Consider the following 56,607-nt stretch of genomic DNA (forward strand, 5'->3'; position numbering starts at 1 on the left):
TAAGCAGGCATCAGGCACTTCTAAAAAACGCTCTTCGAAACTACCTGTTAAAGCAACCGGCCATTCAACCAAACCGGTGACTTCATCTAGCAAGTCTTCGTCAATAACAGCCGTTGCTTGGTGTTGCTTAGCTTCGGTTAAAACCTGCTGGTGAATCACTTCACGGCGCTCTGCAAAAGAGGGCAATACCTTGGCAGCTTTTAAGCTAGGTAAATAAGCGGCAGGGTCAACCAGTTGAATCGCTTCTGGTGCATGGAAACGGTGACCAAAAGTAAGACGGTCAGCCGTTAAACCCATCACTTCAGCAGGTACAACCTGGTTTCCGTGTAAAAGCACTAACCAGTGTACTGGGCGAGAAAATTCAATTCGGCTTGAACCCCAGCGCATACGCTTAGGTACTGGCAGGTTAGCAAAGGCTTTGGTTACTATTTCAGGTAAGAGACTTGCTGTTGTTTGCCCTTTTTGGGTAGCACGGAAAACTAACCAACTACCTTTATCTGTTTCCAGTTTTTCTAAAGTATCTAACGCTACGCCACAAGAGGCAGCAAAGCCTAAAGCAGCTTTACTGGGCTGACCATCTTTATAAGCTGCGGCTAAAGCTGGTCCGCGGCGCTCTATGGCTTGATCGGGTTGGTAGCTAGCTAAGTTTTTAACAATAACAGCTAAGCGACGCGGTGTGGCATAAACGTCAGTGGCGGCGAAAGGAATACCTGCTTCAGTTAAGCCACTTTCGATACTTGTCATCAAGGCTTCAGACAGGGGTTTTAATAAAGCAGGGGGTAGTTCTTCGCAACCTAATTCAAGTAGTAAATCTGCAGCTGCCATTATGCTTTCTCCTCATCAGAAGCCAGTTGAGCCAACACTTCTTCAGCTAGTTGTTTGGGAGCTAAGGGGAAACCAGCAGCTTTACGTGTATTAAAATAAAGTACTGCTACCTCTCTAGCTAGGGTTCGAACACGCAGAATAAAACGCTGACGTTCGGTAACTGAAATAGCATGACGTGCATCTAACAAGTTAAAAGTATGTGAGGCTTTTAACACTTGTTCGTAGGCAGGTAGTGGCAGTTTGGCAGCAAGGAGTTTATTGCATTCTTTTTCACACTGATCAAACCAAGCAAAAAGCGCATCAACATCGGCATGTTCAAAGTTGTAAGCACTTTGCTCTTGTTCGTTTTGTAGCCAAACATCGCCATAGGTAACAGGCTTGCCTTCAGGGTCGAGGGTCCAAACTAAATCATAAACACTATCAACACCTTGCAAATACATAGCAATGCGTTCTAGCCCGTAGGTGATTTCACCGGTGACTGGGTAGCACTCTATACCACCGGCTTGTTGGAAATAGGTAAACTGAGTTACTTCCATGCCATTCAACCAGACTTCCCAGCCTAAGCCCCAAGCCCCAAGCGTGGGCGATTCCCAGTTATCTTCAACAAAACGCACGTCATGCACTAGAGGATCAACGCCCATCATGCGCAAAGAGCCTAAATAAAGCTCTTGGAAGTCTTTAGGTGAAGGCTTCATTACCACTTGAAACTGGTAGTAATGTTGTAAACGGTTAGGGTTTTCACCATAGCGACCATCGGTAGGGCGGCGCGAGGGTTGAACGTAAGCTGAGTTCCAAGTTTCTGGGCCTAAGGCTTTAAGAAAAGTGGCTGGGTGAAAGGTGCCTGCACCTACTTCCATATCAAGGGGTTGTAAAATAACGCAGCCTTGATTGGCCCAGTATTGTTGTAGGGCAAGAATTAAGCCCTGAAAAGTTGAGACATCTGGCGCTGACGAGTTCATGGTCAAAACTGCCCTTGCATCGGTGAATGGAGATGAATGGGCTAGATTATACCTTATCCTTTTTTAGCTTTCAGGTTCTGAATTAAAGCAGCATAAACAGCAAGGTTTTTATGACTAACTTTTTCAGGTGTAGCATCTTTTAATTGGCCATGGGCATCTCGTGTTATACGAGTACGTAGTGGCACACTGTTATAAAGAACTTTGATCATTTCTATTAAAGAATCAACATCATTCTTTTTAAAAAGTAAGCCATTACTACGGTGCCTTATAAACTCTGTAAAACCAGAAACCCTGCTAGCAATAACAGGAATATGGAAGTTCATTGCATGAAGTAAACCCGTAAAAGACTCCGCCTGGTTAGCTGGATCAATATAGATATTCATAATAGAAAAATAGTCACCTAGGTGTTTAGGTTCACCTACAAAGTCAATATTTTGTAAACCATCACTCGCTTTTTTTAGTTTGTTTTTCTGTGGTCCTTCACCTAAAACAACAAAAATAATATTAGGTAGGTCTTTTTGAAGTGCTTCAGCACACTCGAGTAACAGCTGTTGATTACCATCAGCGGAAATATAACCACTGTGACCTATTACAAAGCGGCCTTGATAATGGCTGCGTAATTGAGTCATAGCCATGGGGTTGGTATCTAAGGGGAATACAGCACTAGGTAGCCTTTTAACTGCGCAGTAGGCTTTTTCGCGCATAGCTAGCTCTACAGGGATAGAGTTAACGAGTAGTGCCTGGGCATTTTTTAATAGGCTCTTTTTGAGTGGGTTAATGGAAGCCTCATCTGGAAAGTACCAACTCATTAACCAAGGAGTACCACGCAAACGGTTTTGCCAACTAGCCCACTTGGCTGCTGTTAGGTCGTGCGCATGCACTAACCCTTTTCTTGGAACTTTAAAATGCCCTGACCAAAGGTTATTTACAGTAACTAGGGGCAGGTTACGAAGGTGGCTCAAGCGGTTGTGTAGCGCTGAATTTTTACGGCAAACTAAAAGCTGTTTTATTTTTTTTTCGGCTAGGGTACGAATTAGCATTTCAGCTTGTTGTGTCTGGCCATCATAATCATTATTAAGGCAAACTTGGATTAGTCGCATAAATAAACAACCCTGTTTTCAAAGTAACTAGATGACCCTAGTGTTACAGTTTTTTGTAGAGGTTTAGGTGAAGTTAGCCAGCTTTTTTGCAAGTGGGTGTTGCTTACAGCTAGCTAGCGTAACCAGCCATAAAAGCTTGCAACCAGAGCTTGGTTTTATTTGCATTCAATTTAGCAAAGGCACGTTCTAACCGAGTAATATTGCTAGCAGCTAGCTTGAAGTTGGGTTTGGTTAGTTGGCAGCGATCAAAATCAATTAACCAAACTTTATTAAGGTTAGGGTTAACTAAAATATTGCGTGGATTTAAATCAACGTGATTAAGGCCTGCTGCATGAAATTGCTGAACAGTTTTGCCAACTTGGTGCAATAAGTCTGCTAGTTTGGATGCGTTGTCAGCTTCTAAAAAGTCCATTAAAGGCTGGGCAGCCGGTAAACGCAGGGTTATTAAATCTGCGGTATAAAACAAACCTTTAGGTTTAACACAGGCCGCAAGAGGGGTAGGGACAGGTAAACCCCTAGCTAATAGCTGGGCAGTTAATTTGAATTCTTGCCAAGCACGCGTTTTCTCTAAGCCTTGCCAAACGTAGCTGTCTTTAATGCAGCGACCGACCAAGCCACCTCGGTAGTAATGTCGCCAAACAGCTTCTCCGGCGGGGGTTTCTATAAATAGGCTAGTGCCTCGCCCGGGTGCACCGCCTATAACTGCCTGCTGTGTTTGCCAATAATTTAAGTCGAACCAGTCGGCGCTGATTTGTGGGATTTGTGCAGTGTCATATAGAATAACCAATCCCTTATCTTTTAGCTGTTGGAAATTACTCATGCCGTCTTTGTCGTCCAGTCTTAAACTTGGTGATCTATGTATTTTGCGGCTTTCTGCACTAGGTGATGTTTGCAACCTAGTGCCCGCCGTTCGAGCTTTGCAAAAGCAGCAACCAGAAATAAATATTACCTGGGTTATTGGTCGTGCTGAGTATAACTTACTGGCTGGCTTGGAAGGTGTCGACTTTTTTATCTACGATAAAAAAACTGGCTTAAAAGGTATGTGGGCATTACGCCAAGAAATAATGGCTAAGCGTAAAGGTAAACCTTTTGATATTTTGTTACACATGCAAGCAGCCTTAAGGGCGAGCATTTTATCCCGCTTTATCCCTGCTAAACACCGTATAGGTTTTGATGCTGCAAGGGCTAAAGATAATCAAAGCTGGTTTGTTAACGAACAAATTCCTGCCAACCCTAATGCCCGAGTTGGCCAAGGCTTTATGGATTTTGCTCATTATTTAGGTGTAGTTAAAACAGAGCCAGAATGGAAGATTCCTGTACCAGAGGCAGACCAAACCACAGCTAAACAACTGGTGGTTGGTTTAGAAAAATATTTGGTGATTAGCCCTTGCAGTAGTTTTAGAAAACGTAACTGGCGTAATTGGGAAGACTTTGCAGGTTGGGCAGAGGTTATAGATTATGCCCAGCAAACCTATGGCCTAACTACCGTGCTAGTAGGTGGACAAACAGAACTAGAAAAAAATGCTACCGCACAAATAATTAAGCACTCGCAATCCAAAATTTTAGACTTAATGGGCAAAACCAATTTAAAAACCCTGTTGGCTGTAATTGATGGTGCTGAGCTGGTAATAGCACCTGATTCTGGTCCTATTCATATGGCAGCGGCTAGAGGCAAACCTGCGTTGGGCTTGTATGCAACCAGCAACCCTGCACGCACAGGCCCTTGGTTTGATGATTATGTAGTAAATCGTTACCCAGAAGCTGTGGCTAAATATTTAAAGCAGTCTCTAGCGACTGTTGCGTGGGGTAAACGGGTTAGAAGCCCCGATGCCATGAGTTTAATTACTGCCCAAGATATTATAGAAAAACTAGATCTTATCGCTGCTAATAAAGGTTTAGAGAACCCTTAAGGATTTATATCAATGAAAATTAACTTTGCAGCCTTTGAGCAGGCAAATGTACTGGTTGCTGGTGATGTGATGCTAGATCGCTATTGGCAAGGGGCAACTACACGCATTTCTCCTGAAGCACCTGTACCAGTGGTAAGAGTGCAGTCCCAAGACGATCGCCCTGGGGGTGCAGCTAACGTTGCTTTAAACCTAGTAAGCCTAGGGGCTAATGCTGGCTTAGCAGGCATAGTAGGTCGAGACGACAATGCGCGTATTCTTGACAGCCGTTTAGAGCAACTAGGCGTAAAAACTTTCTTTGATCGCTCTGATTCTCAGCCAACGGTTACTAAAGTAAGAATTATGAGCCGAAATCAGCAGCTTATCCGTTTAGATTTTGAAGAAAAACTAGAAGCTGGAGAAAGCCTTTTGACCGCTTATGCTGCGGGCTTAGAAAATACGGATCTAGTCATTTTATCTGATTACGCCAAGGGTACGCTTAGCCAAGTGCAAGCTATGATACAGCTAGCACGTAAAGCGGGTAAAAGGGTATTGGTTGACCCTAAAGGGCATGACTTTTCTATTTACCGCCAAGCCAGTGTTTTAACACCTAACCTTAGTGAATTTGAAGCGGTGGTAGGTGAATGTAAAGACGAAGCAGAGTTAGAGCAAAAGGGTGAAGTATTACGAAGCGAGTTAGAGTTAGAAGCCTTATTAATTACGCGTAGCGAAAAGGGTATGACTCTTATTCGAGAAAACCTTGCTCCTATACACTTACCAACCCATGCCCAAGAAATTTATGATGTAACCGGTGCTGGTGATACCGTTATAGCAGTACTCGGTTTGGCCTTGGCTTCAGGGCATGATTTTCCTGAAGCGATGATGCTGGCTAATTTGGCCGCTGGTTTAGTGGTTGCCAAGCCTGGCACTGCTACCGTTAGTATGGGTGAAATCTATACAGCATTACACAGTGATACGCTGTTGGAATATGGTGTATTGCCAGCAGAGCAGTTAGCTAAGCTTGTCACTATGGCAAAAAATAAAGGTGAAAAAGTTGTTTTCACCAACGGTTGTTTTGACTTACTTCATGCAGGGCACGTTGCCTACCTAGAAGAAGCAGGTAAGCTAGGCGATCGACTTATTGTAGCGGTTAACTCTGATGCTTCAGTGAGCCGCTTAAAAGGCCCTTCACGCCCCATTAATGCCTTAGACAGACGTATGCGTGTTTTGGCTGGTTTGCAATCAGTGGATTGGGTAGTCCCTTTTGAAGAAGATACGCCAGCAGAAATTATTGCTCAATTAATGCCTAATGTTCTAGTTAAAGGTGGTGATTACCAAGTAGAAGACATCGCTGGTGCAGATACCGTTTTAGCGGCCGGTGGTGAAGTCAAAGTGCTGAGTTTTGTCGATGGTGTATCTACAACGGCGATGGTGCGCTCTATTTTGGATAAAAACTAACCTAGGTAATAACCAATGCTCTCCCTGTCACGTTTAGCCTATACAGCTTTATTAACTTTACTTTCACCTTGGGCTAAAAAGCGTATGGCGCGTGAGAAGGTCAATGAGTTTTCAGAGCGCCAACGTGCAGGGCATTTATCGCCTTTTGAAAAGCCAGTAATTTGGGCGCATTGTGCCTCTATGGGAGAGGTGTTGGCGGCAGAACCTTTACTCAAAGCCTTGCAAGAGCGTCACCCGACCAAGCAGCTGGTAGTTACTACTATGACTGCTACAGGTGCAGCCCAAGTTAGGCAGCGTTTACCTGAAGCAAGGCATTACCTAATACCACTAGACCTACCTTGGAATACCCAGCGATTTGTTAAAACCTTAAAGCCTTTGGTAGGCATTATTTTTGAAACCGAAATTTGGCCCAACCTGATTCATTCCTGCCACCAAGCCGGTGTGCCGCTGATTATTGCCAATGGTCGTTTATCACCCAAGGCCTTTACCGCTTATAAAAAAATACGCCCTTTAATGGCGGATGCCTTAAAAAAAATCACTTATTTAGCAGCTAAGTCTGATGAAGATGCCGAACGCTTTATTGCTTTAGGTTTTCCTAAAGGCCGAGTGGAAGTCACGGGCAGTATTAAGTATGACTTGCAATTACCTAGTGATTTTCAGCAACAACTAGCTGCGTTAAAAGAAAAGTTAACTATCGGTGAACGCCCTGTTTGGATAGCTGCCAGTACCCACGAAGGAGAAGACGCGCCTTTATTGGCTGCTCACCAGCAAGTATTAGCCCAGCAGCCTAATGCATTATTAATACTCGTACCCCGCCACCCACAACGCTTTGATGCCGTAGCTAAATTAATTGAAGATAAAGGTTTAAGCCTAGCAAGGCGTAGTTTAGAAGAACCGATTAATGCAACAACGCAAGTGTATTTAGGCGATACGCTAGGTGAAATGCTCTTGCTTTACGCCTTGGCAGACTTAGCCTTTGTCGCAGGTAGCTTAGAACCCATAGGTGGGCATAATCTATTAGAACCAGCCGCCGTGGGTGTGCCGGTGATTACTGGGCCACATTTACAAAACTTTAGTGAAGTAGCCGATATACTGCGCCAAGCCGATAGCTTAAAAGAAGTAAAACGTGCTGAAGAATTGCCTTTATTGCTCGAACAACTTTGGGCAGATAAAATGGTTTGTCAGGTAATGACAAATGCAGCACTAGCCGTAGTTGAAGCTAACAAGGGCGCTATGAATAAACAGCTAACCCTTGTTGAAAGTTTGTTGCCTTGATTAATAGCTATTATTTGCTTGCTACTATTTTTTTGGATAAACCAAACGCTCAACACCTTCCGAGCTACCCAAGAGCAAAACATCGGCTTGGCGATGGGCAAAAATGCCATTACAAACCACGCCAGTAATATTGTTAATCATGCTTTCAAGCTTAATTGGGTCATCCAACATAAAGTTGTAGCAGTCGATAATCCAGTTGCCATTATCCGTTGTTACGCCCTGTCGCCATTGTGGATCGGCACCAATTTTTACTAGTTCACGCCCAACATGGCTACGCGCCATAGGTAGCACTTCAACGGGTAAAGGGAAGTTACCTAAAATATCCACTTTTTTACTGGCATCAGCAATACAAATAAAAGTATCACTGCAAGCGGCTACAATTTTTTCACGCGTTAAAGCTGCACCACCACCTTTAATCATTTGTAGGCGGCCATTCACTTCATCAGCACCATCAATATAAAAAGGTAACTGACCTGCTGAGTTTAAATCAACAACTCGAATGCCGTGAGCTTCTAGGCGTTTAGCGCTGGCTTCAGAACTGGCCACCGCACCATCAAAGTCTTGTTTAAGCTTGGCTAGTTCATCAATAAAAAAATTAGCGGTAGAGCCAGTGCCAATACCAATAATCATGTCTTTTTCTAATTGATGACGAATTTCATCAAGTGCAGCCTTGGCAACAGCCTGCTTCATTTCATTTTGGTTCATTTTTAGGTACCTAGGTTAGCGAGTCATTAATTGTTGTGCAGTATAACAAGAAGCCAAGCACAAAAATCGCCAGACAAGTTTACTAGACGCAAGCGCAGCAAAACGACACAATGGTGCGTTATTCAATTCTAAGGTTATTAGTGGAAAAGCCCTATCATGCTTGAGCATTACGTAAAGAAAATTCTACAGGCACGTGTTTATGATGTTGCCCTAGAAACCCCGTTATCTGAAGCACGCTTTATGTCTAAACGCCTGAATAATCAGGTGTGGATTAAGCGTGAAGACTTACAGCCAGTCTATTCTTTTAAAATACGTGGTGCTTACAACAAAATGGCTCAGCTAACAGAAGCTGAAAAAGCCAAGGGCGTTATTGCTGCTTCTGCTGGTAATCATGCTCAGGGCTTAGCTATGGCGGCTAAAGTGATGGGTGTTAAAGCCGTCATTGTAATGCCACGCATTACGCCTGATATTAAAGTTCAGGCAGTAAGGGCCAGAGGTGCAAGGGTTATTTTAAAAGGCGATGCTTTTGATGAAGCCTTAGAACACGCCCTAGAACTGATTAAAGAACATGGTTATACCTATGTTCCACCCTACGATGACCCAGACGTTATTGCAGGCCAAGGCACTGTGGGTATGGAAATACTGCGCCAGCACCCCAACCCTATTCATGCCATTTTTGTACCCGTGGGTGGTGGTGGCTTAATTGCAGGTATAGCGGCCTATGTAAAATACCTACGCCCAGAAATTAAAATTATTGGTGTAGAAGCAGAAGATGCCGCCTGTTTAAAAGCCGCCTTAGATAAAGGTAAGCGAGTTATCTTAGATCAGGTAGGTATTTTTGCTGAAGGAGTAGCTGTTGCGCAAATCGGTAAAGAACCTTTTAAAATTTGTAAAAACTACGTTGATCAAGTTATTACCATTAATACCGATGAAATGTGCGCAGCAGTTAAAGATATATTTGAAGATACCCGTGGGGTTGCCGAGCCATCAGGAGCCTTGTCTTTAGCTGGCTTAAAAAAATACGTTGAAGAAACAGGCATTACCGCTAGTAACCTTATTTGTATTAATTCAGGTGCTAATACCAACTTTGAGCGCTTACAACATATAGCTGAGCGTACCGAGCTAGGTGAAAAACGTGAAGCCATTTTAGCGGTTGGAATTCCAGAGCGCCCCGGTAGCTTTAAAAACTTCTGCAAAATTATTGGCCGTCGCCGTATGGTCACTGAGTTTAACTACCGTTATGCCGACCCAGACAATGCACAGGTTTATGTGGGGGTTCAAGTAAAACAGGGTGGCGAAGACAGATTAGAACTTATTCTGCTGTTAAAGGAAGCCGGTTATCCAGTAGTAGATTTAACAGATAACGAGCTAGCCAAGCTGCATATTCGCCACCTAGGTGGTGGGCGCACGCCTTCAGACTGTAATGAAGAAATTTATCGTTTTGAGTTTCCAGAACGCCCAGGGGCATTGCTGAACTTTCTTAACAACCTTGGTCAAGATTGGAACATTTCACTTTTTCATTATCGTAATCATGGTGCTGCCTACGGCCGTGTTTTAGTAGGCTTACAAGTACCCAATGGTGATAGGCCAAATGTAGAGGCTTACCTAGATAAAATTAGTTACCGCTATTGGCGCGAAAGTGACAACCCTGCTTACCAACTATTTTTACGCTAACTGGGATCTAGCTCACAAATTAACCTAAGAACGTGTAAAAAATACATTAGTACACTTGTTCTAGGGTTATAAAAGTAATAAATTAGTTTAACCTTGTAATCACAAGGGTTTTCTAGCTAGAAGCCTGACTTAGCTAGTTCTTATTTTGTAAAAATATTGTCATGCTTAAATAAATGCATATTTAAGTTAAGCTGGAAGGTAGTACTATGAAAAAGAAACCTGACTTAATGCTGGTGTTAGCACTAGTGTTTATTCTAGGCCTGTTAGTGACTGGTTACGCACAAAGCTTCTTTTTGAGTTAAGTTGGGTAAACTTGGGAAGGAGTTACTATTCCCGTTAAAGGAACATCCCAAGGTTCAAGAGGAAGTTGCTCTACCTTTTGGCACTCATGTGCCAACCCTATAAGTTTGGGTCGTTTAAATTCATTAGGCCTTATTGCCAAAGTGCGGTCGTAAAAACCTCCTCCCATACCTAGCCTACCACCTTGTGAGTCGAAGCCAACTAAAGGCATCAGTAGCAAATCTAATGCTTGCACCCTGCAGCTATTTGCTCGCTTTAGACCATAACCCTTTAAACGGGGTTCTAAAATACCAAAGCGGTTTTTCTCTAGTGGTGTTTGGGGTGTAAAACGAATAAATAATAAGTGGTTGGTATTGAGAGGGTGCAAAACAGGCAAATAAACCTTTTTACCCATACCCTGCGCCATAAGTGCAATAGGTAAGGGGTCGACTTCACCATCGACAGCCATGTATATGGCTAAACTTGAAGCCTTAATAAACCAAGGTTGTTGTCTCACTAGCTGACAGACTTGGCGGCTAGCTAGCTTTTGTTGGTGTGTAGTGAGCAGGCGGCGCTTTTGTCTTAAATGGCGACGCAAAGAGGAACGATTAATAAGGGAAGAAGGCTGCATAGTAGGTCTTGTATAGGCCCCAAGGTGCCGCTGTCGTCGTATTCCTTGAACCGTAAAGTTCAAGGTGGAAGTGACCGATTTACCTAAGGCTTTCCGCTACTAGGCGGACCTGCACACGAGTAAAGTCAGGGATACTCCCAGTTGGTACAACATAGGCTCGAGGACTTGGACAACTGGCCAACACCCCAGGGTTGCCTTTAGTCTAACAAATAATAAAAGCTTTATGGGACTTTTCGTGACTCAACAAGAGTATCGAGTTCTGCTATTGCTGAATCCATCTTATGGTTAAGCTGAACTATCTTGGCATCCTTGCTAAGGTTAGCTTCATCTAAATTCAAAAACTCATGAGTAATATTTAGCGCAGCAATAATGGCTAGGCGTTCTAAGCTAAGTACCTTACCAGCATGGCGTATATCAGCCATTTTTTTATTTAAATATTGGGCGGCACGCAAAAGACTGTCTTGCTCGTCTTTTGAGCAAGCAATCAAGTATTTGCGATCCAGCAGGGTAATTTCAGTGGTATTCTTGTCACTGCTCATACATCTGGCTCCAATGCCCTTATAAAGCAATAAAACACTATAATGCGACCTCAGTAATTGGTCAATTGTCGCACTGCTAGTAACTATACGCTACTTCTGTAAAATCTATTAATTATTTGAAAAGATGAGAAAATTTTATGTCGTCTGAAAAGGCTCAAGTTCCTACTGTTGATTTTGATGAGCTGGCAGACTTATGTTTGCGCCATCGCTGTTTTCAATCGCCCTCACTTTTTCATGGAGTTTTGGCTGGTCAGCTTTGTGGACAAGAACGCTTTCCGCGTGAGCAGTGGTTAGTTCTTTTTGCTCAACTACTGGGTAATGAAACAACTCAGTTAGAAGGTTTAGACAAGCAACTAGCACTAAAGCTATTAGACCAAACCCTAGAGCAGTTGAGTGCTAGCAGTTTAGATTTTGAACCCTTGTTGCCAGATGAGTTATATGAACTAGAAGAACGCTTTGAAGCTTTAGTTAAGTGGGCGCAAGGTTTTCTAAAGTCACTAAAAGCTGCCAAGCTAGAAGTAACTGAACTATCCGCAGAGGCACAAGAAGGTTTGCAAGATTTAGAAAGGCTTGTCGCCCTAGATAAAGAAAACTTGCCTGCTGATGAAGAAAATGAAAAAGATTTAACAGCCATTACTGAGTTTGTCCGTATGGTTATTATGCTGCTCTATACTGAACTACACCCAGGTCAGCCTCAGGTAGAGCAAACTAAAAACCCAAGAAACCTGCACTAGGTTATTGCTGGAGCAACAATGAAACACCTTCCTGTAGAAACCTTTATTAAGCGTCGTCAGCAACTTATGGATAGTCTGCCTGACAAGGCCTTGTTGCTAGTACCTTCAGCAACCTTGGTCACCAGAAGTCGAGATACGGAGCACCCTTTTCGGCAAGACAGTGATTTTTGGTATTTAACAGGCTTTAATGAACCCGATGCTTTGTTGGTGCTCATGAAGGGTTCTACTTTAGGAGAGCAGCTACTATTTAACCAACCTAAAGATAAAATAATGGAAACCTGGACAGGTGTTCGTCTTGGTCAAGAAGCAGCAGTTATTCAACTAGGTTTTGATAAGGCTTTTACCCTGGCAGAAATAGATGCCCAGTTACCAAAACTATTAGTGGAAGCTAGCGAAGTTTGGATGCCCATTGAAGATGAAGCCCTTTATTCACGCTATCTCGCTTGGCGTCAGCAAGCAAGAGCAAGGTTTAGAAAACAAGCTAGCCTACCCAATAGAATAACTGATTTGAGTCAGCAATTAGGTGAAATGCGCCTTATCAAAACCCCAGAAGAAATAGAATTAATGAAAGAGGCGGCACGCATTTCTGCAGAGGCTCATAATCGTGCAATGCAAGTTTGCCGTCCAGGTATGTATGAATACCAGCTACAAGCAGAGTTAGAACACGAATTTAAAATGCAAGGCGCTAGTGGGCCAGCTTATGGCAGCATTGTTGGTTCAGGTGAAAACGCTTGTGTGCTGCACTATGTCGAAAATAAAGATGTAATACAGAAGGGTGACCTAGTATTAATTGATGCAGGTGCTGAGTACCAAGGTTATGCCGGTGATATTACCCGCACTTTTCCAGTAAGTGGTGTGTTTTCTTTGCAGCAAAAACAACTTTACAACCTAGTGTTAAAAGCTAATCAACTGGCCATTAGCTTAACTAAACCGGGTGTTACCCTTGAGGAACTGCATCAGGCTAGTGTGCACTGTTTAGTGACTGGCCTAGTTGAACTAGGCTTGTTAAAAGGTGAGGTGCCACACTTAATAGAAGCTGAAGCCTATAAAACCTTTTATATGCACGGTACAAGTCATTGGTTAGGCTTAGATGTGCATGATGTAGGGCTTTACCGGCAAGAAGGCCAAGCACGTTTATTAGAGCCAGGCATGGTGTTTACTATAGAGCCAGGCTTATACATTGCGCCTGATCAACAAGGTATAGACCCACTTTGGTGCGGCATAGGTATACGTATAGAAGACGATGTTTTAGTCACCGAAACCGGTTGTGAAGTTTTAACCAGCGCTGTTCCAAAAACCATTGAGGGCATAGAAGGCCTGATGAAGGGTGAAGTTTATGCAGCAACAAGAATATGACCTAGCAATTGTAGGTGGAGGCTTGGTGGGTGCTAGTTTGGCTATTGCACTACAGCCTTTAGCAGAAAAGCTTAACTGGAAAATCTGTCTAATAGAAAACCAACCCCCAAGGGATGAACCCAGCATTAAAGACTGGCAGCCAAGTTTTGATGCACGTTCAACCGCTATCTCTTGGGGCACTAGGTTAATTTATGAACAACTGGGTTTATGGCAAGACTTAAAAGAGCATGCCAACCCCATAAAACACATTCAAATTACTGATCGAGGTTTTTTAGGGTCAAGCCAATTACACAACACTGAACAACAGGTTGCTGCCTTGGGTTATGTAGTACCTAACCTTTGGTTAGGTAAAGTTTTGTGGCAAGGTTTGGCGGCAGCAAAAAATACGCAAGTTTTAGCGCCAGCTACTATTCATTACGTTAGCTTTCCCAACCCTGAACAGGCGTTCTTAGAAGGCGAGTTAGAAGATAAACCACTAGCACTAAAAGCCAAACTAGTTATTTTGGCTGATGGTGGTCGCTCTGGAATCAAGCAGCAGCTAGGTATAGCTGATGACGTGCATGATTATGAACAAACAGCCATTATCGCTAATGTACGCATGTCTAAGCCACACCAAAGCTGGGCTTATGAACGCTTTGCTGCCGATGGTCCTATGGCTTTATTACCCTTAGCGGGTCGTGATATGGCTTTAGTTTGGACGCGCACTAACGAACAAGCCGCAAACGATGCTGTATTGGGCGATGCTGAATTTCTACAAGCCATTCAAAAAAGCTTTGGTAATAGGGCTGGGCGTTTTCAAAAGGTGGGTGAGCGCTTTGCCTACCCCTTAAAAAAAGTACGCTCTAAAGAACAGGTAAGGCAAAACTTGGTTTTGCTGGGTAACACAGCACACTACCTTCATCCAGTTGCAGGACAAGGCTACAACCTTGCTATAAGAGGCGTTATAACTCTGGCAGAAGCGCTTGCTAAGGGTGCTCAGCAGTCAAGAGAACAAGGCCTAGCCTTTCATCCAGGTGATCTGCCCTTACTGGAAAAGTGGCAAGCAGCAAGGCAAGGTGATCAAGCAGGCGTTATAGGTTTTAGTCATGGCTTAATAGCCTTGTTTGCCAACGATACCCCACTTTTAGGTCATGCACGTGCAGCAGGTTTAATCGGACTAAATTTAACCGCCCCCCTCAGACGTTGGATAACCGCTAAGGCTATGGGAGTTTAAGATGCAGCAACCAAAAGCAACTAAAAGCTATGATGTTGTGATCGTTGGCGGTGGTATGGCTGGTTTAGCACTTGCCGCGGGTTTGGCAGCAACAAACCTAAAGTTAGCACTAGTAGAAGCGGCAGAACAACCACCTAATTGGCAAGCTAGCATTTTTAATACACGGGTTAGCGCCTTATCAGAAACCAGTCGCCAGCTCTTAGAGAGTTTAGGTGCTTGGTCTGCTATGGAAAAGCGGCGAGTAAATCCCTACCAAGGTATGCATGTTTGGGATGGTGAAGGCACAGCAGAGGTTGCTTTTGATGCAGCAGAAGCAGGTGTTTCTAATTTGGGATATTTAGTTGAAAATGCTGTAACTCAGCTAGGTTTATTAGAAGCCGTTGCCAATCAGGCTAACCTAGACTGGTATCAAGGCGTAGAAGCTACCGAGTTAAGTGAGCCAGCCAGTGCTCAGGGTAAGCGAAGCTTAGTATTAAATGATGGACGTTGTTTAGAAGCCGCACTGATTGTAGGTGCTGATGGTGCCAATTCAAAAATACGCCAACTAGCCAACTTTAAAACAAGAGAGTGGAACTATGGCCATCATGCTTTAGTCACCAGTGTGCGTATGGAAAAATCTCACGGCAATACTGCTTGGCAAAACTTTACTGAAAAAGGGGTTTTGGCTTTTCTACCCTTAAACTTAGAGGGCGATAACCATTGGTGCTCTATCGTTTGGTCTACTCACCCAGAACAAGCCGCAGAATTATTAGCATTAGATGAGCAGGCTTTTAACCAACAACTAGCTCAAGCTTTTGAAGGGCGTTTAGGTAAGGTGGAATTAAGCCAAACACGCCAAGTTGTGCCTTTACGTCAGCGCCATGCTATTGATTATGTAAAACCAGGTTTGGCACTCATTGCTGATGCTGCACATACCATTCACCCTTTAGCTGGACAGGGTATTAACCTAGGTTTTGCTGATACTGCTGTTCTAACACAGGTTATCAAACAAGCTGCAGCAGACAACAAACCCTTGGGTAGTTTAATGGTATTAAACACTTATCAGCGCCAGCGCAAGCCAGACAACCTAGCAATGATGGCGCTAATGGAAAGCTTTAAACGCTTATTTGCAACGCAAAAGTTGCCTGTACTTTTACTGCGTAACCTAGGTATGAAGCTAGTGAATGCTAATCCTTGGATAAAGCGCCAGTTAATTGCTCAGGCGTTAGGTTTACGCCCCTTAGCTAAATAAGTTAGCTAAGGAGAAAAGGTTAGTGTTGGTTTAAGGCAAGGCTTAGTGGCGGCTTTTAAAAATCACTAATCCACGTAGAAGGTTTAAAGCTTCATTCAAAGGGTAGTCTTCCGCTGTGTCTAGGCGAGCAGTAATTTTTTTACTACTAGAAGGTTTAAACTCATTGTTGATGTGTCCATCTAGGTCAGCTTCTTTTGTTGCCTGATAAGCCTCTAGCGGTGTAATGCGTGCATTGACTACTTCTATATCTGGTTGAATGCCTTCAGCCTGAATTGACCGACCATTGGGTGTGTAATAAAGCGCAGTGGTCATTTTTAATGCTCTATCATTATTCATGGGCAACACCGTTTGTACTGAACCCTTACCAAAACTAGCAGTACCCATAACTAAAGCTCGTTGGTGGTCTTGCAAGGCACCGGCAACAATTTCTGAAGCTGAAGCTGAACCACCATTAATTAAAACCACCAGTGGAACACCATCTAAGCTATCGCCTGGGTTGGCTTCAAAGCGCATTTGCGTATCGGGCAAGCGACCCTTGGTATAAACAATTAAGCCACTGTCTAAGAATACATCAACAACGTCTGCCGCTGCTTGTAATACACCGCCTGGGTTGTTGCGTAAATCTAAAATTAAACCTTCTAAAGGCCCTTCATTTTCTTTAGCTAGTCTTGCTAGCCCTTCTTGCACCTCTTCACCACTACGGTTTTGAAACTGACTAATTCTAAGGTAGCCAAACCCGGGTTCAAGTATTTTTTCTTTCACACTGGTAATACGAATTAACCCTCGCTCTAACTCTACTTTAAGGGGTTGGCTAAGTGTTTCACGTTGAATGGTGAGTTCTATTTTAGTGCCTGGTTCACCACGCATTAACTCCATGGCTTTATCAACCGACATTTCGCGAGTCGGTGTATCGTTAATGCGAATAATTAAATCATGTGGCTGTAACCCTGCTCGAGAAGCTGGGGTGTCATCAATAGGACTAATAACTTTTATATAGCCTTCTTCTATACCTATTTCGATGCCTAACCCACCAAACTCGCCCTGCGTTGACTCTATAAGATCACGAAAGGCTTCAGGCTCTAGGTAGGAAGAGTGAGGGTCTAGGCCAGATAACATGCCTTTAATTGCATTTTCTAATAATTCTCGGTCAGCTACTTCGTGCACATAAGCCTGCTTAATACGCTCGTAGACTTCTGCAAAACTACGTAGCTCATCCAGTGGCAGGTCATATTCTGGGTCGAGAGGGTAATCTAAGTTAGAGTGATTATCGGCAAAGGTGGCTGGCGCTAAAACAGTAAAGCTTAACAATAAAGCAACACCTAGCCACCGTAGAGTGGGATTAGGTGTTTTGTGACTAGGTGTTAAAAAATACATAAAAATACCTGTTATAAAAATTAAAAGTTAGCGGCCTGCTATCCAGCTTATGGGGTCGAGTGGTTGCCCATCACTTCTTATTTCAAAATAAAGGCCGTTGTTTTGTTGGCCGCCAGTAGACCCCGCTGTAGCAATAACTTCACCACCATGCACCCAGTCACCGGGCTGCTTGTTAAGTGTTTGATTATAACCGTAGAGGCTCATATAACCCTCGCCATGGTCAATAATTAACATAAAACCAAAGCCCCTTAACCAGTCAGCAAATACAACCCTTCCACCGTGAATAGAACGTACTGCATCCCCTTCACGGGCTTGAATTAACATGCCATGACTCGTTAAGCGGTTGTTGTATTGTTTGCTACCGTAGGCACTAAGTACACGACCTTTAATTGGCCAGGGTAACTTGCCACGCATTTGTGGAAAGGGGCTAGCGTCTCTGGGGGGTGGAAGCTTAATGATTGCTTCAGTTACGGCTTCTAAGAGTTGTTCTAAGCGTTTTTGGTCAGCGAGTAGTTTTTTTAATTCATCACCCCGACCAGCAATTTCTTGGCTAAGTTGCTTTACAACAGCTTGGCGTTTCTTTTGTTCAGCTAGTAGTTCGCTGCGTCGGTTTTGTAAACTGCGCCTAACCTGCTCAAGTGTTTTGCCACGGGTAATTATCTCTGACTGAACAACACTAAGCTGACGTGCTGTACCTAGGTATTCCTCTATCTGTTCGGTTCTTTTTTTGTTGATATAGTCGTAATACCTTAACAGTCTAGCCACCCTGTCTGGCTCTTGCTGATTAAGTAGCACCTTTAGGTATTCTTGTCTGCCCATGGCGTAGGCAGAACGTATTTGTTGGCGCAAATAGCCAGCCTGCTGGTCAAGCTGTGTTTGCAAACTGCGCTGTTCACTGCGTAAGCGCATAAGTCTTTGTTCAAGTTCTGCTGCTTCATTACTGTTTTCAGCTATACGGGAAACCAGCTGGCCTATTTGCACCTCTGTTTCACGTAAGCGATTTTCTAGTTGAGAGTGCTCGCCACGCGCTTCTGTTAGCCAGCCTTGCAGTTTACTAATGTCTTTTCGTAAGGCTTTAAGTTGCTGTTCGCTAACCTCCTCTTGAGCGGAAGGGTTAGCAGCTAAGGCTAGATTAGCTGCCAGCAGGCTTACTAGTAAGGTGGCTACTAAGGCAAAACGGCGCATAACTAATCCCTGTTCTCTGCTGGCTGCATCAATTAACCTTCCGTCTTATCAAATTCAACTAGCGCACGGCCAGTCATTTCTTCTGGCTGTTCTAACCCCATGGCTTTAAGCATTGTAGGTGCTAGATCAGATAAGCGGCCACCATCTAAAAGGCGAGCTTTGCGATTTTTTGGTGGCACATAAATAAGAGGAACAGGAAAGGTGGTGTGGGCTGTTTGTGCTTGCCCAGTGGTTTCATCAAGCATTTGCTCAGCATTACCATGATCAGCAGTAATAAAGGCTTGTCCATTAACGGCTTGAAGGGCTTCAACTACTCGCCCAACACAAACATCTAGGGTTTCTATGGCTTTTACTGTGGCATCAAAATCACCCGTATGGCCAACCATATCACCATTAGCATAGTTGCAAATAATGGCATCATAGTCACCAGAATGAATGGCCGCGACCAGTTTATCGGTTACTTCCGGTGCACTCATCTCAGGTTGTAAATCGTAGGTAGCAACTTGAGGGGAAGAAACTAACACGCGTGTTTCACCTGCAAAGGGTTCTTCTCTACCACCAGAGAAAAAGAAAGTAACGTGAGCATACTTTTCAGTTTCTGCAATGCGTAGCTGGGTTTTACCTAAGTTGGCTAGGTATTCACCCAAGGTATTGGTTAGGTTAGCAGGTGGAAAAGCAGCAGGTGCATCTATGTCTTCTGCATATTGAGTAAGCATAACAAAGCTGCTTAAGCGTGGCCAAGCACGGCGGGCAAAGCCTTTAAAGTTAGCTTCGGTAAAGGCACGAGTAATTTCTCTGGCACGGTCGGCACGGAAATTCATAAAAACAACGGCATCGCCATCTTCTATTTGGCAGGGTAGACCTATAGCTGTGGCTTTAACAAACTCATCATTTTCATCACGGTTATAGGCTGCTTCTAAGCCAGCAATTGCAGAGTCGGCATTAAACTCAGCCTGACCAAGGGTTAAAAGGTTGTAAGCTTGTTCAACCCTATCCCAGCGGTTATCGCGGTCCATAGCATAGTAGCGGCCAATTAAGCTTGCGACTCTACCTACACCCAGTTCTTTAAATTTACGGTCTGCTGCTTCAATAGACGCTTTGGCGCTGCGTGGCGGGGTATCACGGCCATCTAAGAAAGCATGTAAGAAAACTTGTTTGGCGCCACGTTTAACAGCCAATTCTGCCATGGCAAATAAATGATCTTCATGACTATGCACACCACCAGGGGATAAAAGCCCCATAAGATGTACAGCACCTTTTTTTGCAACAGCGTCATCAATAGCAGCAGTTAAAGTAGGGTTAGAAAAAAAGCTGCCATCTTTAATAGCTTGAGTAACACGGGTGAAGTCTTGGTAAACAATGCGCCCAGCACCTAGGTTCATGTGTCCTACTTCAGAGTTACCCATTTGTCCTTCAGGAAGGCCAACATGCATGCCATCGGTATGAATTTGGCTGCTAGGTAATTCTGCACGAAGGCGATCCATAACAGGTGTCTTGGCGTGGAAAATTGCATTATTGTCGCTGGCTGGGTTATCACCGTAACCATCAAGAATAATTAGGGCAGTAGGAAAACGTTGAGAACTCATAAGATTATTGGATCACTCTTTAAGGTCTGAATAGGCGCGGGCCAGAAGAATTAATGAAGCTATAATAGCGCTACCGGCCTTAAATCTCCATCTTACGGATGCCTTGATTGTTACTCTGGTGTATCCTAAACCACAAAATTTTTGTAACAAAAAAGAGATAGATAATGTTAGAGCAAATTATTGAATTTAGTATTAACAACCCCATGCTAGTAAGTGCCTTTGTTATTCTCTTAGCTTTGATTGCTTTTAACGAGAGCCGTACCGCTGGCAATAGCGTAGGTGTTGCAGAAGCAGTGCGCTTAATGAACCGTGAAGAAGCAATTACGCTTGATATTCGTGATCGCAAAAACTTTACGCAAGGGCACATAGCTGGCTCTATTAATATTCCAACAGCTAATCTTGATAGCCGCCTACAAGAATTGGAAAAGCATAAAGAAAAGAAAATATTAGTGGTTTGTAACACGGGTTCGTCTACAGGCATTGCAATTGCCAAGTTACAAAAAGCGGGCTTTGAACAGGTTTTACGTCTTAAAGGCGGTATTATGCAGTGGCAGAGTGACTCTATGCCGGTGGTTAAAAAGTAACACAGGTTAAAAATCAAAAATAAGGAAACTAAAATAATGAGTGAAGCACCACAAACCCAATTTGCTCTACAGCGTCTTTACCTAAGCGATGTATCTTTTGAAGCGCCTAACAGCCCTGAAGTTTTTATGGTTAAAGACCAGCCGCATGTAGATGTAAAGCTAGATACCAGCAATCGCCAAATTAACGAAGAGCTTTATGAAGTCACTGTCAAAATTACTGCTCAGGTTACCTTTGGCGAAAAAACAGCTTTCTTAGCAGAAATAGAACAGAGCGGTGCTTTTCAAATTGCTGGCATAGAAGGTGATAACTTAGAACATGCGCTCGGTGCGTTCAGTCCTAACATTCTTTTCCCCTATGCAAGAGAAGCCATAGATAACCTAGTAGTTAAAGGTGGCTTTCCTCCTTTAATGATTGCACCGGTTAACTTTGAAGCTATCTTTGCTGAGCGCAAACAGCGTGAAGCACAAACAACCCAGTAAGAACTAGCGTGCGGCGCTTTTATTCATCTCAACCCCTGGCTGGACAGTCTCAAATAGAGCTAGAAGGTCAGGTGGTGCGTCACATGATACAAGTGCTAAGAATACAGCCAGGAGAACAGTTGCATCTGTTTGATGGGCTGCACTGTTATTTAGCACAGCTTATAGAAGGCAATAAAAACCGAGCTTTATTAGCCTTGTTAGCCCCAGTTGAGTCTGCAGCCCCTTCACCTTTAACCACCCATCTTGGTCAAGCCATTTCTAAAGGCGATAAGATGGAATGGATCATTCAAAAAGCTACCGAGCTAGGTGTAACTGAAATTACCCCGCTTTATACCCAACTAGGCGATGTGAGATTAAAAGGTGAAAGAGAGCAAAAGAAGTTACAGCAATGGCAGCAAATAGCGATTAGCGCCTGCGAACAAAGTGGCCGTAATGACTTGCCTATTATTCATTCACCCCAACCATTAACTAATTGGTTAGCAGGGCGACAGGAGGCAATGAAACTCCTCTTGCACCCTTATGGTCAAAGCGGTGAACTGGCAGTTAAAGACATTACTCGTGTTGCCTTATTAATAGGTCCTGAAGGTGGCTTAACCGAAGCTGAGGTCGATTTAGCTAAGCAGCAAGGTTTTACTGGCTTACGTTTAGGGCCACGAATTTTACGAACAGAAACCGCGCCTCTTGCGGCACTTAGCCTAGTGCAGCATTGGTGGGGTGATTTCAAATAATTACCTAACAGTGTGCCAGTGTAGGAGGCAAAATGACTAAGCAGGTTGTAGTGGGTGTGGTAATGGATCCAATAGCGGATATTACCTACAAAAAAGATACTACGCTGGCGCTCTTGTTAGCAGCTAAAAAGCGTTGCTGGAAACTTAAGTACATGGAAATGGGTGACCTGTATTTACAGCAAGGCAAAGCTTGGGCGCGTATGGCCGATTTAGATGTTTTTGCTGACCCTAATAAATGGTACACCCTAGGCGAAGCTAAAGCCGCCTCCATGGCCGAGCTAGATGTGTTGTTAATGCGTAAAGACCCACCCTTTGATAACAACTTTTTAACTTCTACCTGGTTATTAGAAGCAGCCGAGCGTGAAGGCGTGCTAGTGGTTAACAAGCCGCAAAGCCTGCGTGACTGTAATGAAAAACTTTTTGCACAAGAGTTTCCAGAATGCTGCCCACCTACCTTGGTTAGCAGCAATAGTGAATTAATTCGCGCCTTTCATAAAGAACACCAAGACATTATTTTGAAGCCGCTTGATGGTATGGGTGGTATGGGCATCTTCCGCGCTAAAGAAGAAGGCTTAAACCTAGGTGCAATTATTGAAGAGTTAACCGACAACAACCAGCGTCAAATAATGGTGCAAAGGTATGTGCCCGAAATAAAAGACGGTGATACCCGTATTCTGGTAATTAACGGTGAAGCAGTCCCCTACGGTTTAGCACGTGTACCTATGGCGGGCGAAACCCGTGGCAACCTAGCGGCTGGAGGTAGCGGCATTGCTCGTAAATTAACCGAACGTGACTATTGGATAGTTAACCAAGTAGCCCCTGCACTAAAAGAAAAAGACCTGATGTTTGTTGGCCTAGACGTAATAGGTGATTACCTTACTGAAATTAACGTAACCAGCCCCACCTGTGTTCGTGAGTTAGATGAGCAGTGTGGTCTTGATATTGGCGGTGAGTTAATGGCTTATATAGCTGAACGCCTAGGTCGGGATTGATTGTCTGCTGAGTTGAAACGCTTAGTTAAAAGGCAGCGTCCACTAATTTGGGCGCTGCTGCTTGCTTTTACTTTGCACCTTTTGTTGTTGATTATTGCACTTCCATCCAAAGAAATTAGCCTAGAAGAGCGCTTTTTCCAAGCAACAGAAGTGATTCTTTATGATCAAGAAACAGTTGTTCAAGAAGTTGAAGCTAGCCAAGTGTTACCAACGGAAGAAATCATTCCCCCCCCAAATGAAGCAAAACTTGCCAGCTCACAAGAAGCCGAGCAAGTAGTAGAAGAAAAGCTTACAAGTGGGCCAGCAGAACCATTACCGCCTGAAAAAACACCACCAACCCCCCGTTTATCTAAAAATTTAATAGCGCGAAGTTTAGAAATAGCTCGCCTTGAAGCTGAATTAGCTGCTATGCAAACGAACTATGCCCAACAAACAAGGGTAAGGCGCATTAGTTCAGGCGCTAAGATGACCAGTGAAGAAGCACTTTACTTAAAACAGTGGGAACAAAAAGTAGAAAGAATAGGTAACTTAAATTACCCAGAAGAAGCAAGAAAGCAAAACCTAGGTGGCAGGTTACGTTTAATGGTTGTTATCGCTGCTGATGGTCGTATTCTAGAAGCACAATTACTGACTAGTTCCGGACATGTTTTGCTTGATGATGCAGCAGTACGCATTTTAAATTTAGCTGCACCTTTTGCGCCCCTGCCAGAATCAATAAAAGCAGATGCAGATGTGCTAGAAATTATTCGCACTTGGCAGTTTGGTGATGGTTGGTATGCCAATTAATTAAGAGTTGAGTCAAAGCCTTTCAATACCCGTATAATTTAGCCAGAATCAACTAGTAGATGCACAACAAAGAGAAAACTGTGAATACACTTAGGGACCATTTCCTTTTAGCTATGCCGCAACTTAAAGACCCGCACTTTGGTGGAAGCTTAACCTACCTTTGTGAACAAAATGAACAGGGTGCTTTAGGTTTAATCATTAACAAACCTCTGCCACTAACCTTTGCTGAACTAATGGAGCAAATGGATATAGAAATGACTTCTACGCTTCATCTAGACAAACAGGTGTTTCGAGGTGGGCCAGTTCATGTGGATCGAGGCTTTGTATTGCATACCGGCGCTTCTGATTGGAAAGCAAGTTTACCAATCAGCGAACAGCTTAGCCTAACAACCTCCTTAGATATTTTGGAAGCGCTAGCTAAGGGCGAAGGACCAGAGCACTTTCTTATTGCGCTAGGTTGTGCTGGCTGGGAAGTAGGACAACTAGAACAAGAGCTACTCGATAATGCTTGGTTAACCTGCCCTGCTAGTGAGAGTGTGCTTTTTGCAACCTTGGCAGAAGACCGTTTAACGGCAGCAGCAACCAGCTTAGGTATTAATTTAGATTTAATGACCGGACAAGCAGGTCATGCCTAATACTACTAAACCACGTTTAATCATGGCTTTTGATTTTGGCAGCAAACGTCATGGTGCTGCTTTAGGCAATGAGTTAACGCGTACTGTTAACCCTTTAACGGAGATACCTGCCAAAGAGGGTATTCCGGCTTGGGAAATTTTAGATTCACTAATTAAAGAATGGCAACCAGATGCCTTTGTTGTAGGACTGCCTTTAGACGAAGCTTTAGAAGAAACACCTTTAAGCCAACGCGCAAGAAAGTTTGCAAAGCGGTTATTTGGGCGTTATGGCAAAGCTTGTTATGGCATGAATGAGCGAGGCTCTACTCGTACAGCTAAAGAAATAGTTAAGCGCCAAGGTGGGCATAAGGGTAACTTTCGAGAAGACCCAGTTGACCGTTTAGCCGCCGCAGTAATTTTAGAAGAATGGCTACAGCTAGATCCCAAGGGGGATAGTGTTTATTTGAAGCAAATAGCAGGGCCAAACTTCGTTAAATCCTAATTTTTATAAGAGTGATCACTAGTATGGGGTATCAGAAACAGGAAGATTTTTTACCAGAAGTAGCGCCGCTGCTTGATAACCTAGCAGTTAAGTTAACCAGCTACCTAAAAGAGCAAGGCATTAGCCAACCACTTCTAATTGGAATACACACAGGCGGTGTATGGGTTGCAGAAGCGCTACGCCAGAAGATGCAAGTAAATTGGCCGTTGGGTACTTTAGATATTGCTTTTTATCGTGATGACTTTTCCAAAACCGGTTTAAACCCCAGTGTTAAGCCTTCAAACCTCCCTTTTGCTACGGAAAACCAACACCTGGTTTTGATTGATGATGTGCTGATGTCTGGCCGAACCATTCGCGCTGCCATGAATGAAATTTTTGATTATGGGCGGCCAGCCTCCATTACTTTAGTTACCCTACTTTCTTTATCGGGTAGAGAGTTACCCATTCAAGCAGACTGTTATGGTTTACAGCTAGAGCTACCACCTACTAAGCGAATTAAGCTATCTGGCCCAGACCCACTTGAGTTTAATTTAGTTATTCGCCCCCTTGACGCAGAGGAACCCGTATGAGTAGTGCACTCAATAATCCGGCTCATCCCCGTAATGTGCAGCTAACGTCCGATGGGCGTTTAAAACATTTTCTTAGCATTAATGGTTTATCTAAAGCCTTGTTGACAGAAATTCTTGATACTGCCGAATCCTTTGCCAATATGGGTGAGCAGGCGGTTAAAAAAGTGCCTTTGTTGCGTGGTAAAACCATAGTGAATTTGTTTTTTGAAAACTCAACACGTACTCGCGCTACCTTTGAATTAGCTGCTAAGCGTCTTTCGGCAGATGTACTTAATTTAGACATTAAAACCTCTTCAACCGCCAAGGGAGAAACCTTGATGGATACGCTACAAAACATTGAAGCCATGTATGCTGATATGTTTGTAGTACGCCATGCCGATTCAGGTGCAGCACATTTTATAGCAAGCCAAATAACGCCTAGAGTTGCCATTATTAATGCAGGTGATGGTCGTCATGCCCATCCAACACAAGCCATGTTAGATATGTTTACTATTAGAAAACATAAGGGTGGCTTTGAAGGGTTAAAAGTAGCAATAGTCGGCGATATTCTGCATTCAAGGGTGGCACGCTCACAAATACGAGCACTCAATACCCTAGGTGCAGCTGAAGTGCGTTTAGTTGCTCCTAAAACACTTCTACCCATAGGAATTGAAGAAATGGGTGCCAAAATTTATACCCGTATGGAAGAAGGCATAAAAGATGTAGATGTAGTGATTATGCTGCGGTTACAAAAAGAACGGATGACCGGAGCACTACTGCCTTCCGAAGCAGAGTTTTATCGCCTTTATGGACTAACAACTGAAAAACTAAGTTATGCACACCCAGAAGCCATCGTTATGCATCCCGGGCCAATTAACCGTGGTGTAGAGATAGAGTCAGCCGTAGCCGATGGACCTCGCTCGGTTATTTTGCAGCAGGTAGGCTATGGGATTGCTACACGCATGGCGGTCATGAGTATGGCAATGAGTGGACAGATGCACGAAAGGGCGCAGATACAATGAAAATATCCATTCTAGGTGGTCGTGTTATCGACCCTGCTCAGGTGTTAGACCAAATTATTGATGTGCATATTCAAGAAGGAAAAATCCTAGCTTTAGGTGATTGCCCAACAGGTTTTAAAGCAGAGCAAACCATTAATGCTGAAGGGCTAATTGTTTGTCCAGGCTTTATCGACCTATGTAGCCATTTACGAGAGCCAGGACCTAGCTATAAAGGCAATATTGCTAGCGAAACCCAAGCTGCTTTAGCAGGTGGCTTTACTCAAGTTTGTGCACGTCCAGATACCCAGCCTCCACTCGATTCACCTGCTGTTATTCGAGTTGTTAGAGAGAGAGCAGAGCTAGCAGGCAAAGCCAAAGTTTTACCTATAGGTGCGCTGACTCAAGGCTTAGAAGGACAGCTACTGAGCAATATGTCCAGTTTACAAGCTGCTGGCTGCGTTGCTCTTACTAACTTACGCCGCCCTGTGCAAGACAACTTAATTTTACGGCGCTGTTTAGAGTATGCTGCCACTTTTGATATATTGGTTGTTTTTTATCCAGAAGACAGTGCGCTTAAAGGGTCTGGTTTTGCACATGAAGGCTCCTTGTCTTCACAGTTAGGTTTAGAAGGTATTCCAGAAACAGCAGAAACCCTTGCCCTAGCTCAAACCCTGTTATTAGTAGAGCAAACAGGTATTAGGGCACACTTTGCTCACCTTTCAACAGCTAGAGCTGTGACACAAGTAGCAGAAGCCAAAGCAAGAGGCCTAGCTGTAACGGCAGACGTAGCCTTAAGCCACCTCTTGTTCACTGAAGCCTGCCTAGAATCTTTCGATAGCAATTTTCATTTAGAGCCACCTTTGCGAAGTGAAGCAGATCGCCTAGGGCTTTTACAAGGCTTAAAAGATGGCACTATCTCAGCCGTGTCTAGTAGCCATTTACCGCATGAGGCGGCTGCAAAAATGGCACCCTTCTCAGTTTCAGAACCTGGAATGAGTAGCTTGGAAGTGGTTTTACCACAAATGTTAGCCCTAGTTGAAAATGGCTGGTTAAACCTAGGTGATTTAGTTAAACGCTTGGCTTTAGCACCTGCAAAGCTGTTAGGAATTGAATCGGGTGCGCTATGGCCAGGCTATGCTGCCGACCTAATTTTAGTTGATCCAGAAGCTAATTGGGTACTCGATGAACAAACGAGTTTTTCTGCTGGGCAAAACACCCCTTTTTGGAAGCAATCACTAAAAGGGCGAGTGGTAACCAGTTTGGTCGATGGCGAAATTCGCTTTAACCTTAATTAAAACTAACCCTTGTCTTAAGCGAGCAGTAACAAAATGAGCCATACAGCCTTTAATTCACACCTTATGGGTGACAGTAACGCCTGGCCTTTAGGTAAGCTAGTTTGTGTCGGGCGTAATTATGCAGAACATGCCGCTGAGTTGAATAACCCCATTCCAGAGCAACCATTATTATTTATTAAACCTGCAACCAGCGCAGTTGCTATGCAAGAGCCAGTGTACTTACCTAAGGGTGTAGGCGATGTGCATTACGAAACTGAAATTGCACTTTTAATAGGAAGTCCTATCAGCAAAGCACAGCCTGCAAAAGCACTAGAAGCAGTTATAGGTGTTGGCTTGGCTTTAGACCTTACGCTTAGAGATTTACAAACAGAATTAAAAAAACTAGGCCACCCTTGGGAAAGGGCTAAAGCTTGGGATGGTGCTTGCCCCTTGTCGAGCTTTGTACCCGTTGCAGAAGTTAAGGATTGGCAAGAATTAGAGTTAAGCTTGGCAATTAATGGCATAGAAAAGCAACGAGGTAAGGCAAAACAAATGCTAACCCCTATTGCTGAGTTGTTAAGCCATATTAGCCAAACCTTCACCTTAATGCCTGGTGATGTCGTTATTACAGGCACACCCGCAGGTGTTGGCAAGCTAGCTGACGGAGATCAGCTAGACGTGCAACTAACAAACTTATTAAAGGTAACAACCCAAGTGGTTTCACTCTAAATAGGTGTAACCACTTAAGCCTTCTTCAAAGAGTTGTAAAAACTGCGCTTTTTCAGAAGTGGAAAGCTGACTAACACTTAACTGCTCTGCTACTGAAGCTAGCAAGGTTTGCGGGTCAAAGTTTACATAACGTAAAACTGTTTCAACGGTGTCGCCCTTAATTAAATTTTCTAATAAGGGTTGACCCTCTTCATCTAACACCACATCAACAGAGTCAGTGTCACCAAACAAGTTATGCAAATCACCTAAAATTTCTTGGTAAGCACCGGTTAAGAAAAAGCCTAAAAGTTTTTCTTCATCTTCTGCCCACTCAGGTATTTGTAGTGTCGATTGCAGTCCTTGGCTGTTTACGTATTGGTCGATACGCCCATCTGAATCGCAGGTAATGTCTTGCACTATGCCGCGACGCACTAGGGGCTTATCTAAACCAGAAAGTGGCAAAATAGGAAATACCTGCTTAATACCCCAAACATCGGGCAAGGATTGAAATAAAGAAAAGTTAACAAACAGCTTATCGGCCAGCTTTTCATTTAACTCATCATGAATTTCTAGGTGTACTCTGTTAGCAAGGTTGAGCTGCTGGTGAATATGCTCTGCTGCACAGGTGTAGAGGCGTTCTGCTAAAGCGCGCTGAGTTAAATTAAGCAAACCGTGAATATACATATCCTGCGCTTCAGACAAGGCTTGTAAAACATCGTGCCAAGTTTCAACTAAAGACCGCTCATCTATCCATTCAACCGATGATTCCTGATACACGCGCCATAGTTCGTGCAGAACCAGAGGGTCATCTTCTTTAGGTTGGTCGGGCGGGGTTAAATCGGGCTGCTCTATATCAATAATGTTTGTTATTAATACGGCATGATGAGCAGTTAAAGCTCGACCAGACTCACTAATTAAGTGGGGGTGAGGTAAGTCGTTGGCAGTGCAAACTTGGTGCAAGGCGTGCACCACATTATTGGCGTACTCCAGCATGGAATAGTTTACAGAGCAAACATCCCTAGAACGTGTGCCATCGTAATCTATGCCCAAGCCGCCGCCCACATCAACTACCTTAATGGGTGCGCCTGCGGCTAAGAGTTCTTGATAAAAGCGCCCACACTCTTTTAGTCCACGCTGAATATCACGGATATTGCCAATTTGAGAGCCAAGGTGGAAATGCAAGAGTTGTAAGCAGTCTAAAGAATTAGCCGCTTTAAGCTGTTCTACCATTTGTAAAAGCTGGCTAGCAGCCAAACCAAACTTAGACTTAGCACCGCCGCTATCTTGCCAGTGTCCTTTGCTAACAGAAGACAAACGTGCACGTACACCTAGTCTCGGCCTAACGCCTAGCTTTCTGCCCTCTTCTAATGCCAAAGCAACTTCAGAAGGCTTTTCAACAACAATGTAAACCTTGTGACCTAGCCGCTCCCCCATAAGGGCTAGCTTTACGTATTCACGGTCTTTATAGCCATTACACACCAAAGTAGAGGGGGTGTTGCCTGCTAGAGCCAGTACGGCAATCAGTTCAGGCTTACTACCAGCTTCTAGGCCAACGCGCGAATCAACCCTAGCTTGGCTTTCTAGCAACTCTTCAACCACACGGCGTTGTTGATTCACTTTTATTGGGTAGACAGCAGTATAACCACCCTGGTAGTCGTAACTGGCAATGGCTTGATCAAAAGCATCACAAAGCTTATTGACTCTATCTTGCAGAATGTCAGGAAAACGAACCAAAATAGGTAGCGTTAAACCAGCCTTACATAAATCACCAACGAGTTTTTTTAAGTTTAGTTGTTCAGGGTTAGATGCACTGGGTTTCACCATTACCTGACCCTGATCACTAACAGAAAAATAGTGACTGCCCCAATGACGAATATTGTAAACCTTGTTGGCATCTTGACTGGATGGCTGGCTCACTCAATGCTCCTTTATTAACAACTATTGGCTTAAACGGCGTCTTTGCCCTTTTCACCAGTACGAATGCGGATGACTTGGTCTAGAGGGGAAACAAAAATTTTGCCATCACCTATCTTGCCGGTATTGGCAACATTAATAATAGAATCGATAACCTGCTCTGCCATGGCATCATCTACTGCGATTTCCAACTTAATTTTAGGTAGAAAATCGACCACATATTCAGCACCGCGATAAAGCTCGGTATGCCCTTTTTGACGTCCAAAACCCTTAACCTCAGTTACAGTAATGCCCTGAACACCAATTTCAGATAAGGCTTCACGTACATCATCGAGTTTAAAAGGTTTAATAATTGCAGTAATTAATTTCATGGGTACTTCCTTAGTGACTTAACAAGCTTAGCCAATGGTAAAGCCTCTTGAGGTAAATAACCAAAAAGAGATGCGTTTTTTTCTTGCTAGAAGCTTGACCTAATTCATAGAGTCGTTAAAAACTGCTATGTTAGGCTGCTCAGCAAGGAGATAAAAATGCTTAAACCCGAACATTTACAAAAAATATCCGATGAACTAACCGCAAAATTAAGTGGTTTTAACCAGCCGTTAGCTTCTGGCCAGGCTCTAAAAAGTCTAGTTAAAGAAGCCGTGGCTAAACTCGATTTAGTTAGCCGTGAAGATTATGACCGCTTATTACAAATACACCAACGTACTAGGCAAAAGGTTGATGAGCTTAGCTCGCGTGTTACAGAGCTAGAGACTAAGCTTAAAAACTAAGTTTTAGCAATTAAGTAATAAACAAGGAGGTTGGTTATGTCGCTGGCGCTGGTTGCAAGTCGAGCATTGGTTGGGCTCAATGCTCCTGAAGTTCGAGTTGAAGTGCACCTTGCTAATGGCTTACCAGCTTTTAATCTTGTTGGTATGCCTGAAACAGCAGTAAGAGAAAGCCGTGACCGAGTTAGAAGCGCCCTACTTACTGCAGGTTTTGAATTTCCAGCTAGGCGCATTACGGTTAACCTTTCGCCAGCCGATCTTCCTAAAGAAGGTGGGCGTTACGATTTACCTATAGCGCTAGGTATTTTAGTTGCTTCTAAACAGTTAGCACAAAGCTGTTTAAATGGCCGTGAATTTATAGGTGAGCTAGCTTTAAATGGTGAGCTAAGACAAGTTAAAGGTGTTTTGCCTACCGCCTTAGCAACCGCTAAAGCAAATAATTTTCTAGTTTTACCAGCAGAAAACCTAGCAGAAGCAAGCTTGGTTTCTAGTTTAAAGATGGGAGGCGCTAGCCACCTACTCGATGTTGCCGCAGCATTGCGAGGGCAAGCTGCTTTTGCCGAACCCACTGAAATATCAGAGCTAGCTGCTAGCCCTAGCTTTACGGATTTACTAGAAGTAAAAGGGCAGCAGGCTGCTAAACGTGCCCTAATGTTGGCTGCAGCGGGGCAGCATAACCTACTCTTTTGTGGCCCTCCGGGCAGTGGTAAAACCCTGCTCGCTCGCTGCCTGCCGGGTTTGTTACCTGAACCAACTGAAGAAGAAGCTTTAGAAGTTGCAGCTATTCAATCCATTGTTAGTGGTTTTGATATAACCCATTGGCGACAACGCCCCTTTCGTTCACCTCACCATACCTCCTCAGCTGTTGCTCTGGTCGGTGGTGGCAGCAACCCTTTACCGGGTGAAATCTCCTTAGCCCACCGAGGTATTCTATTTTTAGATGAGTTACCAGAATTTGGGCGGCAAGTTTTAGAAGTATTACGGGAACCTTTAGAAGCTGGTGTTATCCATTTAGCTAGATCAAAAAGAAAAACCACCTACCCAGCAGCATTTCTATTAATTGCTGCAATGAACCCTTGCCCCTGCGGTCACCTCGGTGATCCACGAAAAAGCTGTACTTGTGCACCGGGTTTAATTAACCGCTATCAGTCTCGCCTTTCTGGGCCCCTGTTAGACCGAATAGATTTACATTTAGAAGTACCTGCCTTGCCAGCAGATTGTTTATGGCAGCCTGCCGAAGGTGATAGTTCAGCCGTGGTTCGTAATCGGGTAATGGAAGCAAGGCAGCGCCAACTACATAGAGCTGGCAAACCTAACTCCCAGTTATCTCCAGCTGAATTAGAAAGGTATGCACCCTTAGGAAAAGAGCAACAGCAGCTATTAACACGAGCAATGAATAAAATACATCTGTCAGCCAGAGCTGCACATCGTATAATTAAAGTAGCGTTAACCTTAGCAGACTTGGATACCAAGCCAAGAATAGCTTCTAAGCACCTATTAGAAGCGCTAAGTTATCGAAAACTTCCTTGGTCAGACTAAATTAAGGATTAACCATGCAGTTTCCAACTCTGGAATCGCTTGCAACGCGTCAGGTTATTAGCCTAGATGAGCAAGCCAGCTTAGCTGATGCACTTGCTTTAATGAACCAGCACGCCATTCGTAGTTTGCTAGTTTGCACGGCCAAGGGTTATCGTTTGTTGCAAGCAAAAGATTTAATGGCTTTTCATCTTCAGGGTGTTAGTTTTAATGTGCCCCTTGCCCAAGTTCTGCTGCCTAGAGCTTTGTGCTTACCACCAGAAGCAGATATTCAAGAAGCAATCAAACTTATAAGCTTGCACCAAGCTGAGCAAGTTTGTTTGGTTGATGCCAACAACCAACTCTGCGGCATAGTCACCTATACAGACCTAGTACAAAATTTAGACCCAGATGCTCTAGCTGAAAGTCAGCGTTTAGGTGACTTGTTGCGTGGTATGTTGCTGCTGCAAGTTAATAAAGAAATGCCTGTAAGTCTTGTGCTTAGCCTAATGCAACAGCAGGGCGTTAATACCGCTTTAATTAGTGAAAACCGTAAACCTTTAGGCATACTAACCCTGTCTGATGTGATGCGTTTACTTTCTCAAGGGCAGGAGCTTTCCTGTCGAGTAGAACAAGTAATGTCTAGCCCAGTAGACACCCTGCCAGAACACTTTTCAGTTAGGCAAGCGGTTAACAGTATGCGAGAAAAAAGCTTTAAACGGCTAGTGGTGGTAAATGACAAGCAGCTGGTGGTGGGTTTAATTAGTCAACAAGACCTAGTCAACCTCTATTACAGTCAATGGTTTGCCTTAATTAAAAAGCAACAACAAGATTTATTAGAAAACAACCAACGTCTAGAACAGAAAAACCAAGTGTGTCTGCAACTATTGGAAGCCTTAGACTACCCAGCATTATTATTAGATGCCAAGGGTCAGCTAGACCAATACAACCAAGCAACCCAGCAAATCTTTGGCAAAGAAAAGCTAGTGCCAGGCACTAGTTTAGTTGAGTTAATGCAGGGCAACCCCTCTGTAGCCAATATAAAAGCTATTTTTACTAAGATAGAAGCAGGCCAAGCTGCCAAGGCAGAAGTGATGTTTAAGTCGGCAAGGGGTTACTATCAGGCATATCAATTAACCTGCCAACCCTTAGAAAATACCGGCCGTAGTTTTATGTTACTTAGTTTTAAACCACGGCAGGCATTAGACACACTTAACTTAAAGTAAATTATTTTCTTAGGTTATTGACCACAGCTAAGGAAGCCTTAGCTTGATTAAGGGTATAAAAATGCAGGCTAGGTGCACCGCCATCAATTAATTGCTGGCACAGGTTAGAAATGACCTCTTCACCAAACTTAATAATACTCTCAGAATCATCACCATAAGACTCTAGCTGCTTTCTTATCCAGCGCGGTAGTTCCGCACCACAGGCATCTGAAAAACGTGCCAGCTTAGTGTAGTTGGTAATAGGCATAATACCCGGAATAATCGGGATCTCTATACCTGCTGCTCTAACCTTATCTACAAAATAAAAATAAGCATCCGCATTAAAAAAGTATTGCGTAATTGCGCTGTCTGCACCAGCTTGGCACTTACGCACAAAGTTTTTAATGTCTTCATCTAGGTTGGCTGCTTGTGGATGAGCCTCAGGGTAAGCTGCTACTTCAATAATAAAATCCTGCCCAAACTCTTGGCGAATAAACTCAACCAACTCATTGGCATAACGCAGTTCGCCACCTCTACCCATACCTGAAGGAAGGTCACCACGCAGAGCCACTATACGGTGAATACCTTTGTCCTTGTAACCCTGTAGCTGGTTGCGTAATTCAGCACGACTTGCACCTATGCAAGACATGTGTGGCGCTGTGTCTATACCACTTTCACGCAAGGCTAAAACCGTTTGTAAAGTGCCGTCTTGGGTAGAGCCACCTGCACCATAAGTAACAGAGAAAAATTCTGGATTAGTAGCAGCTAACTCATCACGTACTAGCAAAAGCTTTTCTTGGCCAGCAGGTGTTTTAGGGGGAAAAAACTCAAAGCTAACGGGTAGGGAAGGCATAAATTATCTCAATAGTATTAATGTGACTCATCTTATCTTGCTAGTTTAGATGAATAAAATAAGAGGTAGTTGAAACTTATTGGCAGACTAGATGAAGTTAATTCATTTTTTAGCTGCTTGGCTAGGCTTTAAAAAAGTGGCTAAAATAATGCCACTAAAAATTAGTAGCATTCCAGCCCAATGAAAACCTTCTAGCTGTTCGGCTAAAAACACACTGGCTAAAATTAACCCCCAAACAGGAATTAAGTGAATAAAATACCCAGCACGGCTAGCGGTCAGTATTTCTACGCCCCGATTCCAGAATAAGAAAGCACCTATGGAAGCAAATAAACCAACATAACCAATGCTTAATAAGCTGGTAAGGTTAATACTAAAGCTACGTTCTTGCACAAAAAGTTCATAAAGGTAGAAGGGCGTTAGTTGTATCCAGCCTAGAACAACGGTTAAAGCAAAGAAGGCTAAACCACTTAAGCCAGCAGGACGTGTACGCAACATAACGGAATAAATAGCCCAGCTAAGCACTGCTGCAAGCACCCAAAGGTTACCATTGCCGCCACCTAGCTGGTTAAAAATTTGGGTTGGGTTGCCCTTGCTCACCAAGACACTAATGCCTGCTAAGGAAACCACTAGTCCAATTATTTGTTTTAGATTGATGGGGTCACCAAAAAACCACCAAGAGAAAGCTAGAATAAACAGTGGGCAGGCAGATAACAGCAAAATACCATTGCTTGCAGGCAGGGTTTGTAATCCCATATAAACCAGTGTGTTGAAACCGGTTACACCAAAGAGTGCCATTAAGGTTAATTTAAGCCAGCTTTTAGCAACGAGCTGCCTGGCTTGCCAAAGTTGCTGCCCAGCAAAGGGTAAAATAATTAACATAGCAAGAAGCCAGCGCCACCAAGCTAAAGCTAAAGGGGGAATTTCAGCATGTACTGCGCGTGCAACAACAAAGTTACCGCCCCAAAATAAAGTAGTTAAAACTAATAAAAGGTAGGCTAGCCACTGGGTTTTTTTAAGGCTTGCAGGGTTAAGCATAGAGAACTCATTCGATTAAAGCAGAAAATTGAACACAGGTTGAACTAGGTGTTTTGTGTTTTGACCTAGAATATCATGTATTCTTGCTGAACTAATTTAACTTTATATATGAGGACTGCAAAGTGCAGGCAATAGCACTGATCATTCGATTAATCAGTCGATTCAACATCCTTCTAGGACAGTTTTTTTCCTGGTTTTCTTTAGGCATAGTGCTGGTATGTTTTGCTGTAGTCGTGCTTCGCTATGTTTTTTCTATAAGCCAAGTGTGGATGCAAGACCTTTATGTTTGGCTTAATGCCATGATGTTTATGGGCTTGGCTGGTTATGCTTTATTCAATAACTCCCATGTAAGAGTCGATATTTTTTATCGTCCAGCCAGCTTACGCCATAAAGCTTGGGTTGATATGTTCGGTAGCCTCTTTTTTATTGCTCCTTTTGTTAGCATTTTAGTTTATTGGAGTCTGCCCTACGTTATGCGCTCTTGGAAATGGTTAGAGGGTTCATCTAACTATGGTGGTATGCCGGGGCTTTATATCATCAAGAGTTTTATTATTATTTTTGCTTTTGTTGTGGCTTTACAAGGTTTGGCTATGTTTTTAAGGGGTATCCTGGTGCTTTTTAATCAACAAGGTTTATTGCCTAAAGAATACCGCTATCGGGAGAATCACTAATTATGGATCCGCTATTGATTGGTGAAGTGCTTTCGGTGGTGATGTTTTTTGGCATTATTGGTGTGTTGATGCTGGGTTACCCCGTAGCTTTTTCACTGGCTGGGGTATCACTATTTTTTGCTGGTTTAGGCTGGTTGTTAGGCGCCTTTGACCCCTCTAACTTTAGTAGTCTGGCCTCGCGCTATATTGGGGTAATGCTAAACGAAGTTTTAGTTGCTGTGCCTTTATTTATTTTTATGGGCATGATGTTAGAGCGATCAGGTATTGCAGAAAAGCTATTAATTACCATGGGGCGGTTATTTGGCACCCTGCGTGGTGGTTTGGGTTTATCCGTTATTCTTGTGGGTGCTTTATTAGCTGCGTCTACCGGCATTATAGGTGCAACCGTAGTAACCATGGGGCTGCTATCTTTACCCGCCATGATTCGTGCTGGTTATGACCCCCGCCTGGCAACGGGTGTTATCTGTGCTTCAGGAACGCTAGGGCAAATCATACCTCCTTCTACCGTACTTATTTTTATGGGTGATATGCTGTCGGGTATTAATGCGCAAGTACAAATGGAAAAAGGTAACTTTGCACCTTCTGCTGTTTCTGTGGGCGACTTATTTGCCGGTGCTTTTATGCCGGGCTTAATGTTAGTTAGCTTTTATATGTTGTGGATGATTTATAAAGCCATTAGAGATCCAAAAAGCTGCCCAGCTTTAGAAGTAACACCAGAAGAAAAAGCCAGCTTAGGGCGTGATGTGTTAACCAGTCTTTTACCGCCACTTGTATTAATTATGGCTGTTTTAGGTTCTATTTTAGCTGGTATAGCCACACCAACAGAGTCAGCAGCGGTTGGTGCAGTTGGTGCTATGTTGCTTGCGGCAGTAAAACGCAAGCTAACCCTAACCAACTTGCGTCAATGCATGGCTGCTACAGCAAACACCACGACGATGGTTTTTGTTATTCTCTTGGGTGCTTCTGTTTTTTCATTGGTTTTCCGTATGTTGGGCGGTGATGAACTGGTTGCAGACTTCCTTGGTAATTTACCTGGTGGAACCCTTGGCGCAATTTTGTTTGTTATGCTGCTCATGTTCTTGCTGGGTTTTATCCTAGATACCTTCGAGATTATTTTTATCGTTTTACCTATCACTGCACCTATCTTGTTGATGATGGATGTTAACCCTATCTGGTTAGGGGTAATGGTAGCGATTAACCTACAAACAAGTTTCTTAACACCACCTTTTGGTTTTGCACTTTTCTACCTAAGGGGCGTGGCGCCTTCATCGGTTTCAACTCGAATGATTTATGAGGGGGTTTTGCCTTTTGTTGCTATACAGCTAATTGCTTTAGTCACGCTGATTATTTTCCCAGAGATAGTCACTTGGTTACCAAACAAGCTTTACGGCAACTAATTTTTCAGCAAAACAGCACAAAAAAAGCGCACCTAATAAATTTAGGTGCGCTTGGTTGTTTATAAGCTACTAGTTAAAAAACTACTTATAAATAAAGTGCTTCTCACGGGCTAAACCAAAGCGCTGGTCTACCTGCTCTGTACGAGTACGCAAAATAGTTAAGCTCTTAACAAAGCTTTCTGCGGTTTCACGCGTTAGGGCATCTTTATGCTCACGTAGCTCAGTCATAATATTCATTGCAGCTTTGGCGCCTGCTTCCAAAATGTCATCAGGGAAGTTGCGTATATTAACACCGTGTTTTTCAACCAGCTGCTTAAGCGCAATAGGGTCATTAGCGTAGAAATCTGAAGCTACTTGGTCGTACTCTGCCTGACAAGCCACTTCAACAATTTGCTGCAAGTCTTTAGGTAGCTTAGCAAACTCAGACTTATTCACGACCAACTCCGTTGCCAAACCTGGCTCAGTAAAGCTAGGCATGTAGTATTCTTTACAGATTTGGTGGAAGCCTAAAGCCAAGTCGTTATAAGGACCAACAAATTCTGCTGCATCCAGTGCGCCTGTTTGTAGTGCTTGGAAAATTTCACCCGCAGGTAGGTTTACAACGCTGGCACCAATTGACTGCCAAACCTTACCAGACAAACCTGGCGTACGAAATTTAAGGCCTTTAACATCTTCTATGCTATTAACTTCTTTACGGAACCAGCCACCTGCCTGGGTGCCTGTGTCACCAGAAAGGAAGCCCTTAACACCAAACTGGTCATAAACCTTGTCCCAGATTTCTTGTCCGCCCATGTAGCGTATCCAAGCGGTTAGCTCGCGAGACGTCATACCATAAGGAACACCGGTGAAAAAGGAGTTGGCTTCACTTTTGTTTTGCCAGTAGTAGGCAGCACTGTGACACATTTCTGCAGAGCCTTCGATAACCGCATCAAAAGACTGGAGTGCCGGTACTAGCTCGTTAGCAGAATAAACACGAATGTTTAAGCGACCATTCGACATGGTATTAATGCGATCAGCTAAACGCTGTGCACCCACACCTAGGCCGGGGAAGTTGCGAGGCCAGGTAGTTACCATACGCCAGTTATATTTTTTCTCAGCAATTGAGGGCGCAGCAACACTGGCTGCAGCAACAGCACCTGCACCTATGGCTGCAGATTTAATGAAACCACGTTTACTTTGGTCGATAGACTTATCTTTCATGATGATGAAGCTCCAACAAGTTTTATAAGAGTAGATTTTATTATTTTAAGCTGCAGGTTTAGCGTCCTGTTAAGTAATCTACTAGAATGCCATTTCTACTGAACAGCTTCTTCAATATTACACGCAAAAACAGCAGGGTAGAAAATATTATTACTTTGTTGATCTATGAGGTTGATTTAAATGCAAAATGAACATCCAGATGCACGTAAACCAGACCTATTACGCAGCAAATTAACGTTAGAAACAGCCTTAATAAGCTGGCGCGAATTAGAGGTACACCATGCACGCGGCTGCGTAGTGCAGGTAAGTGCAGCGTTAGATTTAACCGAAGTTGGTTTTCAGTTAACTGAAGATAACCGAGCACAATTTCAACAATGGTTAGATTCAGGTGAGGTGGGCGCTGTGGCCGATGAAGATGCCCATGCTTGGCACCAAGAAAACACCCAGCTTTGGGCTTTGGTTGTTGCGCCTTGGGTGTTAGTACAATACCGCCCAAAAAAGCCTGCTGACTCTCGTTTACAATGAATCAGTTAGTAACAAATCAAGCACCACCCGCTTTAGATTACCAGCCACCAACAGAGCCTTGGTTAACGATTCTTTACCAAGATGATTATTTGCTAGTTGTTAATAAGCCAGAGGGTTTGTTGTCTACCCCAGGAAGGGGTGAAGGGCTATACGACAGCGTAGAAGCACGGGCTAAACAAATATCGCCCTATGCAGAACTTGCTCACCGGCTAGACATGGCAACTTCGGGTGTTTTGGTTGTTACGCTACGAAAAGATGCTGAACGCTCGATAAGAATGCAGTTTCAAAACCGCCAAACCAGAAAAGTTTACATCGCACAGGTTTGGGGTTGCCCGACAGAAACAGAAGGTGAAATTAACCTGCCGCTGATATGCGATTGGCCCAACCGCCCATTACAAAAAGTCTGTTATGAAAGGGGTAAGCCCTCGTTAACCCATTACCGTGTTTTAGAAACTAATGGCAAAACCAGCCGCCTAGAACTTAATCCCATTACTGGGCGGTCACATCAGTTAAGAGTGCATTTACAGGCACTAGGTCACCCAATTTTAGGCGATAGGTTTTATTCACAAGGCGAAGCCCTAGCCGCTAGCAGCCGTTTACTGCTTCATGCCCAAGAACTAGAAATAAGTCATCCTATAACAGAAGAACGCATGACCTTTATTGCGCCTTGTCCTTTTTAGCTCGGACTCCTGTTAGATAAACCCAGTTGTTAGTAAGCCAAGCATCTGCTGCAGGGAGCAGCAGCTGAGCCTACATGGACGTATTCACGGCGTCTTGGCGAACAACAGCTGGGTTTTATTTTCATTTAAAAGCTAAATAAACCTTAATAACGATAAGTCTCTGGCTTAAATGGACCCGCTTGTGGCACACCTAAGTAGTCGGCTTGATCGCCTGTTAGCTTAGTAATTACGCCACCAAAACCCTGCACCATATACTGAGCCACTTCTTCATCTAACTGCTTAGGTAAAACCTCAACAGTAATTTTGCTGGCTTTCTGGTCTGCTGGTAGGTTAGCAAAGCCTTGTTCAAACAAATGAACTTGCGCCAGTACTTGGTTAGCAAAAGAACCATCCATAATACGGCTAGGGTGACCCGTTGCATTACCTAGGTTCACTAGGCGGCCTTCAGAAAGCAGAATTAAATAATCATTGCTGGCTTCATCAAACTGACCTGGTTTGCCATCACGGAAAACTTTATGAACCTGAGGCTTAATTTCCTGCCAAGCCCAGTTTTTGCGTGTGTAAGCCGTATCAATTTCGTTATCGAAGTGACCTATGTTGCACACCACAGCACCTTTTTTCAGGGCTTTCATCATGGGTGCATCACACACATTCACGTTACCAGTGGTGGTTACTAGTAGATCAATTTTACCTAATAGCTGTTTATCTACACCGTCATCTTTACCGGTATTAACGCCATTAAGGTAAGGAGAAACCACCTCGTAGCCGTCCATGCAGGCTTGCATTGCGCAGATAGGATCAATCTCAGTAACACGTACAATCATACCTTCTTGTCTTAAAGAAGCGGCAGAACCCTTACCTACATCACCATAGCCAATAACCAAAGCTTGCTTACCAGAAAGCAGGTGATCGGTGGCACGCTTAACTGCATCGTTTAAGCTATGACGGCAGCCGTACTTGTTGTCGTTCTTAGATTTGGTAACCGCATCGTTTACGTTGATAGCAGGAATCTTCAGCGTGCCTTTCTGCATCATTTCAATTAAACGGTGCACGCCTGTGGTGGTTTCTTCAGAAACACCGTGAATGGCTTCAATTAACTGAGGGTAGTCATCGTGCAGAATAGCGGTTAAGTCACCACCATCGTCTAGCACCATGTTGGGTTCCCAACCGTCTTTACCTTCAATGGTTTGTTTAATGCACCAGAGGTATTCTTCTTCGGTTTCGCCCTTCCAAGCAAAAACAGGAATACCCGCCGCTGCTATAGCCGCTGCGGCATGATCTTGGGTAGAGAAAATATTACAAGAAGACCAACGAACTTCAGCGCCTAAATCAATTAGGGTTTCAATTAGCACGCCAGTTTGAATGGTCATGTGAATACAGCCAGCAATACGCGCACCTTTAAGCGGTTGCTGGTCACGGTATTTAGCACGAATGGTCATAAGTGCAGGCATTTCACTTTCTGCGATACGTAATTCTTTACGACCCCAGTCAGCTAGGTTGATATCGGCTACTTTGTAATCAGTAAATTCAGACATAAAACACTCCGTTTAGCAGAATTGATAACTAATAAACAATTACTAGCTATCGCATCGGTTTAACGGGCGCCGTTAATCTTTAATTCCTGATCTGAGCCTGACAGAAAATGCTGCTGCAGCGCCCCTCAGTACAGGGAAGAACCATTATAACCTAGCTATTCAGCCCTTGCAGCTAGCTAGTGCGCTTGTAGATTAAATCCCACACTCCATGACCTAGTTTTTCACCCCTTAGCTCAAACTTGGTTAATGGGCGAGATTCAGGCCTTGGCACAAAATCGCCTTGGGTTGCAGTGTTTTCATAACCAGGTGCATTATTCATTACATCGCGCATGTGTTCTGCATAGGCTTCCCAATCGGTTGCCAAATGAAAACGCCCGCCTACTTTTAGCTTTTTACGAACTGTTTCAACAAAGGGGGGTTGCACTATGCGGCGCTTATGGTGTTTCTTCTTATGCCAAGGGTCAGGAAAAAATAGCTGAAAGAGATCAATCGAGTTATCAGGAATACACTGATTAAAAACCTCAACGGCATCTTCGTGGTAAACCCTTAAGTTATCCACACCCAAGTCACCAGCCTCACCCAGCAACTTACCCACACCAGGTAGGTGAACCTCAATACCCACAAAATTGTGGTCAGGCATAGCTTGTACTTGTTCTAGTAAAGAACCGCCCATGCCAAAACCCACCTCAACTACTAGGGGTGCTTCACGCCCAAAAACTTGGGCAGCATCAAAAGCACCGTCTTCGAGTGTTAGGCCTAGTTTGGGTAAAAACTCATCTATGCCCCTTTGCTGCAAGCCAGTCATGCGGCCTTGGCGTAATACAAAACTACGAATGCGTTTGTCGTGAATGGCATCATCAGCACGATCATGCTTGTTCGATGAGGCGTTGTTATCCAAGTTGCTCATTAATTAATTAGTCCTTCCAGCGGTGAGCTGGCACTGGCATAGGCTTTTTTGGTCATTCGGCCAGCTAAAAAGGCTTCACGTCCTGCTTGAATCGCCTTTTTCATGGCGCTGGCCATAAGTACTGGGTTGTTAGCATGGGCAATGGCAGTGTTCATTAATACACCCGTACAGCCCATTTCCATTGCAAAGGCAGCATCAGAAGCGGTACCAACACCTGCATCAACCAACACGGGCACTTTAGCTTCTTCCATAATTAAACGAATATTGTGCGGGTTAAGAATGCCCAAGCCAGAACCAATTAAAGAACCTAACGGCATAATGGCAACACAACCCATATCTTCAAGCTCTTTGGCGGCTATAGGGTCATCGTTGCAATACACCATCACTTCAAAGCCTTCGGCCATTAGTTGTTCAGTGGCTATAAGGGTTTCACGCATATTGGGGTAGAGGGTTTTTTGGTCACCCAGCACTTCAAGCTTTACTAGGTTGTGTCCATCTAATAGCTCGCGAGCCAATAGGCAGGTACGCACAGAATCTTTTGCGTTATAACAGCCAGCTGTATTGGGAAGGAGGGTATAACGGTCTGGAGAAATAACGTCTAGTAAATTAGGTTCATCTTGATTTTGCCCAATATTAGTACGGCGAACAGCAAAGGTAACAATTTCAGCACCAGTCATTTCAATGGCTGCTGCCGTTTCTTGCAGGTCTTTATATTTGCCTGTACCAACCAATAGACGGGATGAAAATTCGCGCTGACCTATTTTAAAAGTGTCTGGGTTCATCACTTGGTCTCTTTTAATAGTCTTAGGGTTTATTACTAGTAAATTTAGCCACCACCTATGGCATGTACTATCTCTACCTGGTCATTTGCTTGCAGCAAGGTTGCGGCATGACGGCTTTTGGGGATAATTTCTTCATTAATTTCAACAGCTAGCCGTTTACCAGTTAAATCTAACTGCTGTAGCAGATCGACAATACTGGCTGATTCGGCAAGGGTGTAAGGCTGCCCGTTCAAACGTATTTGCATGTCCACCTCCTTCATAAAGGTGGATATTCTAACGGATTTTAGCTGGCGGTGGGGGCCGGTGGTACAGAATAGGTTGCAACCACATGAGCAACTAGGTCGGTTTCACCTTCACTGTAAAGCGCTACTTCACCTATCACTAGGCGCTTACCCTGCTTCAATAGGCTGGCTTTAGCCATAATGGCACGGTCTGCACGGGGCTTGTTTAAGAAGTGAATAGTGAAATCAGTGGTCACTGCTAAAGCGACAGGCCCAATTTTGGAAAGAATAGCAACATAAAGTGCAACATCGGCTAATGCCATTAAAGTAGGGCCAGATACAGTGCCACCTGGACGAAGGTGGGTTTGATCTATGGGTTGGCGTAATAGGCTGTAATCTTCCTCTACTTCACAAACTTCACCCACATACTGAGGGAACTCTGTCTGCAAAAAACTTACCATAGCTTGGCGATTCATTTTTATACTGCTAGTAGTCATAAGTACTTCTCTATTTGAGTAAATTAGAATAGAAAAATTATGCAGTAAATATCACTCATTGTAAGTAGATTGCAGACGTTAAGTGTGACTTGAGAGTTTTCGGTTAAAAGTTTAAACGAAAACCAATGTGTGGTCCTTTTTCTAAGGCATCATCAAACCTTGTGTTGCCAGACTTTTCATTTTTAAGTCTTAAATAGCGAAAACCCGCAAAAATATCGGTGTTTTGAATAACACGGAAAGCAATGCGACCACCTACCTCGTAAATTCGTTCTGTGTCACCAAAGCTAGTAACTTGGGGTGCATACCAAGCATAACCACCCGCAGATAAGCGCTGAGCCCCAGGAATAGTGTGGTAAAACATACCACCCACGGCAATGGCTGCACCATTAAGGTTGCCATAATCGTAAAGGTACAAGCGACCACCAACAGCAGCTCGGTAGGTAGCATTATCTGTTTCTACACCTTGAAAACCGACAGTGCCAACAAGGGCAGAGCTATTACTGTTTTCTTCAGTGTAAAGTAGGCTAGCATTTACATAGAGATTCGAGGTTTTTGGCAGCAGCGTATCAAATTCAGCTTGGGCGGTATCTTCACTAAGGTTAGCTTCAACTGAGCTAGCTGCAAAAGTGCTTGAAGCAGTAGCAGAAATTAATAAAGCGCTAGATAAAGCAATGAATGTACTTTTATTTAACATATTAGCTTGGCTCCGTAAGAAAAAAGTTAAACACCATAAGCTTGATGGTAGGCTTTAATGGCATCGACATGTGGCGTTAACTCGGGTTGATGAGATGCAAACTCCAGCACATCTTCTAAAGCAATAATGCTAATGACTGGAATACCTAAATCTTGCTCTACTTCTTGAATAGCAGACCTTTCGCCCTGACCTCGCTCTTGGCGATTTAAGGCAATAACCACACCAGCAACTACGCCGCCCGCCTCTTCTATTAAAGGTAAAACCTCACGAATGGCTGTGCCCGCCGTAATAACATCATCAATAATTAAGACACGCTTACCCTGCATAGCTGCACCCACTAGCTGACCACCTTCGCCATGGGCCTTAACTTCTTTTCGGTTAAAAGCAAAAGGCGTAGGACGCTGATGGTGCTCTGCCAGCATGGAGGCAGTAGCTGAACCCAGAGGAATGCCCTTGTATGCAGGGCCAAATAATACATCAAACGCAATTTCAGACCGAATGATGGTTTCAGCGTAGCTTTTACCTAGCTCGACCAAAGCCTCACCAGAATTAAATAAGCCAGCATTAAAAAAATAGGGGCTAGTACGACCAGACTTTAAAGTAAACTCACCAAAACGCAGAACTTCCTGTCTTAGCGCAAAGTTAATAAAGTCTTTTTGGTAATCGAGCATGTAGAGTTCCAGTAACTTATTTCTTAAATTGTATTAAATGCATTGTGCATTATGTAGCCAGTTGCGGCAAAATGACTCATATAAGCGACCAAGGGCAAGAGTAATTCCCTAAAGGTCTGTAGGCAGGTATCATACACTTTATCCAAATTAGTCACACGCTGGAATGGGAACAACCACGCATGAAAGTTATCAGCCTTAATGTTGGCGGAATTAAGCAAGCCGTTGAAAAAGGGTTTCTAGACTGGTTGAAAGACCAGGATGCTGATGTTGTATGCGTTCAAGATGTGCGTACAAAAAGCTGGAAGTTGGGTGATGCCATAGAGCGCCCAGAGGGTTGGGAAGGGTATTTTTTTGATGCCGAACAAGATGATTTCTCTGGTACAGGTATCTACTGCCGCAAAACACCTAAAGCCGTTATGACAGGCCTAGGTTTTGAGTTGGCTGACAGAGAAGGTCGTTTTATGCAGGCCGACTTTGAAAAAGTGAGTGTTGCTAGCTTTCTTATGCCCTCAGGTGCTAACCCTGCTGAGAAAAAACTTTTTCTAGAACAGTTTTTAGAGTTTCTAACCAAGTTACGTCGTAAACGCCGTGAATTTATTATTTGTGGCACTTGGAATATAGCCCATAAAACTATTGATCTAGCTAACTGGCAAGATAACCAGCTAAGCATAGGTTTTCGTCCTGAAGAACGCGCCTGGATGGATCAAGTGTTTGGGCCGCTAAGTTTTATTGATGCCTTTAGAGAAGTAAACCGTGATACAGACCAGTTTACTTTTTGGCCAAATGCTAACTTAGAACGCCAAAGGCAAGAGGGCTGGCGCTTAGATTATCAAGTGGTTGGGCCTAACCTACGCAAAAACATTAAAGATGCCTGGATAGATAGAAGTGTGAAGTTTTCTGACCATGCACCCATTTTTGTAGAGTACGATATTTAGCTATAAAAAACCGGAGCTTTTAGTTACTCAATTACTGAGTTAAAGCTCCGGTTAGCTGTTTATTAAAGTTCTTGTAGCGCCTGCTGCTGAATAACCAATAGCTCACGGCAACCCTTCTCAGCTAGCTCTAGCATGGCATTCATTTCATCACGACTAAAAGCTACCCCTTCCGCAGTACCTTGCACCTCAATAAACTTACCCTCCTGCGTCATCACCACGTTCATGTCGGTTTCGCAGTTAGAGTCTTCTGGGTAGTCTAAATCTAAGACAGCTTCGCCCTTATACATGCCCACCGATACCGAAGCGACAAACTGCTTAAACGGATCAGTTTTAATGCTCTTGTTTAACTGCAAGCTGCGTAAAGCATCAACCAAAGCAACACAAGCGCCAGTAATAGAAGCAGTGCGTGTGCCGCCGTCGGCTTGAATAACGTCGCAATCAAGCGTGATAGTAAACTCACCCAGCTTTTTAAGGTCTAGGGCTGCGCGTAACGAGCGACCAATTAAACGCTGAATTTCTAAAGTGCGCCCACCCTGCTTGCCGCTAGTCGCTTCACGTCTATTACGTGTATGAGTAGATCTTGGTAACATGCCGTATTCAGCAGTAATCCAGCCTTGGCCTTTGCCCTGTAGCCAGCGAGGCACGCCTTTTTCTACACTAGCGGTGCAAATCACCTGAGTATTACCGAAGCAAACCAGTACAGACCCTTCGGCATGGCTGGTAAAATGACGGATGATTTTAACTTCTCGTGCTTGATCGGGAGCTCTGCCACTTGGACGCATTAATCGTTTCCTGAATCTGTTAATTTAAAAGAGTTAGCTAGTATATCACCCACAAGGATATTCCATGACTGCCAGTATGACCGCTTTTGCCCGCCGTGAAACTCACCAAGATTGGGGTAGCCTTAGCTGGGAAATTCGCTCAGTTAATCAACGCTACCTAGAACCAGCTTTTCGCCTACCAGAAACACTAAGAGACCTAGAGCCAGTACTACGTAACCAACTACGCCAAGCCCTATCACGCGGCAAGCTAGATATAACCTTAAGGTTTTACCCTGCTGAAGATAATGCCCAGTTAGAAGTGAACACCGCTTTGCTAGAGCAACTAATAACAGCAGCCGACCAAATTTATAATCGTACCCCCGCAGCTTCTTTAGATCCCTTGCGCCTTCTACAGTGGCCAGGCGTTATGCAAAGCAAACAAGCCGATGAAGAAGCAGTTAAAGAAACGGCACTTGAATTATTTCAACAAACCCTCGCTGACTTAAAAGCCCATCGAGAAAGGGAGGGTACAGAGCTAGCTAAGTTAATTGAAGAACGCCTAGCAAAAATTAGCCAACACCTAGTTAGCGCACAAAACTATCTGCCCGAAGCCTTAGAAGCTTGGCGCACCAACCTATTAGAAAGAGCACAAAAGCTACAAGTTGAACTAGACCCAGCCCGCTTAGAACAAGAAGTAGTCATGCTGGCGCAAAAACAAGATGTAATGGAAGAGCTAGATAGACTAACCACGCATACAAAAGAAGTACGCCGCGCCCTAACCAGCAAACAACCCATAGGCCGCCGTTTAGACTTTTTAATGCAAGAAATGAACCGCGAAGCCAATACCCTAGGTTCAAAAGCTATTAGTATGGAAATGACCCAAGTGTCGGTGGATTTAAAAGTATTAATCGAGCAAATGAGGGAGCAGATTCAAAATATAGAGTAGTTTTTTTATCCGTCTAAGAATGTCTTAAAAGCCCTGTATTACCTTGTAAAGAACATTGAAAATGCAGGGTTATTTTAATTTCCCTCGTCCAAATCGGTTTACAGGTGTCTGCTAAAAACTACCAGTTGAGTGGTGGGCATAATGCTGGGCAGCCACCTCATTTTGGCTCAAGAAGCGTTTTGCGGTGAGCTAACTGGTGAGCAGTAAGTACCCAGTTTTTGCATTTAACTTGCCACCACAACAGGTTAGATGCTGATTCAATAGGCAAGCTCAGAAACGTTATTAAAAACAAGAATAGCCGTCACTGGACGCTGATCTAATGGGTAGCGAGAGGGGTGCTGTTGATGTGATTTTAATATTAATAATGCTAAATGGCCGTATATTCGTACCATCTCGTGATGATCCACGAAATGGTTAGTAATCTTTAGCTGCTTCGATTGCTTCCAATATAGCCAATTTAACCGACTCCGGATAATCGTCGTCATAAAGTACTGAGCTGATGATCTGACGTAATAGATCCTTGTCGATAACGTTATCAGCAACCCAAACGACGATGTTTTCCATCTCTTTGGCAAAGCGCTTTACCACATAGTCAAAACCGTTTAATTCAAGGAAATAAGCGCCTAACACCAACGATGATCGCTTATTACCATCGTTAAAAGCATGGTTTTTATTAATGGAAAATACTAAGTGAGTCAGCTTGTCTTCCATTTCTGGGTAATACCAGTCATTTTGTATGTGCTCTAAGGGGCTTTCTAACTGACCAATGTCTTTGGTGCCTGCTAATCCACCAGAATACTCAATGACCCAATCGTGAACGCTGATCGCATGCGCCACATCGAAATAGAAAAAACGTAAGCCTGTGTCTGTAGAGTCACTCATAACCACATTCCTTTGCTTACCGATCTTTCAAACGCTTGAGTACTGCTAATGTTTCTGGGTCACTTAATTGCTCTTCCAAAGAACGACTTTTTTCACCCAAAAAGCGATCAAAGTCAGCTTCAGGCACCGATTCTATATAAGCTTCCAGCTTTTCATGTAAGGCATCACGAAAACAGAGGTCGCGACTGGCCATTTTTGTTCTAGCATCCAAAATCAAAGGCTTAAAAAGAGGATGTTTTTCAAAGCTAGCAATTAAGCTTTCCGCTTCTTTTTGTGTGAGTTTACGTCCTTGTAATTTACTCGCATGCTCTAACTCATGAGCTATGCCAGCCTCAAAGCTAGCAATCAAATTAACCACTTCTGAATACATGGTTTCACGAATTTTGTCCTTTTCTGCCAGATTTAATACCTTTTTATACTCAGTGGCATTCTCATGAAAAATACTTTTATAAATAAGGTTGGTAAAACGGGGATACTTCCATTGATTTCCTTCAACAAAAAAATCAAGCGCATCCGTAAATTGTTTTCGGTAGTTCTCCTCTTGAAAAGCCGCTAACAGATAGTTTTCATCACGCTGATTAATAAACTTAGTATGGCCACCCACACGCTCAGCCATTACATCTAGTACAATATCCAGCAGACGTGAACGCAAAAGGCGTGCGGACTCACTTTCTGTTAGTAACATCCCTATGTTGAGCACAGCACGAAAACTGAACAAACCCAGCATGGTGGTTTTGGTACCGTCATTGATGTCGGTACCAGATATTAGCTCCTTGAATTCTTTTAATTTTTTACCTTTTAGCACCTGATAGCCGTTGCTTTTTAACTCATTGGCATGGCTGGCCAAATAGCGTTCAATAGTACGGTCTGTAACGTCATAGAGTGACGCCACTTGTGCCTTGGTTAATACAGTCTCACCTTCAAAAGTGACACCACCTAAACCTAAGTGCTGTTCGGCTTGTTGTAGGGCGTAGCGGTTGTTAAGAATATTTTGGCGGTCATGTGATGATGCGGTTAGGTCTTTAGCCATGCTACTACATACTCCTTGAACTTCCCCTAAACAATTGGACACTCTTAAGTTAGAATACACACCTTAGGAGATTAACATGTTAAAACCTCACTACACACCAGAGTTTAGAGCAGAAGCAATCAAGCAGGTCACTGAGTTGAACTTTAGGTGTGTTGGCTGTCATTCTCTTCACCTTCTACATAATTGATAACACCCCTTTTTCACACCATTGCCTCTTCGTACACTTTTTCAACCTCGGTAAACTTAGCTACACTCTCTAGGCGAGTTAAGGTTGTGAGTTTCATCGAGTTTTTCATTGGACGATGTGGCACGTTGGTCACTGGTGTTTGTAGCAAGAGTGGTTTGCCTAGCTCAAATAAATAATACAAATCAGCAGAACTAGACTTCTTACCCGCTTGATCTTCGGTAATAGCGTAGCGTGGCAAAACAGTGACTCGTTTAACCGGCCAAAGTTTGTCAATTTGCTTGGTTGAACTTTGGGTGTCTGAGGTAGAGGCTAATGCTAAATAGCGAATTTCCTCGGCAATATGCTGCTTAAATTTCTGCAAAAACGTGCTTTGCGGCAGGTGATACCACTGCGCTGTACCTTGTTCAAATTTTTCAAAGTAGCCATTATCACGGCCACGTTGCCCACCCAATGCCACTGTCATCGTTAAGTCTGGGTATAGCACTTGGTGCATACCGTAGTAAGGTATTCTCGCAGCTTCTTGTACGTAGAGCCTTTCGGCCATCCCAGCCATAGCCTTATTACCTTGTCCTGCTTGTGTATTTGGCGCTGTGCCAATTTGGGCTTGCAAGAACTCTAGCAACCACTGGTGACCGGAATAATCGTACTCCATCTGGCTAGGTAACAGGGCAAACGCACCAATACCCACTTCCTCTATCGCGGCTGCGTAGGGGTTTGGATTTGTAGCTTGATCAAAAAAGCCAGGGTATAAAGCAAAAGCACCAAAAACAGGGCGGCTTTTCTTTGCGGATTGGCCGACTATTGAACTGGATGGAAACTCAGACAAGCGGATGAGAGCATCACGGTAACGGTGCATTTGGTTAATGGCATCGTCTGGTACGTAATTAGTGCTTTCAATATCTTCACTATTATCATCAAAGCGGTTTTTCTCGGTTTTAATGCGGTACTTGGCATCAAACAACCAAATAAACTGCTTTTTTTCTGAAGAATCTGAGCCTGAGCTGGCGGTTTTAGGCAACGTCACTTCCAACACAATATCCGGCTTTTGGTTCACTAGATACGAACGTATCTGGCTTGCTTTATTGAAAGTCGGTTCATGAGCGAGTCTTGCCGTAACTCCATCAGCACGCTTAAAACGAAATGCTCCACGCATACCATCTTTTAGTTGGTACTCAAAAAAGTCATTTTGGGCGAGCTTATTCGCGCTGTTTTCAACCAATTCAAAGCCAAGCTCTTGCTCTAAAATCTGCTTCAAACACAAAAAACACCACACTTCGTAAATCTCAGCCACCGACTTCATTGAAATGCTCGACTGATTGCCAAACACATCTAAATAAAATTTCAGCTCCTGCCAAATACGATACACCGTGCTGTAACCGGTTTTTTGCTGAAGCACTAACGACTCACGGTTTAACCCTGTGTATGCGCCAACCTCTTTTAAAAAACTTTGACCTAATACTTTTTGCAGCGGTTGTTGCCAACTATGCAGCTCATTTAAAAATGAATCCGACAACCGTTGCCGTTCTGGTGCTTGGTTACTTTGCCTAAGCTTTTGTTCAAACTCCGCTAATTGCCGCTTGCTTTTACTCACTGCCATTTTGATAAAGCGGTTTTCTGGGGTATCGACACTGAGTTGCTTTTTTTCGATAGTGTAGTGTTTATCGTACAGGCCATTAACAAAGTCTTGCTTAAGCTTTTCAGCTAACTTATGTGGCAAGCGGCCTTTTAATTTAGCAGCTTTAATATTGGTCACTGTGGGTTGTAAACGGCTATGAGGTGCGGCACAAATCACTTTTAAGCCTTGCTCAAAGCGCTCTCTTAACGCCACAAAATTAGCCAGCCACATGAGTGGAAAGTGACCGCGTTGCTGGCTAGTTGCCGCGTCTTGCTCAGTTTTTTCTACCAAACTAAAGCGCCAAAGGGGGTAAACCTTGTCAATGGCTTGGTACATGGCGGGCAAGTCTTGGTGCAGCGCCATTTTGGTGGGAAGCACTTCAAACGCAATATGCTGAGTCTGTGTTTTGTCATTAAGCTCAAAAGTGAGAGGCAAACGTAACCACCCTACATCATTGCCGGTATTGATAGTGCCGGTTAAACGTGCGGGTACAATGCCCCTTGCGGTTTTTACTTCGGGAGCAAAACGGAATGCCTCATTCACACTTTGACTACGATGGGTCAAACGCGCGTTAGTTACTTCACTAAAAAATATCCACTCAAACTGGTACTGGGTATTTTCAAAAAATAATGGTGAGTTTAAGGTCAGCTCTGTGTATTTTGTTAACCTGCTTTTTACTAAACAATCTGCAACTAGCCCTTGTGGTTCAATGGTATTACTAAGTTCAGCCGCTGGCGCAAAGCGAATTTCATAACTGGGCTGCGTGGGTTTAGCATCAAGGTACATATTGGCTGCTAAACTCGCCCTGTTTGCTACGGTATTCTGATAAACCTTGGTTCGCTGGCTAATATCATTAGCCCAGACTGAAAATTCATAGTCAAGGGTTTGTAATCGTATTAACTCTGGCATTCCCTACCACTCCTACCGTCACGTATTAAGGCCAAAAACTGGTGAAAGTGGCACTTGCTAAACGATCACTCATCCATTTCAATTTAGCTTTTGAACGGCACGGAATGAACAGTATTTTTTCCTCATCAGGAACACCATCGGCCACGATGTTCTCACGATACAAGTCAGGGCGTTGATTCTTGTCGCCTTGTTCTGCTTGCCAAATAGGGGCTAACAGGTCTGCTAGCACGGTATCAAGTTCTGCCAACAAAGCCTTACCATCTGGTGTGGTGAGTTTGTCGGTATCGCCTTCTATACGCGGCAGAACCTTACACATCATAAAGTCGTCCCATACGGCTTTTAGGGTCAGTTCATCTTGTGGTTGGCTGCTGGCAACCGCTAGAAGAAGTTCATTGAGCGCACGGAACGCTAATTCAAACGGTGTATTTTTTAGCACTGCATTAACGGCCGATAAAAACGCAACCGTTTTTGTGCCATCCGCATCAAACGTATCAGCTAAATCCGCTGTGCAGGCGTTTGACCAAATAGGATAGCTAAGGCGTTTATTGCAGCTAGTTGGGGTGAAAAAGTCGTTATAGTCATTAGGGAAAAACGCACCAAAATCAAAGCTAAGCGCACGGTCAATCACTTTGCGAGAAAAGCCATGCGTGGTTTCATCCATATTTACCGTGCCCGCGACAAGCAGGTTGAACGGAATACCTAAACCATATTGGCAAATTAACTGCCATAACTCATTGTACTCAGGCGCTTCAAAACCCAACGCCTCGCGCAGTTTGTTATTATCTTCTACCTCTTTTATTGTTGCAGGCTTTAATAGCGCATCACTGCTGTAGGTAAAGCTGTCACCTGTCCAACGCCATTCGCGGGTTTCCAGTACCGATAAATAGTCGGCAAAATACTGCTCAACAGGGGCAAGGTTCATTTCATCCAAGCACAGCCAGTAAGGCAAAACCTTTTCTAGCGCATCATGCTCACCTGTTACCACTAACTGCTTGCCTTGGTCCTCGCTATTTTTAGCTTCAACGGTTAAGCCGCTATCAGCAATGGCACGCCAAGCTTTGGCGACAAACTGTAATACATCGGTAGTAATATATTCAGCGTCGCCATTTAAGCGCGATATATAGCCAAGCAAATCACTCGGCTCATGCCAATCGGGGCGCACTGAGGTTAAACAATAGGTTTCTGTAAACTGCCCCGAGGTTTTAGCCTGTTCACGCACAAAGCGAGTTTTACCTGTGCCAGAGATGCCAGCTAGCAGGAGGAAGGGTTTGGAAAGAGGCAGTGCTTTTTCTAAGAGTTTTTTTACTTCATCGGAGTTTGGTTTTTCTAAAACATACTCACATATTTTTTGAATTGTAGAATCATATCCGAGAATGTACTTATCAAAACTCAACTCCAATTCTTCAAAAAGGTGGGGGAGATTTTTATCAGAACGGTACTTCCGAGAAATATCTTGAAGGGTTATTTTATTGTCATTTATGGCATTTATTAAGGATTTGACAAGACAAACGGGTATAAATCTCAAAGGATTCCCATCTTGGCCACCCCGAACATAGATTACTTCATTTGTGACGTTTTCAATCTTGAGCGCGCGTGCACCCTCGCCAAGAATTAATCCTTTTTTTAAAATCAATGCCATCTAGTTTGATCTCCCAATTAAAAAAATAGCAGTAAGTCATGTTTGGCAATTCATGATGCAATTGCGTGTAACCATTGGTTAATTACCGCTTCAACATCACTGTCTTGTGGTACATGGGCAAGTGTTAAAGGTTGAATAAGTGCTTCCACCTGTTGAAGAGTGCTAATTCTATTTTTCATTATTTACTACTACTAAAAATTCTTGATGAATGACTGTAGGGCGAAGCGTGTTTTTTGTACTTTGCATTGCAACTAAGTTGTACTTTCCTAGTGTTTTTAATGTTCTCGACACATTACTAACCGCTCGACCGGTAAGCGCAGCCAATTCCGTAACCGATTGGGGCTGTTGCTCGGCTATCACTTTTAACAAATGCTGGTTTTCTTTCGACAGCACATTCGCCACCGATTTCAGCGAATCGAACCAGATATCGACGGGGTAATCGGGGTCGGTTGTTTGCCCCTTAATACCGATTACACAGCGCATTTGTTTGGTATTTTTCATTTCTTTACTCGACTAGTTGCTCGCTAGATTGCAAGCAAGTGCATAAAACAGCGTTTGGTCAATCAAAAGGCTGTACGCTTATACATAAGGCGTATATCTTATCAATTGCTGATAATAGCGCAAGGGTATTTTCCGTTTAGGACGATTACAAGCCCCCCTGCACAGTAAGTGCACAACCTGTATTCTAGCGGTACTGTCCGTGTTGGACTTCAAGTATCGTTAGGTATTTATGTTGACTGGCGGTACGCTGCAAGACGACAAGCCCATACAGGGTTCATCGCCTCGTTAGTTATCCAATATACTGCCTTTAATACAATACATGCGTGGGCGGGTATTGTTGGGCAGGCTTACTTTGCGCTGTGGTCGTTTGCCATCGGGGATTAGGTAGCCTGCGGCCATCAGTGCTTTGGCGGCGCGATCTGGGCTTAGGCCTTCGGTGGCTTTACGCCAGCCAGTTGGGTAAAAAAGATATTTAGGAGAAGGTGGTGCAGTCTTCCAATCGAGGCTTGTTAGCTCAAGTATCAGCGGCTCACCTAGTTAGCCACTTTTATATGCTGGTGATTCCGGCTTTACTTCCTGTATTGCCAGAAATGATGCAGGTTAACTTTATGCAGCTAGGTTTTGCCTTGGCTGTGTTTGGTGTGGTGTCTGCATTGGTGCAAGCCCCCATCGGCTTTTTGGTGGACAAATGGGGTGCTAAATCGCTGCTTAAAGGAGCTTTGTTTTTAGGTGGGTTAAGTTATTTACTGCTGGCATTGATGCCTAGTTACCCTGTTTTAATCTTGGCGATGGCTTTGTCAGGTTTAGCCAATGGTGTTTATCACCCAGCTGACTATGCGCTGCTTTCTAAAGGAATGCCCCGTGAGCGTATGGGACGTGCTTTTTCCATTCACACCTTTTCAGGTTATTTAGGTGCTGCCTTAGCGCCGCCGATTATTATAGCTATTTCCTTTACCTTAGATGTGCGCTGGGCTTTTGCCTTTGCTGCCTTGTTAGGTTTTTTGGTTTGGGCACTTTTGCAGTTACGCTCGTTTGAAATTGCGCCCATTAATGTTGGATTAGCAAAAGAAGGTAAGCCAGCCGTAGAGGTTCGCCCCTTGCGCTTGCCGGTATTTACTCTTGGCGTTTTAACTCTGCTATTTATGCTGCTAAGTTTAAGCACGGGTTCGATAGAAAAGTTTTCTGTTACCGCCTTGGTAGAAGGCTTCAATACACCCTTAAATTTGGCTAACCAAGCATTAACCGGATTTTTATTTGCCAGCGCCTTTGGGGTGCTTTTTGGTGGATATTTAGCTGATAAAACTACTAAACACGGTTTTTTAGCAGCCCTAACTTTTGGCTTGGCAGCTGTACTGGTGTTGTTAGTTATTTACTTGCCTTTAGCTGGTTTTGTTTTAGTAGGAACACTAACACTAATCGGCTTCTTGACTGGAGTCGTCGCGCCTTCAAGGGATATGTTGGTTAGAGCTGCAGCGCCAGAAGGTTCAGAAGGTAAAGTGTTTGGAATTGTATCTACAGGCTTTAATTTTGGTGCAATTGCAGGGCCTTTACTCTTCGGTTGGTTGGTTGATAAGCAACTAGCCACCGGTGTGTTTTGGGCAAGCTTTAGCTTTATGGTTGCTACTAGCCTACTGGTGCTAGCACAGGAAATAAAACCCGCAAAAAAGCAGTTTTTAGCTATTGATTAGCATTAAAACACTAGGAGCAAGCACTTATGGTTAGTTTTAAAAGCACACTTGTAGTGCTATTTATTTTATTGTTAGGAGCTGGAAAAGCTATGGCTAGTGAAGAAGCAGACTATACGCTAATGATTAAAGAAGGTGATTTTGAGTTACGAAGCTATGCACCGCAGGTGGTAGCAGAAACCTTGGTAGCAGGTAGCTTTAGTAATGTTGGCAATAAAGCC

59 protein-coding genes, 1 other RNA gene and 1 riboswitch (2 of these 61 cut by a window edge) are annotated in these 56,607 nt (G+C 43.7%); of the genes, 30 read left to right on the plus strand and 30 right to left on the minus strand.

Features of this window, described 5'->3' with window-relative positions:
- The 4 genes from glyS to H571_RS0104935 form a co-directional block, all read right to left on the minus strand.
- On the minus strand, positions 1-825 hold the 5' portion of the coding sequence (gene glyS / locus H571_RS0104920) for a glycine--tRNA ligase subunit beta (RefSeq protein ID WP_027848340.1). Its footprint begins 1,242 nt before the window's first position; only the first 825 of its 2,067 coding nucleotides appear in the window; the start codon lies at positions 823-825; its stop codon lies off the left edge, out of view.
- Positions 825-1,784, minus strand: a complete 960-nt coding sequence (gene glyQ, locus H571_RS0104925; RefSeq protein ID WP_027848341.1) for a glycine--tRNA ligase subunit alpha — start codon at positions 1,782-1,784, stop codon at positions 825-827. Before glyQ ends, glyS begins: the two co-directional genes overlap by 1 nt.
- Before the next feature lie 53 nt (positions 1,785-1,837).
- Positions 1,838-2,884 carry a glycosyltransferase family 4 protein gene (locus H571_RS0104930; protein ID WP_027848342.1) on the minus strand — a complete coding sequence of 349 codons (1,047 nt, stop codon included), beginning with the start codon at positions 2,882-2,884 and terminating at the stop codon, positions 1,838-1,840.
- 109 nt (positions 2,885-2,993) lie between these two features.
- Entirely contained in the window at positions 2,994-3,704 is a 711-nt protein-coding gene (locus H571_RS0104935; protein WP_027848343.1) for a 3-deoxy-D-manno-octulosonic acid kinase, read from the minus strand.
- Here H571_RS0104935 and H571_RS0104940 point away from each other — a divergent pair.
- Genes H571_RS0104940 through waaA form a run of 3 tightly spaced genes read left to right on the plus strand, consistent with a single transcriptional unit; the run spans position 3,703 to position 7,503 of the window.
- Complete coding sequence (locus H571_RS0104940; protein ID WP_036217593.1) at positions 3,703-4,794, plus strand: glycosyltransferase family 9 protein; 1,092 nt, start codon at positions 3,703-3,705, stop codon at positions 4,792-4,794. The two genes, H571_RS0104935 and H571_RS0104940, sit on opposite strands and share 2 nt — an antisense overlap.
- A gap of 12 nt (positions 4,795-4,806) precedes the next feature.
- Complete coding sequence (gene hldE / locus H571_RS0104945; protein ID WP_027848345.1) at positions 4,807-6,228, plus strand: bifunctional D-glycero-beta-D-manno-heptose-7-phosphate kinase/D-glycero-beta-D-manno-heptose 1-phosphate adenylyltransferase HldE; 1,422 nt, start codon at positions 4,807-4,809, stop codon at positions 6,226-6,228.
- Positions 6,229-6,243: 15 nt separating this feature from the next.
- A complete protein-coding gene (gene waaA / locus H571_RS0104950) occupies positions 6,244-7,503 on the plus strand; it encodes a lipid IV(A) 3-deoxy-D-manno-octulosonic acid transferase (RefSeq protein WP_027848346.1) in 1,260 nt (419 codons plus the stop codon).
- 24 nt (positions 7,504-7,527) lie between these two features.
- Here the strand turns inward: waaA and rpiA are convergent, their stop codons facing one another.
- Positions 7,528-8,208 carry a ribose-5-phosphate isomerase RpiA gene (gene rpiA, locus H571_RS0104955; protein ID WP_027848347.1) on the minus strand — a complete coding sequence of 227 codons (681 nt, stop codon included), beginning with the start codon at positions 8,206-8,208 and terminating at the stop codon, positions 7,528-7,530.
- Between the two features lie 156 nt (positions 8,209-8,364).
- Here rpiA and ilvA point away from each other — a divergent pair, with 156 nt between their 5' ends.
- Complete coding sequence (gene ilvA / locus H571_RS0104960) at positions 8,365-9,882, plus strand: threonine ammonia-lyase, biosynthetic (RefSeq protein WP_027848348.1); 1,518 nt, start codon at positions 8,365-8,367, stop codon at positions 9,880-9,882.
- A gap of 298 nt (positions 9,883-10,180) precedes the next feature.
- On the opposite strand, the gene H571_RS0104970 is transcribed toward ilvA, so the two are convergent.
- The 3 genes from H571_RS0104970 to H571_RS0104975 form a co-directional block, all read right to left on the minus strand.
- Positions 10,181-10,792, minus strand: a complete 612-nt coding sequence (locus H571_RS0104970; protein WP_027848349.1) for a 5-formyltetrahydrofolate cyclo-ligase — start codon at positions 10,790-10,792, stop codon at positions 10,181-10,183.
- A 12-nt stretch (positions 10,793-10,804) separates the two neighbouring features.
- Positions 10,805-10,987, minus strand: a non-coding RNA gene (ssrS, locus tag H571_RS15755) — 6S RNA.
- Positions 10,988-11,013: 26 nt separating this feature from the next.
- Positions 11,014-11,331, minus strand: a complete 318-nt coding sequence (locus H571_RS0104975) for a cell division protein ZapA (protein WP_027848350.1) — start codon at positions 11,329-11,331, stop codon at positions 11,014-11,016.
- 137 nt (positions 11,332-11,468) lie between these two features.
- On the opposite strand from H571_RS0104975, the gene H571_RS14265 reads away from it, so the two are divergent.
- The 4 genes from H571_RS14265 to H571_RS0104995 are packed head-to-tail and all read left to right on the plus strand — an operon-like array spanning position 11,469 to position 15,865.
- Positions 11,469-12,065, plus strand: a complete 597-nt coding sequence (locus tag H571_RS14265) for a UPF0149 family protein (protein ID WP_036217596.1) — start codon at positions 11,469-11,471, stop codon at positions 12,063-12,065.
- Positions 12,066-12,083: 18 nt separating this feature from the next.
- Complete coding sequence (gene pepP, locus H571_RS0104985; protein WP_027848351.1) at positions 12,084-13,421, plus strand: Xaa-Pro aminopeptidase; 1,338 nt, start codon at positions 12,084-12,086, stop codon at positions 13,419-13,421.
- Positions 13,402-14,634 (plus strand): 2-octaprenyl-6-methoxyphenyl hydroxylase, encoded by a 1,233-nt coding sequence (gene ubiH, locus H571_RS0104990; RefSeq protein WP_036217598.1) that lies wholly within the window; start codon positions 13,402-13,404, stop codon positions 14,632-14,634. Before pepP ends, ubiH begins: the two co-directional genes overlap by 20 nt.
- A 1-nt stretch (position 14,635) precedes the next feature.
- Positions 14,636-15,865 carry an FAD-dependent oxidoreductase gene (locus tag H571_RS0104995; RefSeq protein ID WP_027848353.1) on the plus strand — a complete coding sequence of 410 codons (1,230 nt, stop codon included), beginning with the start codon at positions 14,636-14,638 and terminating at the stop codon, positions 15,863-15,865.
- Between the two features lie 42 nt (positions 15,866-15,907).
- On the opposite strand, the gene H571_RS14270 is transcribed toward H571_RS0104995, so the two are convergent.
- From H571_RS14270 to gpmI, 3 genes are read right to left on the minus strand one after another with little or no spacing between them, the layout of a single operon-like run.
- Entirely contained in the window at positions 15,908-17,239 is a 1,332-nt protein-coding gene (locus H571_RS14270; RefSeq protein WP_036217600.1) for a S41 family peptidase, read from the minus strand.
- Between the two features lie 27 nt (positions 17,240-17,266).
- Positions 17,267-18,424 carry a murein hydrolase activator EnvC family protein gene (locus H571_RS0105005; protein WP_027848354.1) on the minus strand — a complete coding sequence of 386 codons (1,158 nt, stop codon included), beginning with the start codon at positions 18,422-18,424 and terminating at the stop codon, positions 17,267-17,269.
- A gap of 32 nt (positions 18,425-18,456) precedes the next feature.
- The gene (gene gpmI, locus H571_RS0105010; protein ID WP_027848355.1) at positions 18,457-20,010 is read right to left on the minus strand and encodes a 2,3-bisphosphoglycerate-independent phosphoglycerate mutase; all 1,554 of its coding nucleotides are present in this window, start codon (positions 20,008-20,010) and stop codon (positions 18,457-18,459) included.
- Positions 20,011-20,174: 164 nt separating this feature from the next.
- Here gpmI and H571_RS0105015 point away from each other — a divergent pair, with 164 nt between their 5' ends.
- The 11 genes from H571_RS0105015 to H571_RS0105065 all read left to right on the plus strand — a co-directional run bounded on the left by H571_RS0105015 (position 20,175) and on the right by H571_RS0105065 (position 28,248).
- On the plus strand, positions 20,175-20,594 hold the full coding sequence (locus H571_RS0105015) for a rhodanese-like domain-containing protein (RefSeq protein ID WP_027848356.1): 420 nt from the start codon (positions 20,175-20,177) through the stop codon (positions 20,592-20,594).
- A 36-nt stretch (positions 20,595-20,630) separates the two neighbouring features.
- A complete protein-coding gene (gene secB / locus H571_RS0105020; protein WP_051168155.1) occupies positions 20,631-21,074 on the plus strand; it encodes a protein-export chaperone SecB in 444 nt (147 codons plus the stop codon).
- Between the two features lie 8 nt (positions 21,075-21,082).
- On the plus strand, positions 21,083-21,802 hold the full coding sequence (locus H571_RS0105025) for a 16S rRNA (uracil(1498)-N(3))-methyltransferase (protein ID WP_036217603.1): 720 nt from the start codon (positions 21,083-21,085) through the stop codon (positions 21,800-21,802).
- 32 nt (positions 21,803-21,834) lie between these two features.
- Positions 21,835-22,794: a glutathione synthase gene (gene gshB / locus H571_RS0105030; RefSeq protein WP_027848359.1), complete on the plus strand. Its 960-nt coding sequence runs from the start codon at positions 21,835-21,837 to the stop codon at positions 22,792-22,794.
- A complete protein-coding gene (locus tag H571_RS14275; protein WP_051168156.1) occupies positions 22,795-23,580 on the plus strand; it encodes an energy transducer TonB in 786 nt (261 codons plus the stop codon).
- 80 nt (positions 23,581-23,660) lie between these two features.
- Complete coding sequence (locus tag H571_RS0105040; protein WP_027848360.1) at positions 23,661-24,215, plus strand: YqgE/AlgH family protein; 555 nt, start codon at positions 23,661-23,663, stop codon at positions 24,213-24,215.
- Positions 24,208-24,696: a Holliday junction resolvase RuvX gene (ruvX, locus tag H571_RS14280; RefSeq protein ID WP_051168157.1), complete on the plus strand. Its 489-nt coding sequence runs from the start codon at positions 24,208-24,210 to the stop codon at positions 24,694-24,696. The genes H571_RS0105040 and ruvX overlap by 8 nt, the downstream gene beginning before the upstream one ends.
- A 23-nt stretch (positions 24,697-24,719) precedes the next feature.
- On the plus strand, positions 24,720-25,265 hold the full coding sequence (gene pyrR, locus H571_RS14285) for a bifunctional pyr operon transcriptional regulator/uracil phosphoribosyltransferase PyrR (RefSeq protein ID WP_051168158.1): 546 nt from the start codon (positions 24,720-24,722) through the stop codon (positions 25,263-25,265).
- A complete protein-coding gene (locus H571_RS0105055; RefSeq protein WP_036217606.1) occupies positions 25,262-26,266 on the plus strand; it encodes an aspartate carbamoyltransferase catalytic subunit in 1,005 nt (334 codons plus the stop codon). The genes pyrR and H571_RS0105055 overlap by 4 nt, the downstream gene beginning before the upstream one ends.
- Entirely contained in the window at positions 26,263-27,540 is a 1,278-nt protein-coding gene (locus H571_RS0105060; protein ID WP_027848362.1) for a dihydroorotase, read from the plus strand. Before H571_RS0105055 ends, H571_RS0105060 begins: the two co-directional genes overlap by 4 nt.
- 33 nt (positions 27,541-27,573) lie before the next feature.
- Entirely contained in the window at positions 27,574-28,248 is a 675-nt protein-coding gene (locus H571_RS0105065) for a fumarylacetoacetate hydrolase family protein (RefSeq protein ID WP_084482678.1), read from the plus strand.
- Here H571_RS0105065 and speA read toward each other — a convergent pair.
- Complete coding sequence (speA, locus tag H571_RS0105070) at positions 28,240-30,144, minus strand: biosynthetic arginine decarboxylase (protein WP_027848364.1); 1,905 nt, start codon at positions 30,142-30,144, stop codon at positions 28,240-28,242. The genes H571_RS0105065 and speA overlap by 9 nt on opposite strands.
- 29 nt (positions 30,145-30,173) lie before the next feature.
- Entirely contained in the window at positions 30,174-30,512 is a 339-nt protein-coding gene (locus H571_RS0105075; RefSeq protein WP_027848365.1) for a P-II family nitrogen regulator, read from the minus strand.
- Positions 30,513-30,668: 156 nt separating this feature from the next.
- Here H571_RS0105075 and H571_RS14290 point away from each other — a divergent pair, with 156 nt between their 5' ends.
- Genes H571_RS14290 through H571_RS0105090 form a run of 3 tightly spaced genes read left to right on the plus strand, consistent with a single transcriptional unit; the run spans position 30,669 to position 33,649 of the window.
- Positions 30,669-30,911 (plus strand): accessory factor UbiK family protein, encoded by a 243-nt coding sequence (locus H571_RS14290; protein ID WP_036217609.1) that lies wholly within the window; start codon positions 30,669-30,671, stop codon positions 30,909-30,911.
- Between the two features lie 36 nt (positions 30,912-30,947).
- Positions 30,948-32,447 (plus strand): YifB family Mg chelatase-like AAA ATPase, encoded by a 1,500-nt coding sequence (locus H571_RS0105085; RefSeq protein ID WP_027848366.1) that lies wholly within the window; start codon positions 30,948-30,950, stop codon positions 32,445-32,447.
- 14 nt (positions 32,448-32,461) lie between these two features.
- Positions 32,462-33,649: a CBS domain-containing protein gene (locus tag H571_RS0105090; RefSeq protein WP_027848367.1), complete on the plus strand. Its 1,188-nt coding sequence runs from the start codon at positions 32,462-32,464 to the stop codon at positions 33,647-33,649.
- A gap of 1 nt (position 33,650) precedes the next feature.
- Here the strand turns inward: H571_RS0105090 and metF are convergent, their stop codons facing one another.
- Both metF and H571_RS14295 read right to left on the minus strand, forming a co-directional pair.
- Positions 33,651-34,481, minus strand: coding sequence for a methylenetetrahydrofolate reductase [NAD(P)H] (metF, locus tag H571_RS0105095; protein WP_027848368.1), 831 nt, complete (start codon positions 34,479-34,481; stop codon positions 33,651-33,653).
- Between the two features lie 102 nt (positions 34,482-34,583).
- On the minus strand, positions 34,584-35,516 hold the full coding sequence (locus H571_RS14295; RefSeq protein ID WP_051168159.1) for a DMT family transporter: 933 nt from the start codon (positions 35,514-35,516) through the stop codon (positions 34,584-34,586).
- Positions 35,517-35,638: 122 nt separating this feature from the next.
- On the opposite strand from H571_RS14295, the gene H571_RS0105105 reads away from it, so the two are divergent.
- On the plus strand, positions 35,639-36,187 hold the full coding sequence (locus H571_RS0105105) for a TRAP transporter small permease subunit (protein WP_027848369.1): 549 nt from the start codon (positions 35,639-35,641) through the stop codon (positions 36,185-36,187).
- 2 nt (positions 36,188-36,189) lie between these two features.
- Complete coding sequence (locus H571_RS0105110; protein WP_027848370.1) at positions 36,190-37,584, plus strand: TRAP transporter large permease; 1,395 nt, start codon at positions 36,190-36,192, stop codon at positions 37,582-37,584.
- 81 nt (positions 37,585-37,665) lie between these two features.
- On the opposite strand, the gene H571_RS0105115 is transcribed toward H571_RS0105110, so the two are convergent.
- Positions 37,666-38,784: a TRAP transporter substrate-binding protein gene (locus H571_RS0105115; RefSeq protein WP_036217611.1), complete on the minus strand. Its 1,119-nt coding sequence runs from the start codon at positions 38,782-38,784 to the stop codon at positions 37,666-37,668.
- A gap of 180 nt (positions 38,785-38,964) precedes the next feature.
- Here H571_RS0105115 and H571_RS0105120 point away from each other — a divergent pair, with 180 nt between their 5' ends.
- Both H571_RS0105120 and rluA read left to right on the plus strand, forming a co-directional pair.
- A complete protein-coding gene (locus H571_RS0105120; RefSeq protein WP_027848372.1) occupies positions 38,965-39,309 on the plus strand; it encodes a DUF2288 domain-containing protein in 345 nt (114 codons plus the stop codon).
- Complete coding sequence (gene rluA, locus H571_RS0105125) at positions 39,306-39,989, plus strand: bifunctional tRNA pseudouridine(32) synthase/23S rRNA pseudouridine(746) synthase RluA (protein WP_027848373.1); 684 nt, start codon at positions 39,306-39,308, stop codon at positions 39,987-39,989. Before H571_RS0105120 ends, rluA begins: the two co-directional genes overlap by 4 nt.
- A 143-nt stretch (positions 39,990-40,132) precedes the next feature.
- Here rluA and ahcY read toward each other — a convergent pair whose 3' ends face one another.
- The 7 genes from ahcY to pyrE form a co-directional block, all read right to left on the minus strand.
- Complete coding sequence (gene ahcY / locus H571_RS0105130) at positions 40,133-41,524, minus strand: adenosylhomocysteinase (RefSeq protein WP_027848374.1); 1,392 nt, start codon at positions 41,522-41,524, stop codon at positions 40,133-40,135.
- A 57-nt stretch (positions 41,525-41,581) separates the two neighbouring features.
- A riboswitch (S-adenosyl-L-homocysteine riboswitch) is annotated at positions 41,582-41,657 on the minus strand.
- 39 nt (positions 41,658-41,696) lie between these two features.
- Positions 41,697-42,431 (minus strand): tRNA (guanosine(46)-N7)-methyltransferase TrmB, encoded by a 735-nt coding sequence (gene trmB, locus H571_RS0105135; protein WP_027848375.1) that lies wholly within the window; start codon positions 42,429-42,431, stop codon positions 41,697-41,699.
- Positions 42,431-43,213, minus strand: a complete 783-nt coding sequence (locus H571_RS0105140) for a thiazole synthase (RefSeq protein WP_036217614.1) — start codon at positions 43,211-43,213, stop codon at positions 42,431-42,433. Before H571_RS0105140 ends, trmB begins: the two co-directional genes overlap by 1 nt.
- Positions 43,214-43,257: 44 nt before the next feature.
- Positions 43,258-43,458 carry a sulfur carrier protein ThiS gene (gene thiS / locus H571_RS0105145; RefSeq protein WP_027848377.1) on the minus strand — a complete coding sequence of 67 codons (201 nt, stop codon included), beginning with the start codon at positions 43,456-43,458 and terminating at the stop codon, positions 43,258-43,260.
- Between the two features lie 38 nt (positions 43,459-43,496).
- Positions 43,497-43,931: a PaaI family thioesterase gene (locus H571_RS0105150; protein ID WP_245562319.1), complete on the minus strand. Its 435-nt coding sequence runs from the start codon at positions 43,929-43,931 to the stop codon at positions 43,497-43,499.
- A gap of 103 nt (positions 43,932-44,034) precedes the next feature.
- Entirely contained in the window at positions 44,035-44,625 is a 591-nt protein-coding gene (locus H571_RS15470) for a YfaZ family outer membrane protein (RefSeq protein WP_051168160.1), read from the minus strand.
- Between the two features lie 26 nt (positions 44,626-44,651).
- Positions 44,652-45,296 carry an orotate phosphoribosyltransferase gene (pyrE, locus tag H571_RS0105160; protein ID WP_027848379.1) on the minus strand — a complete coding sequence of 215 codons (645 nt, stop codon included), beginning with the start codon at positions 45,294-45,296 and terminating at the stop codon, positions 44,652-44,654.
- 179 nt (positions 45,297-45,475) lie between these two features.
- Between pyrE and H571_RS0105165 the strand changes: the two genes are divergently transcribed.
- On the plus strand, positions 45,476-46,231 hold the full coding sequence (locus tag H571_RS0105165; RefSeq protein ID WP_027848380.1) for an exodeoxyribonuclease III: 756 nt from the start codon (positions 45,476-45,478) through the stop codon (positions 46,229-46,231).
- 62 nt (positions 46,232-46,293) lie between these two features.
- Here the strand turns inward: H571_RS0105165 and rph are convergent, their stop codons facing one another.
- Positions 46,294-47,013 (minus strand): ribonuclease PH, encoded by a 720-nt coding sequence (gene rph / locus H571_RS0105170; protein ID WP_027848381.1) that lies wholly within the window; start codon positions 47,011-47,013, stop codon positions 46,294-46,296.
- Positions 47,014-47,077: 64 nt separating this feature from the next.
- Here rph and H571_RS0105175 point away from each other — a divergent pair, with 64 nt between their 5' ends.
- Complete coding sequence (locus tag H571_RS0105175; RefSeq protein ID WP_027848382.1) at positions 47,078-47,938, plus strand: YicC/YloC family endoribonuclease; 861 nt, start codon at positions 47,078-47,080, stop codon at positions 47,936-47,938.
- 414 nt (positions 47,939-48,352) lie between these two features.
- Here the strand turns inward: H571_RS0105175 and H571_RS0105180 are convergent, their stop codons facing one another.
- The 6 genes from H571_RS0105180 to H571_RS0105205 all read right to left on the minus strand — a co-directional run bounded on the left by H571_RS0105180 (position 48,353) and on the right by H571_RS0105205 (position 54,701).
- Positions 48,353-48,820 (minus strand): type II toxin-antitoxin system death-on-curing family toxin, encoded by a 468-nt coding sequence (locus H571_RS0105180; RefSeq protein ID WP_027848383.1) that lies wholly within the window; start codon positions 48,818-48,820, stop codon positions 48,353-48,355.
- A 16-nt stretch (positions 48,821-48,836) separates the two neighbouring features.
- Positions 48,837-49,850: a hypothetical protein gene (locus tag H571_RS0105185; RefSeq protein ID WP_027848384.1), complete on the minus strand. Its 1,014-nt coding sequence runs from the start codon at positions 49,848-49,850 to the stop codon at positions 48,837-48,839.
- Positions 49,851-50,050: 200 nt separating this feature from the next.
- The gene (locus tag H571_RS0105190; protein WP_027848385.1) at positions 50,051-52,561 is read right to left on the minus strand and encodes a restriction endonuclease-like protein; all 2,511 of its coding nucleotides are present in this window, start codon (positions 52,559-52,561) and stop codon (positions 50,051-50,053) included.
- A 25-nt stretch (positions 52,562-52,586) separates the two neighbouring features.
- Positions 52,587-54,200 carry an McrB family protein gene (locus H571_RS0105195; RefSeq protein ID WP_211219757.1) on the minus strand — a complete coding sequence of 538 codons (1,614 nt, stop codon included), beginning with the start codon at positions 54,198-54,200 and terminating at the stop codon, positions 52,587-52,589.
- A gap of 50 nt (positions 54,201-54,250) precedes the next feature.
- A complete protein-coding gene (locus H571_RS16175) occupies positions 54,251-54,379 on the minus strand; it encodes a hypothetical protein (protein ID WP_281167267.1) in 129 nt (42 codons plus the stop codon).
- On the minus strand, positions 54,369-54,701 hold the full coding sequence (locus tag H571_RS0105205; protein WP_027848387.1) for an HVO_A0114 family putative DNA-binding protein: 333 nt from the start codon (positions 54,699-54,701) through the stop codon (positions 54,369-54,371). The genes H571_RS16175 and H571_RS0105205 overlap by 11 nt, the downstream gene beginning before the upstream one ends.
- Positions 54,702-55,186: 485 nt before the next feature.
- Between H571_RS0105205 and H571_RS0105210 the strand changes: the two genes are divergently transcribed.
- Entirely contained in the window at positions 55,187-56,389 is a 1,203-nt protein-coding gene (locus H571_RS0105210; RefSeq protein ID WP_027848388.1) for an MFS transporter, read from the plus strand.
- A 26-nt stretch (positions 56,390-56,415) separates the two neighbouring features.
- Positions 56,416-56,607 carry the beginning of an SOUL family heme-binding protein gene (locus H571_RS0105215; protein ID WP_027848389.1) on the plus strand. It continues 432 nt past the right edge of the window, so only the first 192 of its 624 coding nucleotides appear in the window; its start codon is at positions 56,416-56,418; its stop codon lies beyond the right edge, outside the window.

Origin of the sequence: Marinospirillum minutulum DSM 6287, assembly GCF_000422325.1 — a bacterium.
Lineage (GTDB): Bacteria > Pseudomonadota > Gammaproteobacteria > Pseudomonadales > Halomonadaceae > Marinospirillum > Marinospirillum minutulum.

Bases quoted from the DNA above. Each gene is read 5' to 3' on its own strand.
- H571_RS16175 (WP_281167267.1), bottom strand. From the start codon at position 54,379: ATGAAAAATAGAATTAGCACTCTTCAACAGGTGGAAGCACTTATTCAA.
- ahcY (WP_027848374.1), bottom strand. From the start codon at position 41,524: ATGTCTGAATTTACTGATTACAAAGTAGCCGATATCAACCTAGCTGAC.
- secB (WP_051168155.1), top strand. From the start codon at position 20,631: ATGAGTGAAGCACCACAAACCCAATTTGCTCTACAGCGTCTTTACCTA.
- gshB (WP_027848359.1), top strand. From the start codon at position 21,835: ATGACTAAGCAGGTTGTAGTGGGTGTGGTAATGGATCCAATAGCGGAT.
- H571_RS14270 (WP_036217600.1), bottom strand. From the start codon at position 17,239: ATGTATTTTTTAACACCTAGTCACAAAACACCTAATCCCACTCTACGG.
- pyrE (WP_027848379.1), bottom strand. From the start codon at position 45,296: ATGCTCGATTACCAAAAAGACTTTATTAACTTTGCGCTAAGACAGGAA.
- H571_RS0105090 (WP_027848367.1), top strand. From the start codon at position 32,462: ATGCAGTTTCCAACTCTGGAATCGCTTGCAACGCGTCAGGTTATTAGC.
- rluA (WP_027848373.1), top strand. From the start codon at position 39,306: ATGAATCAGTTAGTAACAAATCAAGCACCACCCGCTTTAGATTACCAG.
- H571_RS0105065 (WP_084482678.1), top strand. From the start codon at position 27,574: ATGAGCCATACAGCCTTTAATTCACACCTTATGGGTGACAGTAACGCC.
- H571_RS14295 (WP_051168159.1), bottom strand. From the start codon at position 35,516: ATGCTTAACCCTGCAAGCCTTAAAAAAACCCAGTGGCTAGCCTACCTT.
- H571_RS0104940 (WP_036217593.1), top strand. From the start codon at position 3,703: ATGCCGTCTTTGTCGTCCAGTCTTAAACTTGGTGATCTATGTATTTTG.
- H571_RS0105165 (WP_027848380.1), top strand. From the start codon at position 45,476: ATGAAAGTTATCAGCCTTAATGTTGGCGGAATTAAGCAAGCCGTTGAA.
- H571_RS0105120 (WP_027848372.1), top strand. From the start codon at position 38,965: ATGCAAAATGAACATCCAGATGCACGTAAACCAGACCTATTACGCAGC.
- H571_RS14290 (WP_036217609.1), top strand. From the start codon at position 30,669: ATGCTTAAACCCGAACATTTACAAAAAATATCCGATGAACTAACCGCA.
- H571_RS0105015 (WP_027848356.1), top strand. From the start codon at position 20,175: ATGTTAGAGCAAATTATTGAATTTAGTATTAACAACCCCATGCTAGTA.
- H571_RS0105055 (WP_036217606.1), top strand. From the start codon at position 25,262: ATGAGTAGTGCACTCAATAATCCGGCTCATCCCCGTAATGTGCAGCTA.
- H571_RS0105150 (WP_245562319.1), bottom strand. From the start codon at position 43,931: ATGACTACTAGCAGTATAAAAATGAATCGCCAAGCTATGGTAAGTTTT.
- rph (WP_027848381.1), bottom strand. From the start codon at position 47,013: ATGCGTCCAAGTGGCAGAGCTCCCGATCAAGCACGAGAAGTTAAAATC.
- H571_RS0104935 (WP_027848343.1), bottom strand. From the start codon at position 3,704: ATGAGTAATTTCCAACAGCTAAAAGATAAGGGATTGGTTATTCTATAT.
- waaA (WP_027848346.1), top strand. From the start codon at position 6,244: ATGCTCTCCCTGTCACGTTTAGCCTATACAGCTTTATTAACTTTACTT.
- glyQ (WP_027848341.1), bottom strand. From the start codon at position 1,784: ATGAACTCGTCAGCGCCAGATGTCTCAACTTTTCAGGGCTTAATTCTT.
- H571_RS0105175 (WP_027848382.1), top strand. From the start codon at position 47,078: ATGACTGCCAGTATGACCGCTTTTGCCCGCCGTGAAACTCACCAAGAT.
- ruvX (WP_051168157.1), top strand. From the start codon at position 24,208: ATGCCTAATACTACTAAACCACGTTTAATCATGGCTTTTGATTTTGGC.
- H571_RS0105005 (WP_027848354.1), bottom strand. From the start codon at position 18,424: ATGCGCCGTTTTGCCTTAGTAGCCACCTTACTAGTAAGCCTGCTGGCA.
- H571_RS0104975 (WP_027848350.1), bottom strand. From the start codon at position 11,331: ATGAGCAGTGACAAGAATACCACTGAAATTACCCTGCTGGATCGCAAA.
- H571_RS0104995 (WP_027848353.1), top strand. From the start codon at position 14,636: ATGCAGCAACCAAAAGCAACTAAAAGCTATGATGTTGTGATCGTTGGC.
- gpmI (WP_027848355.1), bottom strand. From the start codon at position 20,010: ATGAGTTCTCAACGTTTTCCTACTGCCCTAATTATTCTTGATGGTTAC.
- thiS (WP_027848377.1), bottom strand. From the start codon at position 43,458: ATGCAAATACGTTTGAACGGGCAGCCTTACACCCTTGCCGAATCAGCC.
- H571_RS0105180 (WP_027848383.1), bottom strand. From the start codon at position 48,820: ATGAGTGACTCTACAGACACAGGCTTACGTTTTTTCTATTTCGATGTG.
- pepP (WP_027848351.1), top strand. From the start codon at position 12,084: ATGAAACACCTTCCTGTAGAAACCTTTATTAAGCGTCGTCAGCAACTT.
- H571_RS15470 (WP_051168160.1), bottom strand. From the start codon at position 44,625: ATGTTAAATAAAAGTACATTCATTGCTTTATCTAGCGCTTTATTAATT.
- H571_RS0105085 (WP_027848366.1), top strand. From the start codon at position 30,948: ATGTCGCTGGCGCTGGTTGCAAGTCGAGCATTGGTTGGGCTCAATGCT.
- H571_RS0105205 (WP_027848387.1), bottom strand. From the start codon at position 54,701: ATGAAAAATACCAAACAAATGCGCTGTGTAATCGGTATTAAGGGGCAA.
- pyrR (WP_051168158.1), top strand. From the start codon at position 24,720: ATGGGGTATCAGAAACAGGAAGATTTTTTACCAGAAGTAGCGCCGCTG.
- H571_RS0105060 (WP_027848362.1), top strand. From the start codon at position 26,263: ATGAAAATATCCATTCTAGGTGGTCGTGTTATCGACCCTGCTCAGGTG.
- H571_RS0104970 (WP_027848349.1), bottom strand. From the start codon at position 10,792: ATGCAGCCTTCTTCCCTTATTAATCGTTCCTCTTTGCGTCGCCATTTA.
- trmB (WP_027848375.1), bottom strand. From the start codon at position 42,431: ATGAGCAACTTGGATAACAACGCCTCATCGAACAAGCATGATCGTGCT.
- ilvA (WP_027848348.1), top strand. From the start codon at position 8,365: ATGCTTGAGCATTACGTAAAGAAAATTCTACAGGCACGTGTTTATGAT.
- H571_RS0105185 (WP_027848384.1), bottom strand. From the start codon at position 49,850: ATGGCTAAAGACCTAACCGCATCATCACATGACCGCCAAAATATTCTT.
- H571_RS14265 (WP_036217596.1), top strand. From the start codon at position 11,469: ATGTCGTCTGAAAAGGCTCAAGTTCCTACTGTTGATTTTGATGAGCTG.
- H571_RS0105115 (WP_036217611.1), bottom strand. From the start codon at position 38,784: ATGAAAGATAAGTCTATCGACCAAAGTAAACGTGGTTTCATTAAATCT.
- H571_RS0104930 (WP_027848342.1), bottom strand. From the start codon at position 2,884: ATGCGACTAATCCAAGTTTGCCTTAATAATGATTATGATGGCCAGACA.
- H571_RS0105075 (WP_027848365.1), bottom strand. From the start codon at position 30,512: ATGAAATTAATTACTGCAATTATTAAACCTTTTAAACTCGATGATGTA.
- H571_RS0105110 (WP_027848370.1), top strand. From the start codon at position 36,190: ATGGATCCGCTATTGATTGGTGAAGTGCTTTCGGTGGTGATGTTTTTT.
- H571_RS0105195 (WP_211219757.1), bottom strand. From the start codon at position 54,200: ATGGCATTGATTTTAAAAAAAGGATTAATTCTTGGCGAGGGTGCACGC.
- rpiA (WP_027848347.1), bottom strand. From the start codon at position 8,208: ATGAACCAAAATGAAATGAAGCAGGCTGTTGCCAAGGCTGCACTTGAT.
- hldE (WP_027848345.1), top strand. From the start codon at position 4,807: ATGAAAATTAACTTTGCAGCCTTTGAGCAGGCAAATGTACTGGTTGCT.
- metF (WP_027848368.1), bottom strand. From the start codon at position 34,481: ATGCCTTCCCTACCCGTTAGCTTTGAGTTTTTTCCCCCTAAAACACCT.
- H571_RS0105140 (WP_036217614.1), bottom strand. From the start codon at position 43,213: ATGAACCCAGACACTTTTAAAATAGGTCAGCGCGAATTTTCATCCCGT.
- H571_RS0105190 (WP_027848385.1), bottom strand. From the start codon at position 52,561: ATGCCAGAGTTAATACGATTACAAACCCTTGACTATGAATTTTCAGTC.
- ubiH (WP_036217598.1), top strand. From the start codon at position 13,402: ATGCAGCAACAAGAATATGACCTAGCAATTGTAGGTGGAGGCTTGGTG.